The 55345-nt window shown below is 59.5% G+C and carries 61 protein-coding genes and 1 pseudogene (2 of these 62 cut by a window edge); 30 read left to right on the top strand and 32 right to left on the bottom strand.

All coding sequences use genetic code 11. The features are described from left to right. Nucleotides 1–139 carry the beginning of a sugar phosphate isomerase/epimerase gene (locus FHT84_RS01520; protein WP_183760947.1) on the bottom strand. Its footprint begins 746 nt before the window's first position, so 139 of the gene's 885 nt are visible here — the first part of the coding sequence; its start codon is at nucleotides 137–139; the stop codon falls past the left edge of the window. 294 nt (nucleotides 140–433) lie between these two features. Here FHT84_RS01520 and FHT84_RS01515 point away from each other — a divergent pair, with 294 nt between their 5' ends. The 6 genes from FHT84_RS01515 to FHT84_RS01490 all read left to right on the top strand — a co-directional run bounded on the left by FHT84_RS01515 (nucleotide 434) and on the right by FHT84_RS01490 (nucleotide 5751). Beyond that, nucleotides 434–1867: an extracellular solute-binding protein gene (locus FHT84_RS01515; RefSeq protein WP_183760961.1), complete on the top strand. Its 1434-nt coding sequence runs from the start codon at nucleotides 434–436 to the stop codon at nucleotides 1865–1867. A 97-nt stretch (nucleotides 1868–1964) separates the two neighbouring features. Continuing rightward, nucleotides 1965–2840, top strand: a complete 876-nt coding sequence (locus tag FHT84_RS01510) for a sugar ABC transporter permease (protein WP_112344734.1) — start codon at nucleotides 1965–1967, stop codon at nucleotides 2838–2840. 4 nt (nucleotides 2841–2844) lie between these two features. Beyond that, a complete protein-coding gene (locus tag FHT84_RS01505; protein WP_112344733.1) occupies nucleotides 2845–3681 on the top strand; it encodes a carbohydrate ABC transporter permease in 837 nt (278 codons plus the stop codon). 4 nt (nucleotides 3682–3685) lie between these two features. Next, complete coding sequence (locus FHT84_RS01500) at nucleotides 3686–3892, top strand: DUF2160 family membrane protein (RefSeq protein WP_112344732.1); 207 nt, start codon at nucleotides 3686–3688, stop codon at nucleotides 3890–3892. Between the two features lie 59 nt (nucleotides 3893–3951). Next, nucleotides 3952–5013, top strand: a complete 1062-nt coding sequence (ugpC, locus tag FHT84_RS01495) for a sn-glycerol-3-phosphate ABC transporter ATP-binding protein UgpC (protein WP_183760964.1) — start codon at nucleotides 3952–3954, stop codon at nucleotides 5011–5013. A 12-nt stretch (nucleotides 5014–5025) separates the two neighbouring features. Then, nucleotides 5026–5751, top strand: a complete 726-nt coding sequence (locus FHT84_RS01490; RefSeq protein ID WP_183760967.1) for an SDR family oxidoreductase — start codon at nucleotides 5026–5028, stop codon at nucleotides 5749–5751. A 23-nt stretch (nucleotides 5752–5774) separates the two neighbouring features. Here FHT84_RS01490 and FHT84_RS01485 read toward each other — a convergent pair whose 3' ends face one another. The 8 genes from FHT84_RS01485 to bhcA all read right to left on the bottom strand — a co-directional run bounded on the left by FHT84_RS01485 (nucleotide 5775) and on the right by bhcA (nucleotide 12599). Then, a complete protein-coding gene (locus tag FHT84_RS01485; protein WP_183760970.1) occupies nucleotides 5775–6014 on the bottom strand; it encodes a hypothetical protein in 240 nt (79 codons plus the stop codon). Then, nucleotides 6014–6169: a hypothetical protein gene (locus FHT84_RS01480; protein ID WP_183760972.1), complete on the bottom strand. Its 156-nt coding sequence runs from the start codon at nucleotides 6167–6169 to the stop codon at nucleotides 6014–6016. The genes FHT84_RS01485 and FHT84_RS01480 overlap by 1 nt, the downstream gene beginning before the upstream one ends. 27 nt (nucleotides 6170–6196) lie before the next feature. Next, complete coding sequence (locus FHT84_RS01475; protein WP_246698440.1) at nucleotides 6197–7015, bottom strand: hydratase; 819 nt, start codon at nucleotides 7013–7015, stop codon at nucleotides 6197–6199. A 172-nt stretch (nucleotides 7016–7187) separates the two neighbouring features. After that, nucleotides 7188–8186 carry a glyceraldehyde 3-phosphate dehydrogenase NAD-binding domain-containing protein gene (locus FHT84_RS01470; RefSeq protein ID WP_183760975.1) on the bottom strand — a complete coding sequence of 333 codons (999 nt, stop codon included), beginning with the start codon at nucleotides 8184–8186 and terminating at the stop codon, nucleotides 7188–7190. Nucleotides 8187–8262: 76 nt separating this feature from the next. After that, a complete protein-coding gene (gene bhcD, locus FHT84_RS01465) occupies nucleotides 8263–9228 on the bottom strand; it encodes an iminosuccinate reductase BhcD (RefSeq protein WP_183760978.1) in 966 nt (321 codons plus the stop codon). A gap of 44 nt (nucleotides 9229–9272) precedes the next feature. Further along, a complete protein-coding gene (gene bhcC, locus FHT84_RS01460) occupies nucleotides 9273–10436 on the bottom strand; it encodes a 3-hydroxy-D-aspartate aldolase BhcC (RefSeq protein WP_183760981.1) in 1164 nt (387 codons plus the stop codon). A 13-nt stretch (nucleotides 10437–10449) separates the two neighbouring features. Further along, nucleotides 10450–11397, bottom strand: a complete 948-nt coding sequence (gene bhcB, locus FHT84_RS01455; RefSeq protein ID WP_183761296.1) for a beta-hydroxyaspartate dehydratase BhcB — start codon at nucleotides 11395–11397, stop codon at nucleotides 10450–10452. Nucleotides 11398–11408: 11 nt separating this feature from the next. Next, entirely contained in the window at nucleotides 11409–12599 is a 1191-nt protein-coding gene (gene bhcA / locus FHT84_RS01450) for an L-aspartate--glyoxylate aminotransferase BhcA (protein ID WP_183760984.1), read from the bottom strand. Nucleotides 12600–12791: 192 nt separating this feature from the next. Here bhcA and bhcR point away from each other — a divergent pair, with 192 nt between their 5' ends. The 4 genes from bhcR (at nucleotide 12792) to FHT84_RS01430 (ending at nucleotide 16031) form a co-directional block, all read left to right on the top strand. Next, nucleotides 12792–13601 carry an HTH-type transcriptional regulator BhcR gene (gene bhcR / locus FHT84_RS01445; RefSeq protein WP_183760987.1) on the top strand — a complete coding sequence of 270 codons (810 nt, stop codon included), beginning with the start codon at nucleotides 12792–12794 and terminating at the stop codon, nucleotides 13599–13601. A 137-nt stretch (nucleotides 13602–13738) separates the two neighbouring features. Next, entirely contained in the window at nucleotides 13739–14044 is a 306-nt protein-coding gene (locus FHT84_RS01440; RefSeq protein ID WP_183760991.1) for a type II toxin-antitoxin system RelE/ParE family toxin, read from the top strand. Continuing rightward, on the top strand, nucleotides 14037–14330 hold the full coding sequence (locus FHT84_RS01435; RefSeq protein ID WP_112344722.1) for an addiction module antidote protein: 294 nt from the start codon (nucleotides 14037–14039) through the stop codon (nucleotides 14328–14330). The genes FHT84_RS01440 and FHT84_RS01435 overlap by 8 nt, the downstream gene beginning before the upstream one ends. 408 nt (nucleotides 14331–14738) lie before the next feature. Then, nucleotides 14739–16031 (top strand): NCS2 family permease, encoded by a 1293-nt coding sequence (locus FHT84_RS01430; protein ID WP_183760994.1) that lies wholly within the window; start codon nucleotides 14739–14741, stop codon nucleotides 16029–16031. A gap of 254 nt (nucleotides 16032–16285) precedes the next feature. Here the strand turns inward: FHT84_RS01430 and FHT84_RS01425 are convergent, their stop codons facing one another. Both FHT84_RS01425 and puuE read right to left on the bottom strand, forming a co-directional pair. Beyond that, nucleotides 16286–16771, bottom strand: a complete 486-nt coding sequence (locus FHT84_RS01425) for an ureidoglycolate lyase (RefSeq protein ID WP_183760997.1) — start codon at nucleotides 16769–16771, stop codon at nucleotides 16286–16288. A gap of 43 nt (nucleotides 16772–16814) precedes the next feature. Continuing rightward, nucleotides 16815–18260 (bottom strand): allantoinase PuuE, encoded by a 1446-nt coding sequence (gene puuE, locus FHT84_RS01420; protein WP_183761000.1) that lies wholly within the window; start codon nucleotides 18258–18260, stop codon nucleotides 16815–16817. Between the two features lie 159 nt (nucleotides 18261–18419). Here puuE and uraH point away from each other — a divergent pair, with 159 nt between their 5' ends. From uraH to xdhC, 4 genes are read left to right on the top strand one after another with little or no spacing between them, the layout of a single operon-like run. Continuing rightward, entirely contained in the window at nucleotides 18420–18785 is a 366-nt protein-coding gene (gene uraH, locus FHT84_RS01415) for a hydroxyisourate hydrolase (protein ID WP_183761018.1), read from the top strand. 3 nt (nucleotides 18786–18788) lie between these two features. Further along, complete coding sequence (gene xdhA, locus FHT84_RS01410; protein ID WP_183761021.1) at nucleotides 18789–20273, top strand: xanthine dehydrogenase small subunit; 1485 nt, start codon at nucleotides 18789–18791, stop codon at nucleotides 20271–20273. 3 nt (nucleotides 20274–20276) lie between these two features. Continuing rightward, nucleotides 20277–22631, top strand: coding sequence for a xanthine dehydrogenase molybdopterin binding subunit (gene xdhB, locus FHT84_RS01405; RefSeq protein WP_183761024.1), 2355 nt, complete (start codon nucleotides 20277–20279; stop codon nucleotides 22629–22631). 4 nt (nucleotides 22632–22635) lie between these two features. After that, nucleotides 22636–23487 carry a xanthine dehydrogenase accessory protein XdhC gene (xdhC, locus tag FHT84_RS01400; protein ID WP_183761027.1) on the top strand — a complete coding sequence of 284 codons (852 nt, stop codon included), beginning with the start codon at nucleotides 22636–22638 and terminating at the stop codon, nucleotides 23485–23487. On the opposite strand, the gene FHT84_RS01395 is transcribed toward xdhC, so the two are convergent. The 3 genes from FHT84_RS01395 to FHT84_RS01385 form a co-directional block, all read right to left on the bottom strand. After that, complete coding sequence (locus FHT84_RS01395) at nucleotides 23477–23917, bottom strand: type II toxin-antitoxin system VapC family toxin (RefSeq protein WP_183761030.1); 441 nt, start codon at nucleotides 23915–23917, stop codon at nucleotides 23477–23479. The genes xdhC and FHT84_RS01395 overlap by 11 nt on opposite strands. A gap of 2 nt (nucleotides 23918–23919) precedes the next feature. After that, complete coding sequence (locus FHT84_RS01390) at nucleotides 23920–24171, bottom strand: type II toxin-antitoxin system Phd/YefM family antitoxin (protein WP_095438739.1); 252 nt, start codon at nucleotides 24169–24171, stop codon at nucleotides 23920–23922. An 83-nt stretch (nucleotides 24172–24254) separates the two neighbouring features. Then, nucleotides 24255–25193 carry a LysR family transcriptional regulator gene (locus tag FHT84_RS01385; RefSeq protein ID WP_183761032.1) on the bottom strand — a complete coding sequence of 313 codons (939 nt, stop codon included), beginning with the start codon at nucleotides 25191–25193 and terminating at the stop codon, nucleotides 24255–24257. A gap of 141 nt (nucleotides 25194–25334) precedes the next feature. On the opposite strand from FHT84_RS01385, the gene FHT84_RS01380 reads away from it, so the two are divergent. The 6 genes from FHT84_RS01380 to ligD all read left to right on the top strand — a co-directional run bounded on the left by FHT84_RS01380 (nucleotide 25335) and on the right by ligD (nucleotide 34849). Next, the gene (locus tag FHT84_RS01380; protein ID WP_183761035.1) at nucleotides 25335–26573 is read left to right on the top strand and encodes a urate hydroxylase PuuD; all 1239 of its coding nucleotides are present in this window, start codon (nucleotides 25335–25337) and stop codon (nucleotides 26571–26573) included. Continuing rightward, the gene (gene guaD / locus FHT84_RS01375; RefSeq protein WP_183761038.1) at nucleotides 26570–27922 is read left to right on the top strand and encodes a guanine deaminase; all 1353 of its coding nucleotides are present in this window, start codon (nucleotides 26570–26572) and stop codon (nucleotides 27920–27922) included. The genes FHT84_RS01380 and guaD overlap by 4 nt, the downstream gene beginning before the upstream one ends. A gap of 261 nt (nucleotides 27923–28183) precedes the next feature. After that, nucleotides 28184–29812: an MFS transporter gene (locus FHT84_RS01370; RefSeq protein WP_113250477.1), complete on the top strand. Its 1629-nt coding sequence runs from the start codon at nucleotides 28184–28186 to the stop codon at nucleotides 29810–29812. Nucleotides 29813–30148: 336 nt separating this feature from the next. Beyond that, nucleotides 30149–31204, top strand: a complete 1056-nt coding sequence (locus FHT84_RS01365) for a hypothetical protein (RefSeq protein WP_246698439.1) — start codon at nucleotides 30149–30151, stop codon at nucleotides 31202–31204. Between the two features lie 187 nt (nucleotides 31205–31391). Further along, complete coding sequence (locus FHT84_RS01360) at nucleotides 31392–32279, top strand: Ku protein (RefSeq protein ID WP_183761044.1); 888 nt, start codon at nucleotides 31392–31394, stop codon at nucleotides 32277–32279. Nucleotides 32280–32281: 2 nt separating this feature from the next. Continuing rightward, entirely contained in the window at nucleotides 32282–34849 is a 2568-nt protein-coding gene (gene ligD / locus FHT84_RS01355; RefSeq protein ID WP_183761047.1) for a DNA ligase D, read from the top strand. 77 nt (nucleotides 34850–34926) lie between these two features. Here the strand turns inward: ligD and FHT84_RS01350 are convergent, their stop codons facing one another. The 4 genes and pseudogenes from FHT84_RS01350 to FHT84_RS01335 form a co-directional block, all read right to left on the bottom strand. After that, complete coding sequence (locus FHT84_RS01350) at nucleotides 34927–35733, bottom strand: Ku protein (RefSeq protein WP_113250485.1); 807 nt, start codon at nucleotides 35731–35733, stop codon at nucleotides 34927–34929. Nucleotides 35734–35919: 186 nt separating this feature from the next. Continuing rightward, nucleotides 35920–37528, bottom strand: a pseudogene (locus FHT84_RS01345) (DHA2 family efflux MFS transporter permease subunit). A gap of 1 nt (nucleotide 37529) precedes the next feature. Then, nucleotides 37530–38672 (bottom strand): HlyD family secretion protein, encoded by a 1143-nt coding sequence (locus tag FHT84_RS01340; protein ID WP_183761050.1) that lies wholly within the window; start codon nucleotides 38670–38672, stop codon nucleotides 37530–37532. Nucleotides 38673–38735: 63 nt separating this feature from the next. Beyond that, nucleotides 38736–39386, bottom strand: a complete 651-nt coding sequence (locus FHT84_RS01335; protein WP_112344705.1) for a UdgX family uracil-DNA binding protein — start codon at nucleotides 39384–39386, stop codon at nucleotides 38736–38738. Nucleotides 39387–39529: 143 nt separating this feature from the next. On the opposite strand from FHT84_RS01335, the gene FHT84_RS01330 reads away from it, so the two are divergent. Next, complete coding sequence (locus FHT84_RS01330) at nucleotides 39530–39883, top strand: hypothetical protein (RefSeq protein WP_183761053.1); 354 nt, start codon at nucleotides 39530–39532, stop codon at nucleotides 39881–39883. A gap of 86 nt (nucleotides 39884–39969) precedes the next feature. Continuing rightward, nucleotides 39970–40488, top strand: coding sequence for a ferritin-like domain-containing protein (locus tag FHT84_RS01325; protein WP_183761056.1), 519 nt, complete (start codon nucleotides 39970–39972; stop codon nucleotides 40486–40488). A gap of 43 nt (nucleotides 40489–40531) precedes the next feature. On the opposite strand, the gene FHT84_RS01320 is transcribed toward FHT84_RS01325, so the two are convergent. Both FHT84_RS01320 and FHT84_RS01315 read right to left on the bottom strand, forming a co-directional pair. Further along, complete coding sequence (locus FHT84_RS01320; RefSeq protein WP_113250385.1) at nucleotides 40532–40723, bottom strand: hypothetical protein; 192 nt, start codon at nucleotides 40721–40723, stop codon at nucleotides 40532–40534. Next, a complete protein-coding gene (locus FHT84_RS01315) occupies nucleotides 40720–40968 on the bottom strand; it encodes a DUF982 domain-containing protein (RefSeq protein WP_245430485.1) in 249 nt (82 codons plus the stop codon). Before FHT84_RS01315 ends, FHT84_RS01320 begins: the two co-directional genes overlap by 4 nt. A 284-nt stretch (nucleotides 40969–41252) precedes the next feature. Between FHT84_RS01315 and FHT84_RS01310 the strand changes: the two genes are divergently transcribed. Next, nucleotides 41253–41645, top strand: a complete 393-nt coding sequence (locus FHT84_RS01310; RefSeq protein ID WP_183761059.1) for a response regulator — start codon at nucleotides 41253–41255, stop codon at nucleotides 41643–41645. 36 nt (nucleotides 41646–41681) lie between these two features. Here FHT84_RS01310 and FHT84_RS01305 read toward each other — a convergent pair whose 3' ends face one another. Beyond that, on the bottom strand, nucleotides 41682–42185 hold the full coding sequence (locus FHT84_RS01305) for a sigma-70 family RNA polymerase sigma factor (RefSeq protein ID WP_112344700.1): 504 nt from the start codon (nucleotides 42183–42185) through the stop codon (nucleotides 41682–41684). A gap of 328 nt (nucleotides 42186–42513) precedes the next feature. After that, the gene (locus tag FHT84_RS01300; RefSeq protein ID WP_112344699.1) at nucleotides 42514–43071 is read right to left on the bottom strand and encodes an NADH-quinone oxidoreductase subunit B; all 558 of its coding nucleotides are present in this window, start codon (nucleotides 43069–43071) and stop codon (nucleotides 42514–42516) included. 170 nt (nucleotides 43072–43241) lie between these two features. Between FHT84_RS01300 and FHT84_RS01295 the strand changes: the two genes are divergently transcribed. From FHT84_RS01295 to FHT84_RS01285, 3 genes are all read left to right on the top strand, one after another. Next, nucleotides 43242–43559, top strand: a complete 318-nt coding sequence (locus FHT84_RS01295) for an oxidoreductase (protein WP_112344698.1) — start codon at nucleotides 43242–43244, stop codon at nucleotides 43557–43559. A gap of 172 nt (nucleotides 43560–43731) precedes the next feature. Further along, complete coding sequence (locus FHT84_RS01290; RefSeq protein WP_112345183.1) at nucleotides 43732–43941, top strand: hypothetical protein; 210 nt, start codon at nucleotides 43732–43734, stop codon at nucleotides 43939–43941. A gap of 63 nt (nucleotides 43942–44004) precedes the next feature. After that, on the top strand, nucleotides 44005–44973 hold the full coding sequence (locus FHT84_RS01285; protein ID WP_183761063.1) for a DUF72 domain-containing protein: 969 nt from the start codon (nucleotides 44005–44007) through the stop codon (nucleotides 44971–44973). A gap of 39 nt (nucleotides 44974–45012) precedes the next feature. On the opposite strand, the gene FHT84_RS01280 is transcribed toward FHT84_RS01285, so the two are convergent. Continuing rightward, on the bottom strand, nucleotides 45013–45282 hold the full coding sequence (locus FHT84_RS01280; protein WP_113250381.1) for a hypothetical protein: 270 nt from the start codon (nucleotides 45280–45282) through the stop codon (nucleotides 45013–45015). A 185-nt stretch (nucleotides 45283–45467) separates the two neighbouring features. Between FHT84_RS01280 and FHT84_RS01275 the strand changes: the two genes are divergently transcribed. Continuing rightward, nucleotides 45468–46640, top strand: a complete 1173-nt coding sequence (locus tag FHT84_RS01275; RefSeq protein ID WP_183761066.1) for an acetate/propionate family kinase — start codon at nucleotides 45468–45470, stop codon at nucleotides 46638–46640. A 19-nt stretch (nucleotides 46641–46659) separates the two neighbouring features. Next, on the top strand, nucleotides 46660–49035 hold the full coding sequence (locus FHT84_RS01270; protein ID WP_183761069.1) for a phosphoketolase family protein: 2376 nt from the start codon (nucleotides 46660–46662) through the stop codon (nucleotides 49033–49035). A gap of 39 nt (nucleotides 49036–49074) precedes the next feature. Here FHT84_RS01270 and FHT84_RS01265 read toward each other — a convergent pair whose 3' ends face one another. The 3 genes from FHT84_RS01265 to FHT84_RS01255 all read right to left on the bottom strand — a co-directional run bounded on the left by FHT84_RS01265 (nucleotide 49075) and on the right by FHT84_RS01255 (nucleotide 50026). Continuing rightward, entirely contained in the window at nucleotides 49075–49263 is a 189-nt protein-coding gene (locus FHT84_RS01265; protein ID WP_112344693.1) for a DUF3008 family protein, read from the bottom strand. Nucleotides 49264–49301: 38 nt separating this feature from the next. Then, the gene (locus tag FHT84_RS01260; protein ID WP_181592424.1) at nucleotides 49302–49472 is read right to left on the bottom strand and encodes a hypothetical protein; all 171 of its coding nucleotides are present in this window, start codon (nucleotides 49470–49472) and stop codon (nucleotides 49302–49304) included. A 92-nt stretch (nucleotides 49473–49564) separates the two neighbouring features. Next, entirely contained in the window at nucleotides 49565–50026 is a 462-nt protein-coding gene (locus tag FHT84_RS01255; protein WP_112344692.1) for a YbhB/YbcL family Raf kinase inhibitor-like protein, read from the bottom strand. A gap of 142 nt (nucleotides 50027–50168) precedes the next feature. Between FHT84_RS01255 and FHT84_RS01250 the strand changes: the two genes are divergently transcribed. Further along, a complete protein-coding gene (locus FHT84_RS01250; RefSeq protein ID WP_112344691.1) occupies nucleotides 50169–50405 on the top strand; it encodes a DUF2934 domain-containing protein in 237 nt (78 codons plus the stop codon). 119 nt (nucleotides 50406–50524) lie between these two features. On the opposite strand, the gene FHT84_RS01245 is transcribed toward FHT84_RS01250, so the two are convergent. Further along, a complete protein-coding gene (locus tag FHT84_RS01245; RefSeq protein ID WP_112344690.1) occupies nucleotides 50525–50863 on the bottom strand; it encodes a hypothetical protein in 339 nt (112 codons plus the stop codon). Nucleotides 50864–51237: 374 nt separating this feature from the next. On the opposite strand from FHT84_RS01245, the gene FHT84_RS01240 reads away from it, so the two are divergent. After that, nucleotides 51238–51678: a hypothetical protein gene (locus FHT84_RS01240; protein ID WP_246698438.1), complete on the top strand. Its 441-nt coding sequence runs from the start codon at nucleotides 51238–51240 to the stop codon at nucleotides 51676–51678. A gap of 22 nt (nucleotides 51679–51700) precedes the next feature. Here FHT84_RS01240 and FHT84_RS01235 read toward each other — a convergent pair whose 3' ends face one another. The 5 genes from FHT84_RS01235 to FHT84_RS01215 all read right to left on the bottom strand — a co-directional run. Next, nucleotides 51701–51844, bottom strand: coding sequence for a hypothetical protein (locus FHT84_RS01235; RefSeq protein WP_181592422.1), 144 nt, complete (start codon nucleotides 51842–51844; stop codon nucleotides 51701–51703). A gap of 14 nt (nucleotides 51845–51858) precedes the next feature. After that, a complete protein-coding gene (locus tag FHT84_RS01230) occupies nucleotides 51859–52407 on the bottom strand; it encodes a BON domain-containing protein (protein ID WP_183761072.1) in 549 nt (182 codons plus the stop codon). Between the two features lie 69 nt (nucleotides 52408–52476). Then, nucleotides 52477–53205: an MgtC/SapB family protein gene (locus FHT84_RS01225; protein WP_183761075.1), complete on the bottom strand. Its 729-nt coding sequence runs from the start codon at nucleotides 53203–53205 to the stop codon at nucleotides 52477–52479. Between the two features lie 296 nt (nucleotides 53206–53501). Then, nucleotides 53502–54209, bottom strand: a complete 708-nt coding sequence (locus FHT84_RS01220) for a response regulator transcription factor (RefSeq protein ID WP_183761299.1) — start codon at nucleotides 54207–54209, stop codon at nucleotides 53502–53504. A gap of 608 nt (nucleotides 54210–54817) precedes the next feature. Continuing rightward, on the bottom strand, nucleotides 54818–55345 hold the end of the coding sequence (locus tag FHT84_RS01215; RefSeq protein WP_183761078.1) for a hypothetical protein. Its footprint extends 558 nt past the window's final position; 528 of the gene's 1086 nt are visible here — the last part of the coding sequence; its start codon lies beyond the right edge, outside the window; the stop codon is at nucleotides 54818–54820.

Raw genomic sequence — 55345 nt, 5'->3', positions numbered from 1 at the left:
GGTTGAATTTTTCGGGACGAAGATAGGCGAACTCGATGGTTCCGTAGCCATGCTCGGCCGTCTTTTGCAGGGCCATTTCAAGCCCTTCCTGGGTTTGGCCGCCCGTCCATACAAATGAATGGATTCCTAAGCGTCGCATCGTCGTAACCTCACGATTTTTCGTCCGAGCCCCATCCAGGATTAAGTTATTTAGTATGGCAAAGCAACAAATAAATTCAGCGAAATGAGCTTTGCAATAGCGAGAATATCGTTGCATTGCAGCATTTTATATCAGCCTTGATATTCCCACATGTTTACATCGACCATTATCGACAGCCGAAACAACAAGATAGCTCCATGATTTGCATGTTAAAGCAACAAATATTGCAAACGACGGAATTTCGGGCTAAGAATCCCTCGGCGAATGATCTCGCTGTAATCTGGGAGGATTGAAATGAGATACGCTATGAAAGCCGGCGCCATCGCGCTGACGCTTAGCCTTGCCGCCGCCGCTTCACCGGCCTGGGCAGACTTCTGGTCCGACGCCGGAGCGAAATTCAAGGGCGTGACGCTGCATGGAGTGACCGAGTCCACGCCCCCTTCCAACTTTATCAAGGATGTGCTGGCACCCGAATTCGAGAAGAAAACGGGCATCAAGGTCGAAATCGAAACGACGTCCTGGGATCAGATGTACGACAAGGCGATCAAGGACATGGAAGCTGGCACCGGCATCTACGACGTCGTCTATATCGAGCAGGACATCGTCTATTCCTATATGGCGCGAAACTTCCTGACCGACATCACCAAGGCGCTGAAGGACCAGCCGGATCTGAAGGCACCGACCTACGATGCCGCCAATTTCACCAGCTTCTCCAACTACTTCAAGGATGCGAACGGCGATCTCTACGGCGTGCCGATGGAGGCCTTCCTCAAGACCTATCTCTATCGCAAGGACCTGTTTGACGATCCGGAAATCCAGGCGGCGTTCAAGCAGAAAACGGGCCATGATCTGAAGCCTGCAACAACCCACGAGCAATATACGGAAATCGCCGACTTCTTCACCCAATGGGGCAAGGATCACAATATGCAGCTATGGGGCTCGACGGCGCAGGCCCATACGGGGCATCCGGCCTCCTGGTACGAGTTCTTTGAGTCCGTTGCGCCGACCTTCGGCGTCTACAATTGGGGCATCGATGCGCAGAAGGACTATGCCGCGACCGTCGAGCATGGCGGCCAGATGAACAGCGACAAGGCGAAGGCCGCGCTGAAATGGTGGCTGCATCTGCGTGACATCGCACCGCCAGAATCCTCGCAATCCACATGGACGGAAGTCGCCACGACCTTCGCTGCCGGCCGGGTGGCGCAGGGTCTGGTCTATGGCGAGAACGCGGCCTGGATCGCGACCGATTCCTCGCAGTCGAAGGTCACGGGCAAGGTCGGCTTCGCCCTGCCGCCGCTCAAGCCGGGCGTGCTCGAGGCCGCCGAAGCCGGCAAAGGTTATGTCGGTTATTATGACGGCGGCGCCTTCGGCCTGCCTGTCACCTCCAAGAACCAGGAGGCAGCCCTGCTCTTCCTGCAATTCATCGGCCAGAACGAGGTACAGCCGGACTGGGCGATTGCCGCGCCGCGCGTCACCAATACCGCGACCTTCGACGACCCCAAGGTCAAGGCCATGGATGTCAAGCTCGGTGGCTTCTATACGATGCTGAAAGATCAGGGCAAGCTCTTCGCCGGCGCTCCGCCCTATCCGTTCCACGCCCAGGTGCGCGAAGCGACCGCCCCGATTTTCTTCGACATCCTGACCGGCAAGATCGGCCCGGACGAGGGCCTCGACAAGATGGCGGCAAAGACGGAAGAGGAACTGACCTCGCTCGGCTATCGCAAATAGCCTTCCCTTCCGAACGTGCAGGCCGCCGTCAATAGCGGCCTGCCATCCCATCGCTGCAAAACGGGCACCTTAGCAACCGCCACAGGGGGATAGGGCGATGCATTCACAGAAGCTCGGCTGGCTCTTGCTGTCACCAACCATAGTGATCCTCGGGCTCTTCGGCATTTTTCCGTTCGTCTATGTCGTCTGGGTTTCCTTCCATGCGTGGAATCCGTTTGCAGCCAACCCGCACATGGTCTTCAACTGGGCGGAAAATTACCGCAAGGTCGTTTTCGATCAGCAATTCCTGGCGTCCCTGGGCATCACGGCGGCGTTCGTCTTCTTCGCCGTAGTTTCGGAAATCGTGCTCGGCTACGTGCTCGCGCAGGCGCTTCTGAAGGATTTTCCCGGCAAGGCAATATTCCGCACTATCCATACCCTGCCGTTGATCATGGCGCCGATCATCGTCGGATCGGTCTGGAAGCTGATGACGACGCCCTCCATCGGCATCATTCCATACCTGCTGCACAGCTGGTTCGGCTTCGATCTCAACATCGGCCAAAGCGCGGGTGCGGCTTTCATCGTTACGGTGATCATGGACATCTGGCACTGGACGCCCCTGGTGACGCTTTCGCTGATCGCCGCTCTGGTTTCATTGCCACCGGATCCATTCGAGCAAGCGCAGATCGACGGAGCGGGCAAGAGCCAGATCTTCTGGCACATCACGCTCCCGATGATCCGACCGGCCTTGATCGCCACCGTCTTCATCCGGCTCATGGATGCGCTGCGGACCGTGGACGAGGTGCTGATGCTGACTGGCGGCGGCCCCGGTTCCGCGACGCGCTACATCGGCGTGCACATCTTCAGGGAAGTCTTTCCCAAGACGAACTACGGCTATGGTTCGGCCATCTCGGTCGTCGTGCTGTATCTGACCATCGTTGTCTGCTGGCTGCTCTATGTCAGCCTGATCGCGCCGCGCGCCAGGAAAGGTTGAAACGATGAAGACCCGTTATCCTTGGCTTCTGGCCGTCATGTGGATCGCCATCAGCTTTGCGACCCTCTTTCCGATCTATTGGCTCTTCGTCATCTCGGTAAAGCCGACGGTCGAGCTGTTCTCCACGCCCGAAGTCATTCTGAGAAGCCTGTTCTGGAAGAACTATACCGATGTGCTGAACAACCCGACGCTGCGTGGCTATATGGTGAATTCGCTGCTCATTTCCTCGGGCAATGCGCTGCTGGTGACGACGCTCGGCTTTCTGGCCTGCTACGCGCTTTCCCGCTTCGACCTCGCCGGCAAGGAGAGCATCTTCTTCTGGACCATCACCAACAGAATGGCGCCACCGGCCGTATTCCTGCTGCCGCTCTTCCTGCTGCTGACACAGGTCTACAAGATCGGCAGTTTTTCCTTTGCGGATACGCGGACCGGCATGATCCTCGTCTATTGCTCGTTCAATCTTCCCTTTGCGATCTGGACGCTTCGCCCGACGGTCGAAGGCATTCCGAAAGAGCTTGATGAGGCAGCCTATGTCGACGGCGCAAGCACATGGACGGTTCTGTCGGATATCATATTCCCGCTGGCGCGGCCGGGATTGGCAGTAACGCTGATCCTGACCTGGGTCTTCGCATGGAACGAGTATCTGCTCGCGGCGACCCTGACCAATTTCAGGGCGCGTACCTTGACCACCGGCCTTTCTGAATATGTCACGACGACGGGCACCCAATGGGGGATCATGGCGGCAATATCGGTCTTCACCCTCATTCCCGCACTCATCGTCTTCACCATCGTGCAGCGCCATATCGTTGCGGGCCTGACCTTCGGTGCCGTGAAAGGATAACGCAATGTCTTCGGAATCCGAAAACGACGAGCGCAAGGTGGGGTTCCTGCCGATTGAGACGAATTGGTTCGACCGGCTGTTCATCTCGGTCGTCATCTGGGTGGCGCTGTCGCTCCTATGGATGCGCTTTATCGAACCATTGGGGCTTTCGGTCTGGATAGCGACGGCGATTTCCGCCGCGCTCGGCGCCTACATCATCCGGCGCGGGTAAGGGACTGCCGGTAACGGCCAGGAAACACAGCATGCACTGCTGCATCTGGGAGGAAGACATTGGCAAACGTACAGATTAGCGACGTCACGAAGAAATATGGCGCCCTTCAGGTCATGCATGGTGTCAGCGTCGACATCGACGACGGCGAATTCGTCGTTCTGGTCGGCCCTTCCGGATGCGGAAAATCGACGCTGCTGCGCATGGTCGCGGGCCTTGAGACGGTAAGCGGCGGCGATATCAGAATTGGAGGCCGCGTCGTCACCAATGCCCCACCGAAGGAGCGCGACATCGCCATGGTCTTTCAATCCTACGCACTCTATCCGCACAAAACGGTCGCCGAGAACATGGGCTTTCCCCTGAAGATGGCGAAACGCCCCAAGGCGGAAATCGATGAAAAGGTGCGTCGTGCCGCCGAAATCCTCGATCTCTCCCGTTATCTCGATCGTTATCCGAAGCAACTGTCCGGCGGTCAGCGCCAGCGCGTCGCCATGGGCCGCGCCATTGTCCGCGATCCGCAGGTCTTCCTCTTCGACGAGCCGCTTTCGAACCTCGACGCCAAGCTTCGCGTCACGATGCGGGTCGAGATCAAGGAATTGCATCAGCGGCTGAAGACCACCACCATCTACGTCACGCATGACCAGATCGAGGCCATGACGATGGCCAGCAAGATCGTCGTGATGCGCGACGGACGGGTGGAGCAGATCGGCAAACCGCTGGAACTATACGATTTTCCCACAAATATTTTCGTCGCAGGCTTTATCGGCAGTCCCTCGATGAACTTCCTGAAAGGCCGGTTCGGCAATCGCGACGGCCGGCAGGTCGTCATCACGGACGAAGGCGTCGTTCTGCCGGTGGAAACGGTCAACGCCGAGGACGGCCGGCCGGTGACCTATGGAATTCGGCCGGAACACATCACGATCGGCGACAACGGCATCCCGGTCGAGGTGTCCGTGTTCGAGCCGACCGGCTCCGAGACGCTGATCTTCGGCCGCGTCGGTGGAGTGCCGATCGATGCACTCATTCGCGAGCGGATCGAAATCGCGTCGGGGCGAACAATGCATTTCCGTATTGACCCGCGCCATGTTCATATCTTCGATCAGGAAACCGGCAAGAGATTGTAAGAGGACGTTCCGATGAATTTCGATGGGAAGAGGGTGATCGTCACCGGCGCAGGCAAGGGCATTGGCCGCGTGACGGCGGAGATACTTGCGAAGCGGGGGGCTCGTGTGGTGGCCTTGACCAGAAGTGCGGCGGATGTCGCCTCGTTGCGTGACGAACTGGGCTGCGAGGCGATCCAGATCGATCTTGCCGACGCCGAAAAGACGCGGGAGGCGGCATTGGCCGCACTTCCGGCGGATTATCTGATCAACTGCGCTGGGACGACCGAGCTGCAGTCATTTCTCGACACCACGGTTGAAGCCTTCGACCACCTGTTCGCGGTCAATACTCGCGCGCCGATGATCGTGGCGCAGGAATTCGCCCGCTCACTGATCGAAAGAGGCCTTTCCGGCGCGATCGTCAACGTATCCTCCGTCGCCGCCTTCGTCGGCATACCGGACCATGCGGCCTATTGCGCCTCGAAAGGCGGGCTGGACGGCCTGACGCGCGTGATGGCAAAAGAGCTGGCGCCGAAGGGCATTCGCGTCAATGGCGTCCATCCGACCGTCACGCTGACACCCATGGCCATCAAGGCATGGAGCGACCCTGAAAAGGCAGCGCCGATGCGCGAACGGATCCCGCTCGGCCGATTTGCCGAACCTGCGGACGTCGCCGAAGTGATCCTGTTCCTGCTTTCCGACGAGGCGGCCATGGTCAACGGCATTTCGATGCCGGTCGACGGCGGCTATATGATCGCCTGAGATCGCGCAGCGCTACGCCACCGCTAAGCTGCCTCTTCGTAAATCAGGTCCGGTGCGACAATCCATTCTCCCCGCCGGAGCGACAGCACATCAAGCCGGCCTTGACGATCCCTGACGGCAACTCCGACGAAGCGATACCTGCTGCCGTTCCTGTCGACGACGGCATTGCGGATGGGCCGGCCGTGAAGATAGCCGACGACGGGACCTTCCTCGCTTGCCGCGGACAGCAGGAAGTATTCATGAGGGATGTTTCGGCTCACCATCAACGACGATCCTCACGCTGCAAGGCCAGCCCGACACGCGCCGCATCCTTCTGCACGATCAGGCGATCGCGGTCTTCCTGAAGCAGCGGGATTCTTGAGCGGGAGCGCCTGCTCTTCTTGAGTTCGACTACGAATGGCTTTCGTTGCGGCCGCATTATCAGTCCTTTCGGCTATTGATCATGTCAATTAAACAGGCATTCGACCTGGCCGAGCGGTCCGAAGTCTGCCGCCAGATGCTGTCCGGCGCGGACCTGGAGGATCGGCGTGCAGGAGCCTGTCGCCACGATATCGCTCGGTTCAAGCTGCCTGCCATTGGCGACAAGCTCTTCCGCCAGCCAGGCAACCGCATTCAGCGGATTGCCCATGACCGATGACGAATTGCCTGAAAGCATGGTTTGCTGGAACAGGAACGCCGTGACCTCGATCCCGGCAAAGTCGCCGGCCTCGCCCCTTTCGGCATGCTCGCCGCAGAGGGTTGCGACGTGCAGGCCGAAGTCCGCGATCACTGCATTGGCACCGGCAATCGCGTGCCGGATCCTTCTGCCGATAATGCCAATTGCCGGGCGGCAGCTCATAATGGCATCGGCCACGCTGTCGAGGGAAATTCGCTCGCCGTCATCCGGAAATGATCGCAGCATCGTAAAGACGAACTCGCACTGTACGCCGATTGTTCCAGGCGGCAGCCGGAAGTTTTGAGCCTTTCTTTGCAAGCCGAAGGCAGGGATTTCGGAATAGATCGGCCCCTTCAGGCCGAGCATGCGGCGCGCAGGATCGCTCGTGCCGACAAGTGCATAGCCTTTGCGTTCGAAACCGAGCGCGTCCTGCGCCGTTGTCTGGATATCGTATGCTTCACGTTCGGATTCTATCAGGTCGAGCGGAAGATCGCAGAGCTCTTCACGACGACGGCTCTTTGCGAGAATATCCGCCGTTGTGTCCTTCAGTTCGAAATACATCTTCGCTCCAATCGCACCATTGACGATAGGACGAAGATGGCCCGACATGCGTAGCCGTTCCATTCATCGCAGCGCACGAAAATATTAAAATCTCATAGTGATCGCGCTACCCATCGCGACAGGCGGGCACGTGCATATCATTGATTTCCTCATTGAAGCGAATTGACGGCCGTCTGCGTCCATTTTCGACAATGCGGGAATGGGGAGGCTACCGAGCCCGCTAATTTGCCCGCCCGATATATTGCGCCATGTCGATCATGCGGTTGGAAAAACCCCATTCGTTGTCGTACCAGCCGAACACCCTGAGAAGACCGCCGGCGGAAAGCGACATTTCCGGTCCGCTTAAGACGAGCGATTCCGGGCGGCCGCGCAGATCGACCGAAACCAATGGCTTCTCGATCCACCCCAGCACCGGGGATCCTAGAGCGACATGCTTCAATCTTGCGCGCATGGTATCCAGGTCTGACACGTTGCGAACCGCAACCGTCAGATCGATCGCCGAGACGCTGGCGGTCGGCACGCGAAGGGCACGGGCTTCGATGAGACCGGCAAGATAAGGAAGCACGTCGCCGACGATCGCATGTGCACTCGTCGTCGTAGGCACCATCGAAAGGGCGGCCGCGCGGCTGCGCGACAGCTCCGAGCGCGGCTGATCGATCGTCGGCTGGCTTGCCGTGTAGCAATGAACCGTGGTCATCTGACCACCGATGATGCCGAATTCCCGGTCGACGACGCGCAAAAGCGGCGCAAGCGCATTCGTCGTGCATGATGCGTTTGAAATCACCGCCTGGCCGCGGAAGGTTTCCTCGTTTGCCCCCAGCACCAGCGTCACATCGGCTGCGGCAGAAGGGCCGGAAATGAGAACCCTTCTTGCTCCGGCCGCAATTCCTCGCTGTGCCACCACCCGTGATTTGGCATGACCGGTACATTCCAGAACAACGTCGATGCCGCGAAGATCGAGTTTGCTGATGTCGGGAGCATTGTGAAACGGTATCGACGCCCCACCGACGATAAGGAGCTGGTCCTCGAAGGACACCGGCTCCGCCCACGGGCCGTATACGCTGTCAAATTCAAAGAGATAAGCGCATGTCTCCAAATCGGCGATGTCGTTGATCAGCGCGATTTCGATATCGCGGCGATCACGCAGGAGAAGGCGCAGAACGGAACGTCCGATCCTGCCAAATCCATTGATTGCAATTCTTAGTGGCCGGCCTGACATGCGAATCTCCACCTACTCGATCGAGCGGAAAGTGTAGACGACATCACCGCCTCATGCCTCCCCCAAATGCGCCGCTTCAGAAATCGACCTCGATCGCCACGCCTTTCGCCAAAGCGAGTTCGACGGCGGCGGAAGCAACGGCCAGGTCCTGAAGGCCGACACCCGTACCATCGAACAGCGTGACCTGATCCTGGGAGGTCCGGCCCGGATGCGTTCCGTTGATCACGGCACCGATTTCGACGATGGCCTCTTTTCGGATCAGCCCCCTTTCGATGGCGTGCTGCGTCTCGCCGATCGTTATGGCCTGCTCGACTTCATCGGTGAAGACGGTTGCGACAGCGAGGAGCTCAGCCTCGACCTCCTGCTTGCCTTTCGTATCCGTGCCCATGCAGGCGAGATGCGTGCCGGCGCGGACCTGCGAAGCCTTGAGAAGCGGAGCGAAGGACGAGGTGATCGAGATGATGACATCCGATTCAGCTCCCAGGCGATCGCGATCGACTGCCTCGAAGGGAAGGCCCTCCTCCTTGGCAACCTCCTCCAGACGACTCAGCATGTCGGGATGCGGGTTCCAGGCGAGGATCTTCTCGAGTGCGCGCTGCTCGAGGGCTGCGCGCAACTGAAACGTCGACTGATGACCCGCGCCGATCATGCCGAGGACCTTCGCATCTTTTCGGGCGAGATATTTAATCGAGATTGCCGATGCGGCGGCCGTCCGCAGCGCAGTCAGCAAGTTACCGCCCACCATGGCGCGGCATCTTCCGGTATCGGCGTCGAACAGGAAGATGGTGGACTGGTGATTGGTAAGGCCTCTGCTGGTATTGTTTGGCCAGAACCCACCGGACTTGAGGCCGAGCGCCAGGCTCTTTCGATCGAAGCCGGATTTGAAGCCATACAGCGCATCGGCATGCCCGATCGCCTCCCGGATCACGGGAAAATTATAGGCCGACCTGTTCGCCATCGAGGCGAAGACCTCTTCGACCGCCTTGAGGCAATCGGAGGGCGTGACCAGTTCGGCAATGGCACTTTCGGGAATGATGATCATTGCACTTCCGCCTGGTTTGCCGGGAGCCGAAGCCCCCTGTTTCATCAATAGGCCTTGCCGCGGGCCGACACCGGCCAAAGCGTTTCCACCTTGCCGTTGCGCACGCCGACATACCAGTCGTGAACATTGCAGGTCGGATCGCAATGGCCCGGAACCAGGCGGAGCTTCTCGTTGATCTTGAGAACGCCGTCCGGATCTTCGATAACGCCGTGTTCGTCGGAGCATTTGATGTATTTCACATCATTGCGGCCGTAGATAAAAGGCAGGCCTGAGTCGACGGATTGCGCCTTGAGGCCGGCGTCGCAGATCGCCTTGTCGGGCTTTGCATGGCTCATGATGCTCGTCAGGATGAAGAGAGCATTTTCCCATTCGCCATGGTCGATCCTCTTGCCGTCCTTGTCCTGGATACGGCCGTAATCGGCATCCATGAACGCATAGCTGCCGCACTGCAGCTCATTGTAGACGCCCGAATTGCTCTCGAAATAGTAACTTCCCGTGCCGCCGCCACTGACCAGTTCGGGTTCCAGGCCTTCGGCCTTCAGCGCTCCGACGGCATCCTTGACCTGAGCGATGGCCGCATCGAGCTTCGCCTTGCGGTCTTCATATTTATCGATGTGCTGCATCGCGCCCTGATAGGCCTGAATGCCGGTGAACTTGAGACCCGGTGCCGCATGGATGGCATTGGCGAGTTCGACGACGGCCGACGTCGTCGTGACGCCGCAGCGTCCGGCGCCGCAATCGATCTCCACGAAGCACTCCAGCGTCGTGCCGTACTTCTGTGCCGCCTTGGAGAGTTCCTCGACATTGGCGAGATCATCGACGCAGACGATGATGCGTGCGCCGTGCTGCGGCAGAAGCGCCAGGCGGTCGATCTTTGCCGGATCGCGAACCTGGTTCGAGACCAGGACATCCTTGATGCCGCCACGCACGAAGACCTCCGCCTCGGAAACCTTTTGGCAGCAGACGCCGATTGCACCGCCAAGCTCCTGCTGGAGCCTGAGGACATCGACGGATTTATGCATCTTGCCATGCGCCCTGTGGCGCATGTTGTGGGCTTTTGCATAGTCACCCATCTTGCGGATGTTGTGTTCGAGCGCATCGAGATCGAGGATCAGGCATGGTGTCTGGATGTCGTCGACGCTCATGCCCGGAAGAGCCGGCACATCGTAGCCGACTTCCATGCCGGCGAATTTCGGTTCCATGTTCATTGCTCTTTCTCCCTTACTGCCAAGGCAATGTGTCGAGGTCGACGTTTCCGCCGGTGATGATGATGCCAATGCGCTGACCGGCGAAAACCTCCCTATTCTTGATGATCGTCGCCAGCGGGACGGCGCTTGAAGGTTCCATGACGATCTTCATCCGCTTCCAGATGAGCTTCATCGCATCGACGATATCCTCTTCGGAGGCCGTCAGGATATCGGTCACATGGTTTCTGACGAAATGCCAGGTCAGCTCCTTGAGCGGCACTTTCAGACCATCGGCCACCGTATTCGGCGCGTCGTCGGCAATGATGTAGTCCGCCCTGAAGCTGCGGCAGGCATCATCGGCCTGCTTGGGTTCGGCGGCATAGATCCGGACATTCGGCGCGAGGTTCGACAAGGTGAGGCAGGTTCCCGACACCATGCCGCCACCGCCGATCGGTGCGACCACGGCATCGAGCCCGTCGACCTGCTCGATCAGTTCCATCGAGCAGGTTGCCTGGCCTGCGATGACGCGCGGATCATTGTAGGGATGAACGAATTCGGCGCCGCTCTCGGCGACGACTTCGGCAAAGACGGCCTCGCGCGAGGAGGTCGAAGGTTCGCATTCGACCACTCTGCCGCCATATCCCCGGACGGCATCCTTCTTTGCCTGCGGCGCGGTCCGCGGCATGACGACGGTGCAGGGAATGCCCCGCCGCCCGGCGGCGTAGGAAAGGCACGTTCCGTGGTTTCCGGATGAATGCGTGGCAACGCCGCGGGCAGCCTGCTCGTCACTCAGGCCGAAGACGGCGTTGGATGCGCCGCGGGCCTTGAACGCACCGGCTTTCTGAAAGTTCTCGCATTTGAAGAACAATTCGGTGCCGACGAGCGAGTTGATGAAGCTGGAGGTGAGGACCGGGGTGCGATGGATGTGGGGCCTGATGCGCGTATGCGCAGCCACCACATCGGCCAATGTCGGAATGTACATCATATAGCTCCTCAGGCCGCGGCCTGAATCTTGGATTGCTGGTCGTTGCGATAGTGTTCCTGCGCGGCCGCAACACCCGAGCCGAGTTTGACATTGAGACCGAGATCGACCATGGCCATCTCAGCCGCCGCTATGCCCGACAGGGCCATGACGTCAGTCAAACTGCCGAGATGCCCGATGCGGAACACCTTGCCGGCGACCTCGCCCAACCCGGTTCCGAAAGCGACATCGTACTTCCTCGCGGCATGCGCGACGATCGATGTCGCGTCGAAACCTTGCGGCGTGCGGATCGCACTCACCGTGTCGGAATAGAGTTCCTCGCCTCTAGCGCACAGATTAAGATCCCATGCCCGAACGGCGGCTCGGATGCCGCCGGCAATACGCCGGTGTCTTGCAAATACATTCTCCAGTCCTTCGGCGAGCAACAGCTCCGTCGAGAGTTTCAGCCCGTTCAGAAGGCCGACCGCCGGGGTATAGGGATAGGCGTTGTTCGCATAGCTCTTCGCCATATCGCGAATATCGAAGAAGGTACGCGGAAGCTTTGCCTGATCGACCGCTGCCAGGGCCTTCGGGGAAAAGGCCGTGATCGCCAGACCGGCGGGCAGCATGAAGCCCTTTTGCGACCCCGTCACGGCGATGTCGACGGACCATTCGTCCATGCGGAAATCCATCGAGGCGATCGAGCTGACACCATCGACGAACAACAAGGCGGGATGGCCGGCGGCGTCGATCGCCCGGCGGATGGCAGCGATATCGGATTTGACGCCGGTTGCAGTCTCGTTGTGCGTGACGAGGACGGCCTTGATTTCGTGCGCGGTATCGCCTGCAAGAACTTCCTCATAGCGATCGGCAGGAGCACCGCCGCCCCATTCGGCCTCTATGATATCGACCTTGAGGCCATGGCGCTGACACATGTCGATCCAGCGATGGCTGAACATGCCGTAGCGGGCCGCCAATACGCGATCACCGGGGCTGAGCGTGTTGGTGATGGCCGTTTCCCATCCACCGGTTCCCGTGGACGGAAACACGAATATGGAGGCCTTTTCGGTTTTGATGACCTTCTTTACGCCGGCAAGCGCCGGGCGCAGAATTTCGCCGAAGAGCGGGGACCGGTGATCGAGCGTCGGCATGTCCGCAGCCTTGCGAAGGACTTCGGGCATATTCGTCGGACCGGGGATGAAAACCGGATTTTGCATATACATCTGGGTGTCCTCCTAATGTTGAAAGATGGATAGCATGTCCAACACGGGAGATAAATTTTTTTGAAATCATTTTTCAAAATAGAAGCTAATACAATTTTATTTATATAAAACATGATGTTGACTTTTTTCATTATATGAATAATTTTTTCATCATGAAATTTTTCTGGAAATGACTTCAAGGAGACGATACCGATGCCTGCCGAAACGCGCCGACGCGGGCGCCCAAAAGCCTTCAACGGCCCTCAGACACAAAATACGATCCAGGCGCTCGATCGCGCATTGGACGTGCTCGATGCGCTTTCGACGCCCGAGGGCATGACACTTTCGGAACTCGCCGGGAAGCTCGACCAATCCGCAGCGACCATGCACCGCGTGCTTGCAACGCTGGAGCGCCGCGAATTCGTCGAGATCAGCCCCGATCGCCAGGTATGGTATATCGGCCCGGAGGCATATCGGCTCGGCTCCGCCTTTCTCCGGCGCACCAACGTCGTCGAGCGAAGCCGCCCGATCATGCGGGAGCTCATGCTGGAAACGGGTGAGACCTCCAATCTGGGCATCGAGAAGGACGGAAATGTCCTTTTCATCAGTCAGGTGGAGACCCACGAGTCGATCCGGGCGTTTTTTCCGCCGGGAACGCTGTCGCCGCTGCATGCCTCCGGCATCGGCAAGGCGCTGCTGAGCACCTATGACGACGATCGCCTCGCCACGCTTTTCAAGAAAAGAGAGCTGGAGCGCTTTACCGAGAACACCATGCGCTCCTTCGACCAGTTGCGCGAGGAGCTGCAAAAGACACGGGACCGCGGCTATTCCTTCGACGACGAGGAGCGGACAAAAGGAATGCGCTGCGTGGCGGCGCCCATCCTGAACGTGCATGGAGAAGCCATAGCAGGCATTTCCGTCTCCGGGCCGAAGCATCGCCTCCAGGACGCCGACATCCACCGGATCGGCGAACGGGTGAGGAGCGCTGCCGGAATGGTGTCCCGTCGTCTCGGGGCTCCGTGAGATCGAACAACCTTACCATGGAATCCACCAGCGGCTCGTGTGCGGGATGAACCGTTCCGACTGGAGACGTCTATTCCATCGCTGGACCCGAAAGGAAGGACGTTGCACGTATGTAGTTTTTAGACTACATTTCTCTCATGATTGAGTTAAAGCAAACTGCGATCTTCGCAAAATGGGAATCCCGCCTCCGAGACAAGCGAGCCAAAACCATTATTGCAGCGCGACTGATGCGGTTGGCCGAAGGCTTGCCGGGCGACGTCGAACCCGTAGGCGAAGGCGTTAGCGAACTGCGGATTCACTACGGTTCCGGATATCGCATCTACTTCCAGCAGCGCGGAAATCTCCTGATCGTGTTGCTATGTGGCGGAAACAAAGGATCGCAAGCCCGCGACATTGCCGCCGCCAAGAAACTGGCTAAAGAATGGAATGCACAAGATGACTGAAAAACTAACTACCTACGACCCTGCCGCCGCACTGGTGGACGATGAAGAAATCGCCGCTTTCATGGCGGATGCTTTTGAAACTGGCGATGCGGCCTATATTGCCAAGGCGCTTGGCGTTGTCGCCCGCGCTAAAGGCATGACGGAAATATCACGCAAAACCGGGCTATCCCGGGAACAGCTCTACCGCTCATTTAGTGAACGCGGAAATCCAACACTCAAGACAACACTTGCAGTGATGCGTGCACTTGGCGTTGACATCACTGCCAAGGCCCATACCGCGCATTGACCTTACCCAATGGCTCGGGGCGTAATTGTGCCATTTGCGCTAAATGGGCTTGTGGGACAACGATGAGCCTCTTGTAGATCAAAGCCCGGCGCAGAATAAGTTGGCTTTGCCGCCGGGAACGCTATAGATTGGATGCGGTACTATGGTGTCCGATCGATGGCGTATTGGCACTCTCTTCCGCAAGTCCATCCCCAGAGCGCAACTCGACTCTCTCGGAAATAGTCTGAAAATCTAGAATGTCTTTCGCAAATTGTAGGGAAATCCGGCTCTAGCGCCCGGAGCCTTTAAAAGCGCACAATCTCTCCCGCCACGAAACGCCGGTCACAGGCGCTTCTCGCGCCCGCATCGGAGGAGATGCGGGCAAGCCCCATGACATTCATGAGCGCATGAAACGCTTAGGGAGGAACGATGCTTGAACGATTTTTCAAATTGAGTGAACACGGCACGTCCGTGCGCACCGAACTCATCGCGGGCGTGACGACGTTCTTGACGATGTCCTACATCATCTTCGTCAATCCGGATATCCTGTCGACCACCGGCATGGACCGCAATGCCATATTCGTCGCCACCTGTCTTGCCGCGGCGCTGGGTTCCATCGTCATGGGGCTTGTTGCCAATTGGCCGATCGGCATGGCGCCGGGCATGGGGCTCAACGCCTTCTTTGCCTTCACCGTCGTCGCCACACTCGGATTCAGCTGGCAGCAAGCGCTCGGTGCAGTCTTCATCTCGGGCGCCATCTTCGTCTTGCTGACGGTCACCGGCGTGCGCAGCTGGCTGATCGCCGGCATACCGCGATCGCTCAGAAGCGCGATCGCCGCTGGTATCGGCCTCTTCCTGGCGATCATCGCGCTCAAGAGCGCCGGCATCGTCGTTGCCAACAAGGCGACGCTCATCGGCCTTGGAGATCTGAAGCAGACGGGCCCGCTTCTTGCGATCTTCGGCTTCTTCGTCATCGCCGTACTCGACGCGATGAGAGTCAGAGGCTCGATCCTGATCGGCATTCTTGCGGTCACAGTCCTTTCCTGGATCCTCGGCGTCAGCCAGTTCCACGGCATCGTTTCGGCACCGCCATCGATGATGCCGACCTTTCTGCAGCTCGACATTATGGGCGCCCTGCACGGCGGCCTGATCCACATCATCCTCGTCTTCGTGCTCGTCGAGGTCTTCGACGCCACCGGAACGCTGATCGGTGTCGCCAAGCGGGCGAAGCTTCTCGAGGAAGGCAAGCCGAACCGCTTGAGCCGGGCTCTGCTTGCCGACAGCGCGGCCATCGTCGCCGGCTCGCTGATGGGCACCAGCAGCACGACGGCTTATGTCGAAAGCGCCTCAGGCGTTCAAGCAGGCGGCCGCACCGGCCTGACGGCACTCACCATCGCCGTGCTTTTCCTGGCGTCGCTGTTCTTTTCACCGCTCGCGGGCTCCGTTCCCGCCTATGCAACCGCACCGGCCCTGCTCTATGTCGCCGGCCTGATGATGCGCGAGTTGACGGAGATCGAATGGGACGACCTGACCGAGGCGGCACCGGCAGCGCTGACGGCACTTGCAATGCCGTTCACCTACTCGATCGCCAACGGCCTTGCCTTCGGGTTCATCAGCTACGTCGTCCTGAAGGTCTGCACCGGGCGCTGGAAGATACTTCATCTGGCAACGCAGATCGTAGCCGCCTTGTTCATCGTTCGCTTCGCCTTCTTCGCGGGCTAGCCAAAACGCTGCACATCAAGGGAGCCGGATCATCCATTGCGGTGGTCCGGCTCCCAATCTGTTTGCAGTCCTTGTCTTGACCAAAATGGACACTCAAGAGCCAGAAATGCCGCGCATCTCATCATCGATAGGCGATGCTCAGAAACGATCGGCGGAACGCTGTATGTGAAAGGCAGGGCCAGAAGCGAGGCATCCAAATGAGAAAGGGGCGTCGGAATTGCGGCGCCCCTGTTTCATTTAAACCGCTCCGCTGATTAGCGGATCAGGAATGGCTCGGCAAAGAAGTGCTCTTCCAGATTGACACCCTCGCCGCCACGATCGACGACGGCAAAATCCGAGACGCCGTCGAGTGGTGTGAGGATGCCATGCCAGACATTGCGGCCGATATTGACACCCTGTCCGGGCTTTGTGCGAAAAGCCAAAGGCTCTCCCGGCCCATTTGCGGTTTCCTGTGCGACGACAACCAGAAACGGATTGTCGGTCAGCGGTATGAAGGCCTGGCTGCCAAGCGGATGCCGCTCAACCATCTTCAGCTCCAGCGGCAGCCTGTAAGGCTCGCCGCGCAGCAGGCTGATCATCGCGCGCGCTTTCTCGCCGATCGTCTCGACTTTTGCGAGATCATGATATCGCACACATTTGCCGGCATTGATGGCGTAATTATAGGCCCCTTCCATCTCTATCACTTCGCCGTAGGGGAAGAAGGCAACACGCGTCAGCGGCTGAATCTCGATCACTTTCATTCACGCTCTCCTCATTTGTGCTCTTGACGTGCGATGGCCGACCTCATGCGGCACTCCGATCCAGCCCTTCTTCATCGGGAAGCATGGCGACAAGCCGCAGGAACGCGATGCGCTCCACCTGCCGGCAGGCAGTGGCGAATTCAGCGTCGCGATCATTTTCGATCCGGATCTCGAATGCAGCGAGGATCCCGGATTTCGTGTGATCGCGCACGGCGATGATGAATGGAAAGCCGAACTTGGCGACATAGCGGTCGTTGAGATCGGTGAAACGCGCCCGCTCGTGGTCCGTTAGCGCGTCGAGCCCGGCGGATGCCTGCTCTTCCGTGGAGTTCGTCGTCAGACGCTTCGCCTGCGCCAGTTTGCCGGCAAGATCCGGGTGGGCGACGAGTACGCCGAGCCGTTCTTCCTCGCTTGCCGCCCGGAACTGGAAGGCGAGCGCGGCATGGAGGCCAATCGCCGTATCGTTTGCCGGCGAAAGTTCGTCTGCGAAGGCGCGATGGGCGATCCAGGGCGAATGTTCGAAGACGCCACCGAACCGCTCCACAAAGGCACCCTCCGGCATTTGCGAGGCCCGCTCCGAGACCGGCCTTGGCGGATACGTCTTCGCCCAATGCTCGGCGATATCGACGCGGCGGGCGATCCAGACCTTTTCATGGCTCTGGATGTAGTCGATGAAGCGGGCGAGCGCCATGATGCGCCCCGGACGTCCGATCAGCCGGCAATGCAGGCCGACGCTCATCATCTTCGGGCGGCCGGCTGCACCTTCGGCATAGAGCGCATCGAAGGAATCCTTCAGGTAGGTGAAGAACTGATCGCCACTGTTGAAGCCCTGCGGCGTCGCAAAGCGCATGTCGTTGGCATCGAGCGTATAGGGAATGACGAGTTGGTGGCGGCCGCCATGCTCATGCCAATAGGGAAGGTCGTCGGCATAAGTGTCGGAGATGTAATCGAAACCGCCCGCTTCCGTCACCAGATCGACCGTGTTGACCGAGCAGCGGCCGGTATACCAGCCGCGCGGCCGCTCGCCGGTAATAAGCGTGTGCAGGCGGATCGCCTCGGCGATCGCCGCACGCTCCTCTTCAGGCCCCGTATCCTTGTGTTCGACCCACTTGAAGCCATGCGATGCGATTTCCCAGCCGGCCTCCTGCATGGCGGCGACCTGCGCCGGCGAGCGCCTTAGCGCGGTTGCAACGCCGTAGACGGTGACGGGCAGTTGTTTCTCGATGAAAAGCCGATGCAGGCGCCAGAAGCCGGCGCGGGCGCCATATTCATAGATCGATTCCATGTTCCAATGGCGCTGGTCCGGCCACGGAGCAGCGCCGACGATTTCCGACAAAAAGGCTTCGGATGCCGCATCGCCATGCAGCACGCAATTCTCGCCGCCCTCTTCGTAATTCAGGACGAACTGCACGGCGATGCGCGCCTCGCCCGGCCATTGAGCCGCCGGCGGCGTCCGGCCATATCCGTGCATGTCACGGCAATATCGCATGAAACACTCCTCCAAATGTCGTCGATGGCAAATGTCTAACCGCAAATCGCGCGCGCTATTCCCCTTGGAAATTTTGAAAGTCTCGAACGTTACAGCTGCTTTTCAGGGGAATGAGCCTGGCGGATAGTGAAGGCAGAAGCGCTACGTTCGGGAGAAAACATGCAGCCTCATTCGCCAGGAGCCGGCCGGCTCACGACCCACGTGCTGGATACCGCGCTCGGCAGGCCTGCAAAGGGCCTGCGCGTCGATCTCTACCGGATCGAGGGCGAGGCGCATCACCATCTCAAATCCGCCAAGACCAACGCTGACGGCCGCTGCGATGCGCCGTTGCTATCAGGCGAAAGCATGAAGGCCGGTACCTACGAGCTGCGCTTTCATGCCGGCGATTATCTTGACCGCTCTGGCGATGGCCCGATGTTTCTGGATGTCATTCCGATCCGTTTCGGTCTTGCAGACGAAGGCGCGCATTACCATGTGCCGCTCCTCCTCTCGCCCTACGGCTACTCCACCTACCGCGGGAGCTGAGCAATGACATCGACGACAATCCGCTCCGAACTTCATTTCATTCTCAACGGCCAGGACATTGCCCTTAACGACGTCGCGCCGGACCAGACGCTGCTCGACTGGCTGCGCCTCTCCCGCTCGCTGAAGGGCACCAAGGAAGGCTGCGCCGAGGGCGACTGCGGCGCTTGCACCGTGCTTGTGGGACGGCTGACGCCCGCAGGCGGTCTCGTCTATGAGGGCGTCAACGCCTGCATTCGCTTCCTTGGATCACTCGACGGCTGTCATGTGGTCACCGTCGAGCATCTTGCCCCGAGCGGCGAGCACCTGCATCCGGTACAGCAGGCGATGGTCGACTTTCACGGTTCGCAATGCGGTTTCTGCACACCGGGCTTCGTCATGTCGCTCTACGGGCTTTGGATGCAGACGCCGAACCCGACCAATCAGCAGATCGAAACGGCGCTCCAGGGCAATCTCTGTCGCTGCACCGGCTATGAGCCGATCCTGCGCGCTGCCCGCTCCATCTCCAATTATGGCGGGACAAAAGACGACCCGCTGCTGATCGAACGCGAAACCATGATCACGCGCCTGCAAGCCCTTCGCGATGGCGCCCGCGTCGAAATCGGCGAGGGTCGTAATCGGCTTATCGTGCCTGCGAACCTTGATGACTTCGCCTCGGTTCTGGAAGCATCGCCGACGGCAACGGTGGTGGCCGGCTCGACCGATGTCGGCCTCTGGGTCACCAAGCACATGCGCGACATCACGCCGGTCATCTTCATTGCCGGGCTGCAGGAGTTGAAATCGATCATCGTGCACGACGGCATCATCTCGATCGGTGCGGGCGTCACCTATTCCGAAGCGATTGCGACGCTCTCCCAGCATATTCCGGCACTCGGTCCGCTGATCGCCCGTATCGGCGGCCAGCAGGTACGCAATATGGGCACGATCGGTGGCAACATCGCCAACGGTTCGCCAATCGGCGATACCCCGCCTCCCCTGATCGTGCTCGGCACCTCACTGACGTTGCGCAAAGGCTCCGTCCGTCGCACCATTGCGCTGGAAGACTTCTTCATTGCCTATGGCAAGCAGGACCGCCAGCCGGGCGAATTCGTCGAGGCCGTGCATATTCCAGTTCCGGCAGCGAACGAGAAATTCGCGGTCTATAAGGTGACGAAGCGACGGGACGAGGACATTACCGCCACGCTCGGCGCCTTCCGGCTGGCACTTGGCGAAGATGGCACGGTTGCCGAAATCCGGATTGCCTATGGCGGCATGGCCGCGATGCCGAAACGGGCCTTCGCCGTTGAAAAGGCATTGCTCGGCCAGTCCTGGAACGAGACGACGGTGGAGATGGCGATGGAGAAATATGCCGAGGATTATGCGCCGCTGACCGATATGCGCGCTACGGCGGAATATCGTGCGCTGGCGGCAAAGAATCTTCTCCTGCGTTTCTACCTGGAAACGACCTCGAGCGCCGCACCGGCCCAGGTGTCCAGATATGAGGCCGCATAAGCCATGAACAAACACGCTTCCGATCTCAAGGCCGACACCATCGTCGGCGGCGTCCATTCCAGCCCCCGTCATGACTCCGCGCATAAGCATGTCTCAGGTACGGCCGTTTATATCGACGACATAACGGAACCAACCGGTACGCTTCACGCCGGTCTTGGCCTCTCCACCGTTGCCCACGGCACCCTGAAATCCGTCGATCTTTCCGCCGTCCGCGCCGCCCCCGGCGTCGTTGCCGTGCTCACCCATCAGGATGTGCCCGGCGTCAACGATATCTCGCCCTCCTATATGCATGACGATCCCGTGCTTGCCGCCGGCAAGGTCGAGTTTCATGGTCAGCCGATCTTCTGCGTGATCGCCGAAACGCACGATGAGGCGCGGCGTGCTGCGCGGCTGGCAAAAATCGAGTACGAGGAATTGCCTGCCGATATCGACATATGGGATCTCGATGTCTCGACCCATAGGCAGGTCGCGACGCCATTGACGCTGAAGCGCGGCGATGCGGCGGCCGCCCTTGAGAATGCCCCGCGGCGCGTGACGGGCCGCATGCGGCTCGGCGGCCAGGATCATTTCTATCTCGAAGGCCAGGTCTCGCTTGCCGTGCCCGGCGAGGATGACGAGGTCGTCGTCTACTGCTCCACCCAGGGCCCGAGCGAGACGCAGCACATGGTTGCCCACGCGCTTGGCGTGCCGAGCAATGCTGTTACGATCGAGGTTCGCCGTATGGGTGGCGGCTTCGGAGGCAAGGAAACCCAGGCAAACCAATGCGCCGCGATCGCGGCCATCGCCGCCAAGAAGCTGAAGCGCGCCGTCAAAATCCGGCTCGACCGCGACGAAGACATGATCGCGACCGGCAAGCGGCACGATTTTGCCATCGACTACGATGTCGGCTTCGACGACGAGGGGCGTATCCTTGCCGTGGACTACACCTTCGCGCTTCGCGCCGGCTTCTCTGCCGACCTCTCAGGTCCGGTCGGCGACCGCGCGCTGTTCCATTGCGACAATGCCTATTTCTTCCCGCATGTTCAGGCGAAGTCGGCACCGCTCTACACCAACACCGTCTCCAACACGGCCTTCCGCGGCTTCGGCGGTCCGCAGGGCATGGTCGGCGCCGAACGTGTTATCGACGAAGTAGCCTTCGCGGTCGGCAAGGATCCGCTTGACATCCGCAAGCTGAATTTTTACGACGCGATGGGTGTCGATGGCGAACGTAACCTCACCCCCTATCACCAGAAGGTCGAAGACTGCATCATCCAGCGCATCGTCGCCGAGCTGGAGGAAAACGCGGATTATGCCGGGCGCCGCAAGGCGATCGCCGAGTTCAACGCGAAGAGCCGCATCGTCAAGCGCGGCATCGCGCTGACGCCGGTCAAATTCGGCATTTCTTTTACCAAGACGGAATCGAACCAGGCCGGTGCGCTGGTGCACGTCTATAGCGACGGCTCCGTGCACATGAACCACGGCGGCACCGAAATGGGGCAAGGCCTGCATCTGAAGGTGGCGCAGGTCGTGGCGGAAGAGTTCCAGATCGATCTCGACCGGGTGAAGATCACCGCAACGACGACGGCCAAGGTGCCAAACACCTCCCCGACGGCTGCCTCCTCGGGCGCGGATCTGAACGGCATGGCGGCGCAGAATGCCGCACGCCAGATCAAGGACCGGCTGATCGCCTTTGCCGCCGAAAGTCAACAGGTTCCGCGCAATCAGGTGGTGTTCCTGCCCAACCGCGTGCGGATCGGCGATATCGAGATGTCCTTCCCCGATCTTATCAAGAAGGCCTATATGGCTCGCGTCCAGCTTTCGGCCGCCGGCTTCTACAAGACGCCGAAGATCCATTGGGACCGCAAGGCGGGCCGCGGCCATGCCTTTTACTACTATGCTTATGGCGCTGCCTGCTCGGAGGTGTCGATCGATACGCTGACCGGAGAATATGTCGTCGAGCGCACCGATATCCTGCACGATACCGGCCGCTCGCTGAACAAGGCGATCGATATCGGGCAGGTCGAGGGCGGCTTTATTCAGGGCATGGGATGGCTGACGACGGAGGAGCTCTGGTGGGACGGCAAGGGGCGGCTTCGAACGCACGCGCCCTCGACTTACAAGATCCCGCTTGCATCCGACCGGCCAAAGATTTTCAATGTGGCTCTGACGGATTGGTCGGAGGCCTATGAGCCGACGATCCATCGGTCCAAGGCGGTCGGCGAGCCGCCGCTGCCGCTCGGCCTTTCCGTCTTGCATGCCCTTTCGGATGCCGTGGCGAGCGTCGCCGACCGCAAGATCTGCCCGCGTCTCGACGCGCCGGCGACACCCGAACGGGTGCTGATGGCGATCGAGCGTCTCAAGGCGGCGAAGAAGGAGTAAGATCATGTCTGCCGCCCGTGAAGATATCCGGGATTTCCTGCGCCGCGAACCGGCATCGATCCTCGTCGAGGTCACCGGTGTCGCAGGTTCGGCACCACGCGATGCGGATGCCTGGATGCTGGTGTCGGAACGGGCAATCTTTGCGACGATCGGCGGCGGGACACTGGAATATATGGCGATCGACCAGGCACGACGGGCACTGCGCTCCGGCCTTGCGGCGGAGCCGATGAACGTACCGCTCGGTCCAGAGATCGGCCAATGCTGCGGCGGCCGGGTGGGCCTCGCCTTCACCGTCGTCAGCCCCAGGCTTGCGAATGATCTCATAGCTCGGAGTGATCGCGAGATGGCCGCACGCCCACATGTCTATGTTTTCGGCGCCGGTCATGTCGGCGATGCCCTCGCCATGGCGCTTTCGCTGGCGCCGTTACGCGTGGTGCTTGTCGATACGCGAGAAGAAGAGCTCGTGGCCAGCACTGTGCCGGGCGTTGAAACCTGTCTCACGGCCATGCCTGAGGCCGTCGTACGCGATGCGCCGGCCGGCAGCAGCTTCGTCATCCTTACTCATGACCACGCGCTCGATTTCCTGATTGCCGCCGAGGCGCTCAAACGTAACGATGCAGCCTATGTCGGCATGATCGGCTCCAAGACGAAGCGCGCCACCTTCCGCAACTGGCTGTCGCGCGAGAGCGGCCACGCCGAGCTTTTCGATCGCCTCGTCTGCCCGATCGGCGGCACAGCGGTGAAAGACAAGCGTCCCACGGTCATCGCCACACTTGCCGCCGCCGAGATCATGACGGCGGCGCTGAGCTGGACGGCTGCAGCACAGCTGGCCGCGACAAAACCTGTTATCGGATAACAGGCAACTGCTTGAAGGGATTGGCGAACGGCACGCCGAGCGGCGCGAAATGCCGCTCATTGGCCGTCAAAACCGTGAAGCCGTGTGCAACTGCGGTGGCGGCGATGGCAATGTCCTCGAAGCCGGGGTCGTGAGCACGCGCTCGGTCAAGCATCAGGCCAGCATGCCGCGCCTCCTCAACTCCGAAGGGCAGGATACGGCCGGCATAGAAATGTTCCACCGCAGCGAGCCAGCGGCGCAAGTGCTCCGCCTTAGTCGTCGCCCCAATCCTAACCATGCGGGCGATGCCTGCCTCGATCTCGGCGATGGTGATCGCCGAAAGATAAAGCCGGTCACTATTCGCTCGCAGCCAGGCCGCGAATGCCTCAACGCCGACTTGGCGCTTGGTCGGCGCATCGGCCGATACGATATTGGTATCCAGAAGATACAAGATCAGAAGCCGTTTCCACGCAATGAACGCGCGGGTTTTCGCGATCGCTCTGGAATATCGGCGGGCTCGCCGGGAAAGGCGAGAAGCAGATCGGCGAAATCAGGTACTCTGGAGACGCGTTGCCATTCCTCGAAGGAAACCAGCACCGCTTCCTTCCGGCCATGGCGGGTAATAACGGTCGGCTCACCGGCCACGGCTTGATCGACCACGGCGGAAAGCGTCGCCTTCGCATCCTTGAGCTGGATTTCCTTCATATCCGTTTCTCCATATGACCACTGATAGTCATATATGCTTTCGCTGGCTTGATTCAAGCGGAGATCAATCTGTCGCCTTCGGATCACGAGACCGCAGCGGCTGGCTCGTCCTCGAGCAGCTTGCCGATCAGCCGCTGACAGCGCTCCGCCATGAAATCGATCATCAGGCGGACCTTCGGGTCCTGGAAGCGCTTGTGCGGATAGATGGCGGCGAGCTGCACCGAAGCAGGCGGGCTCTCCTTCAGGATTTCGACCAGTCGGCCTTCCCTGAGATAGGCCTTCACCTCGAACAGCGGCTTGTTGATGATGCCGCGGTCTTCCAGTGCCCATTGGGTCAGCACGTCACCGTCGTCGCTGTCGTAGGGGCCTGCGACCTCGAACTTGCGGGTACCTTCCGCCGTTACCAGCGTCCAGTAATATTCCTTCGATCCCGGATAGCGCAGCAAAAGACAGTCATGCTTGTCGGCAATCAATGCATCCGCGGTCGGCGGCACGCCGCGCTGCGCCAGATAGGCGGGCGACGCGCACAGCACCCGCTCGCAATTGAGGATGCCGCGCATGCGCAGGTTGGAATCCTCCAAGACGCCAAGCTTGAAGGCGACGTCGACGCCCTCGGCAAGGATATCGACATTGTGGTCCGACAGGCGCACGCGCACCTCGATATCCGGGTATTTGTCGTGAAACTCCGGAATACCCGAGGCGATCAACCTTCGGCCGATGCCGAGCGGCGCGGTGATCCTTAGCGAACCCTTCGGATTTCGCGAGAGATCGGCGATCGCCGCTTCCGCCTCATTGACAGCCTCGATGATCTTCACTGCCTTTTCATAGAAGACACGGCCATGTTCGGTCGGCGAGAGCTTACGCGTCGTGCGGTTGAACAGGCGCACGCCGAGGTGACGCTCGAGTTCCTTGATGCGGTTGCTCGCCACCGCGGGCGTGACGCGCTGGTCGCGGCCTGCTGCCGAAAGAGTACCGAGTTCGACCACGCGAACGAAGACGCGGACATTATCAAGATAGGACATGGCACCTTTCTACCACATCGACGTACGGAGCGAAGCAGGGGTCATCTTATAGATTTTTTTGAAAGTGTTGGCGGACTAACCGGGATTTTCGAGAAAATGGAGCGATGGCAAACACTCCCATAGAGATCGGGAGGAGTTCCCATGTATGAATATGCCATCGCCTGGGACTGGCTGACCTTCGCCGTCCGCTGGCTGCACGTCATTACCGCCATCGCCTGGATCGGTTCGTCGTTCTATTTCGTAGCACTTGACCTCGGCCTGAAAAAGCACCCCGCCCTGCCGCCGGGAGCCTATGGCGAGGAGTGGCAGGTGCATGGCGGCGGCTTCTACCACATCCAGAAGTATCTGGTGGCGCCCGCCAACATGCCGGACCATCTCGTCTGGTTCAAATGGGAAAGCTATGTCACCTGGCTGTCGGGCTTCGGCATGCTCTGTCTCGTCTATTACGCCGGCGCCGATCTCTACATGATCGACCCGGCCGTGCTCGACGTCTCCAAGCCGGTGGCGATCGCCATTTCGCTCTGCTCGATCGCCGGCGGCTGGCTCCTATACGATCTGATCTGCAAATCGCCCTTCGGCAACGACAATACGCGGCTGATGGTGGCGCTCTATTTCATCCTGGTGGCGGTGGCCTGGGGCTATACCCATCTCTTTACCGGCCGTGCCGCCTTCCTGCATCTCGGTGCCTTCACGGCGACGATCATGTCGGCCAATGTCTTCTTCATCATCATTCCGAACCAGAAGATCGTCGTCGCCGACCTGCTTGCCGGGCGCAAGCCCGATCCGAAATACGGCAGGATCGCCAAGCAACGCTCCACGCATAACAACTACCTGACGCTGCCCGTGCTGTTCCTGATGCTGTCGAACCACTATCCGCTGGCTTTCGGCACGCAGTTCAACTGGATCATCGCCTCGCTCGTCTTCCTGATGGGCGTCACCATCCGCCACTGGTTCAATACCCGCCACGCCAATGCCGGCAACCCGACCTGGACCTGGCTGATCACCGTCGTGCTCTTCATCATCATCATGTGGCTTTCCACGGTGCCGAAGATCCTGACCGGCGAACCCACGACGAAGATCTCTGCCATCCAGCAGCCCTTCATCACGGCGCAGGATTTCCCAAAGGTCCGCGATACCGTGATGGGTCGCTGCTCCATGTGCCATGCGAAGGAGCCAAGCTGGGAGGGCATCGTCGCTCCGCCGAAGGGGGTGATGTTCGAGACCGATCGCGATATCGCCGCCCATGCGCGCGAGATCTATCTGCAGGCCGGCCGTAGCCACGCCATGCCGCCCGCCAACGCCTCTCACATAACCGACGAGGAGCGCCGCCTGCTCGTCTCCTGGTATGAAAGTGCCGTCAATGGGGAGAAGACCCAATGAGTGAAGTCCTGATCCGTGGCCGCGTGCTGACCTTCCTCGCCGAGCCGCAAGGCATCGACGATACCGCCTCCTATCGCTATATCGACGACGGCGCGGTCTTCGTGCGCGACGGCAAGATCGTGGAAATCGGGGCCTATGGCGACGTTCGCAAGCTGGCAGATGCCGGCATCAGGATCGCGGATCACCGTCCGAATCTCATCCTGCCGGGCTTCATCGACACACACCTGCATTTCCCGCAGACGCAGGCGATCGCGTCTTACGGCGCGCAGCTGCTCGAATGGCTGAACACCTATATTTTCGTCGAGGAGCAGAAGTTCGCCCGTGCCGCCCATGCGGCCGAAGTCGCCGATCGCTTCATGGACGAGCTCTTGTCGAACGGCAACACGACGGCCGTCGCCTATTGTTCGGTGCATCCGGAAAGCGTCGATGCCTATTTCGCGGCAGCCGAAGCGCGCGGCATGTGCATGATCGGCGGCAAGGTGATGATGGACCGCAACGCGCCGGATGCACTGCGCGATACGCCGCAGCGCGGCTACGACGAGACCAAGCGGCTCATCGACAAATGGCACCGCCGCGGCCGCGTGCATTATGCCATCAGCCCGCGCTTTGCCATTACCTCGACTCCCGAGCAGATGGAGATGAGCAAGGCGCTCGTTGCCGAACACCCGGATTGCTATGTCCAGACGCATCTCTCGGAAAATCGCGATGAGATCGCCTTTGCCACATCTCTCTATCCGGAGGCCAAGGACTATACCGATATCTACGCCCGCTACGGCCTTCTCAACGACCGTATGCTGCTCGGCCATTGCATCCATATGAGCGAACGGGAAGTCGCTGTGCTCGCCGAAACGGGCGCGGTCGGTGTCTTCTGCCCGACCTCGAACCTCTTCCTCGGCTCCGGGCTCTTCAACGCCGGCCAGTTCGATCGGCTTCGCGCACGCTGGTCGGTCGCAACCGATGTCGGCGCCGGGACCAGTTTCTCCATGCTCGAAACGATGGATGAGGCCTACAAAGTGCTGCATCTGCAAGGGCAGCGGCTGACGCCGTTCAATTCCTTCTATCGCATGACGCGCGGCAACGCTCTGGCGCTCGGCCTGGAGAAGCAGATCGGCTCGCTCCAGGCAGGCGCGGATGCCGATATCGTCGTGCTTGATTCCAGCGCCAAGTCGGCAATGGAATTCCGCATGCGCACGGCAACCTCGCTTGCCGAAGAGCTGTTCATTCTCCAGACCATGGGCGATGACCGCTGCGTCAGCGAGGTCTATGTCGCCGGCAGGGCCATGAAGACGAAGAATGCAAAGCATCAGGCAACGGTAAGTCGAAAACCGGAAGCCGCCCTCTTCGCATAAGGATTTCCATACGGCTTCGATCTCTCTGGGAAAATGGGCGTAGGGCCTAATGGGAAAATGAAGCGCGCTTTCGCTGGGTGACAGGTCTGGAGACCGGTCCCGGCGTCGCGCGCATTTTCGCTTCACCAGTGAGAATATTATTCCAAAATCATTTCGGAAATTAGCAAATCACTATAGGCTGAGGTCGACTCGGCTGCGCATGCGCTTTGGGAGAGTTTGCCACGCCCGCCGAGCAAGACAATCCGATGAAGAAAAGCCGACATGCCCAACAGAACCTCGCCGCTCGTCGCGTTCCAGTCCAGGACATTCCGTTCGCTCTGGTCGGCAACGCTCATCTCCAATCTCGGTGGGCTGGTCGAAGGCGTCGGTGCTGCCTGGCTCATGACCAGCCTTGCCACCTCTCACGGCATGGTGGCGTTGGTCCAGTCCTCCACCACGCTGCCGGTTATGATCTTTTCGCTTGCGGCTGGCGCGCTGGCCGACAACTACGACCGAAGACGGATCATGCTGATCGCGCAGATGCTCATGCTGTGCGTATCCGCGACGCTTGCGGTACTGTCCTACACCAATGCCTTGACGCCCTGGCTGCTGCTGAGCCTCACCTTCCTGATCGGCTGCGGCGGCGCCCTGCACAATCCGTCCTGGCAGGCCTCCATGGGCGATGTCGTGCCGCGCGACCACCTGCCGGGCGCCGTCGCGCTCAACAGCATGAGCTACAATCTGATGCGCAGCATCGGGCCGGCGATCGGCGGCGTCATCGTGGCGGCGGCAGGTGCTGCTTTCGCATTTCTTTTCAACGTCTTCTGTTACTTCGCCCTCATCTTCGCATTGTGGCGCTGGAAAAAGGCGCCTGACCGCAACACCCTGCCGCGCGAACCCTTCGGCAGTGCCATGTCGGCCGGGTTCCGCTATGTCCTGATGTCGCCGAACCTGCTCAAGGTGATGTGCCGCGGCTTCGTCTTCGGCCTGACGGCGATCGTCATTCTCGCGCTTCTGCCGCTGGTTGCCCGCGACCATGTGCATGGCACGGCAATCACCTATGGCATCATGCTCGGCTTCTTCGGCTTCGGCGCGATCTGCGGGGCGCTGCTGATCGGCCACATTCGCGATCTCCTCAGCAATGAATGGGTGATCCGTGGCGCCTTCTTCACGCTGGCGGTCAGCTGCCTCTTTCTTGCGTTGAGCGACCAGGTATGGCTGAGCTGCCTTCTCCTCATGCCGGCAGGCGTCGCCTGGGTGCAGGCCTTCTCGCTGTTCAACGTCACCGTTCAGCTTTCCACGCCGCGCTGGGTCGTCGGCCGTGCACTTTCGCTCTACCAGACCGCCACCTTCGGCGGCATGGCCGTGGGAAGCTGGCTCTGGGGTGCACTGGCCGACGCCCATGGCGTCACCGGCGCGCTTCTCATCGCCAGCGCCGCCTTGGCCATAGGCGGCCTGCTCGGTATCCTGCTACGCCAGCCGGACTTCGAATCCTTGAACCTCGATCCGACCAACACCTTCAGCGAACCGCAGCTGCTGCTCGACCTGCGCTCGCGAAGCGGCCCGATCCTGGTCATGGTGGATTACAGCATCGACCAGGAAGACGTGCCGGAATTTCTGGCCGTCATGGCGCAACGGCGCCGGATGAGAATCCGGGACGGGGCCAAGCAATGGTCGCTGTTGCGCGACCTGGAAAAGCCGACCACCTGGACCGAAAGCTACCATCTGCCAACCTGGATAGACTATGTCCGCCATAGCCAGCGCCAGACGCATGCCGACGTCGAGGTCGCCGAACGCCTTGATGCTCTGCACCGTGGCGATCAGCCGCCGGTCATCCACCATATGATCGAACGGCAGACGGTGCCGAGACATGATGACATGCCCTTGAAGCCCTATCTCGACGCAACCTGACGCCGCTTACGGCCGGGCGCCAGCCCGATCGTTGCCATCGCAGTCGGTGGGAATATCCAGCGGCCCAGTCAACCTTGCGGGACAAAAAAGTCACACCGTGCGAGCGTTTAGCGACCACGCCGCCTTTAAGTTGCGGATGTTCCACAACCACATATTGAGCTGCCATGCAAATTGTCTATTTTCCCGCGCTGCAATCGTAGGCGCAAAGTCGGACCCCAGGATTTTGCGATGCCGCCGCGTCGCCCCTGCTTTGCGGATGCCTACGTGACCATTCACATTCGGAGTTTCAGGCAGACAATGACATTTCCGACGATCAAGCTTCCTCAGAGAGCTCTCATGCTTGCTCAGGGCGTGATTTCGATGCCGAGGGCCGTCTACTTCTCGCTACCGATATTGATCGGCCTGACCGTTTTCATGGCAGTTTCCGAAACGCCCGACATATTGAGAGATTGGACGATCAACCAAAATCCCGTCGTGCTCGATAGCGGCGATATCCGCGATGGAAAATGCTCGACCCGGAAGGGCTTCTTCACCAGTTGTTCCGCTCATCTCAATTATGCCTATAAAGGCCAGAACTACGACAAGGATGTCGAGATCATGTTCGTCGACATGCATGCCGGCGACTATGAAACGGACCTGGTGATCTCCGCGGATCATCCGGAATTGGCGACCCTCAGCCTTGGGCTTGAAAAGCTCTGGAACCGGATCATCACGCTTGCCGTATTCGTTGCCCTGCTCGGCGGCGCCTGTATCGCCATGATCTTCCAGCTCTTGCGCATCTGGCGAGTTCGCGGGCAGTTGCGCAAGCCCGCTCAATTGGTGCCGGTTCCGGTGGAAATCACCACGTTTCAGCGCAAAGGCAAGCGGTTGACGGTGACCTACGCGGATAAGGTTGCCGATAGATGGACCGGAAGAGTGGCCCATACGCGTTTTGAACCGGGAGAGCAGCCTCTGCTCGTCGGCGAAAAGGGCAGCAAAGCCGTGGGCCTGGCCGTCTGGCATGGGAAAGCGGCTCTCCCTGTGCTTCTCGATCAGCGACTGGAGCGAATTGACATGACGGCAGACGAGCGCGCCAGAACGCTCGCGCCACTGACAGCCGAGCTGGGCAGCCATCCGCTGGAACTCGTCGCACGAGCGAAAAAGGGCCCGTCCGTCCTGGCGCGGCTCGCAAGGTTCTTCCTCGTCATACTCCTGATTATCGGCGGCCTTCTTGGCTACTGGCTCTGGTATGTGACCAGCGCCGGCTCGCAATTCACGTCGCCGGCCATGGATCTCAACAACATGATGCCTGCTCCCCTCAACCGCTGGGGTTGCGATCAGCTGAAGAAGCGTTTCGGCGATCAACGGGCACCCTTCGGCTGCGTCGCATCGGACTATACCAGCTGGAAGTGACGTTGGACTGATATCGATGGGGCCTGGTCCGATGACCCGGTCTCCATCGACGGCGCCTTGGGCATTTCTCGATCGTTCCCGGCATGGTTGGCGGTGCACCGCTTCCGCGCGGGAAGGGAACAATGATCGGCGAATGTCGTTTGACTTCCATTGTCGATCTGGAGCCTGGACGACTGGGAGCCCGCCTATGAGCCCGCGCGCGCAATGGAAAGGATATCTGAAATTCGGAGAGGTCAGCTGTGCCGTCGCCCTTTACACGGCGGTCTCGACCTCGGAGCGCATTTCCTTCCATACGCTGAACCGGGAAACCGGCAATCGTGTCAGGCGCGAGTTCATCGACAGCCAGACCGAAAAACCGGTGCCGCGCGACGACCAGGTCAAGGGTTATGAGCTCAACAAGGACGATTACATCGTGCTGGAGCCGGAGGAAGTCGCCGCCGCCGTGCCGGAAAGCGACAAGGTCCTGCACGTAAAGGCTTTCCTGGCGTGCTCGGATATCGACGATGTTTATTTTGACCGGCCCTACTATCTCGCCCCTTCCTCTTCGGCCAGCGAGGAAGCCTTTGCACTGATCCGCGAGGGCATGCACAGGAAGAAAGTGGCCGCCATTGCGCAGGCCGTCCTGTTTCGCCGTTTGCGAACCCTCATGATCCGCCCGCACGGCAAGGGGCTGATCGCCACCACCTTGAACTTTGACTATGAGGTTCGGTCGGCAAAAGAGGCTTTCGAGGATGTGCCCGACATGAAGATCAAGGGCGAGATGCTCGAGCTTGCCAAGCATATCATTGCCACGAAGGAAGGCAGCTTCGACGCTGCGGAATTCGAGGATCGCTACGAAGCGGCACTGACGGAACTCGTCAAAGCCAAGGTCGAAGGCAGGGCGATCCCGAAACGCGAGCCGGCAAAAATCGACAAGGTGACGGACCTCATGGAAGCTTTGCGCCAGAGCGCCGGCGCTGATGGTCGCGGCAAGGCAAGTGCGAAACGCGCCTCGCAAAAGGCCGGTTCTGCATCTCGCAAGGCAGAGAAATCGCAAGCCGCATCCTCGTCCCGCTCGCAACGCAAGGCAGGCTGACGATGGTATTGGAAACCTATAACCGCAAACGTGATTTCACGAAGACGACCGAGCCGAAAGGGCGCGCAAACCAGGAAAAGCGGAGAGCCTCGGGAGACAGCTTCGTCATCCAGAAGCATGATGCCCGCCGGCTCCATTATGATTTCCGCCTCGAACTCGATGGCGTCCTGAAGAGCTGGGCCGTGACCAAGGGGCCAAGTCTCGTGCCGGGTGAGAAGCGCCTCGCCGTGCAGACCGAGGACCATCCGCTGGAATACGGCGATTTCGAGGGCACGATCCCGAAGGGCGAATATGGCGGAGGCACCGTCCTCGTCTGGGACAAGGGCTCCTGGACGCCGCTTGGCGACCCCCACAAGGGCCTGAACAAAGGACATCTCGAATTCGAGCTCCATGGAAAAAAACTTGGCGGCCGCTGGCACCTGATCCGTATGGCGGGAAAGCCGCGCGAAAAGCGGGAAAACTGGCTGCTGATCAAGGGGGAGGACGATGCGGCCCGCCCGGAAGGGGCACCCGACATTCTTGAAGAACGCCCGGAATCGGCCAAAACAGGGCGCGTCATCCATGACGTCGAAGGCGAGAAACCGGGCTGGTCCTCGAAGACCGGCAAGATCGATCGCAGCCGGGCGAATGGTGCCACCAGGGAAAAACCGCATAAAGCCGAACCGGAAGCGGATGCGAAGGCTATCGATCCATCATCCCTGAAGGGGGCCAGGAAGGCGCACCTGCCGACCTTCATTGAGCCGGCCCTGGCAACGCTCGTGGCAAAGCCACCCTCGGGCGCGCGCTGGCTGCACGAAATCAAGTTCGACGGCTATCGGCTAGAAGTCCGCATAGAGGCCGGGCGCATCAAGCTGCTCACCCGCAGCGGGCTCGACTGGACCGGAAAGTTCGGCAAGGAAATCATCGCCGCCTTCAAGGATCTGCCCGTCGGTACGGCGATCATCGATGGCGAACTGGTCGTCGAGCCGACGGCCGGCGCCTCGGACTTTTCAGCACTTCAGGCCGACCTCAGCGAAGGCCGCAGCGATCGTTTCGTCTTCTACGCCTTCGATCTCCTCCATCTCGATGGCTATGATCTTGTCTCCTGTCCTTTGGTCAGCCGAAAGGAACTGCTGCGGACGATCATTTCATCCGAGACAGGCATGCTTCGCTTCAGCAGCCATTTTGATGAGAACGGCGACCTGCTGCTAAGCCACGCCTGCCGGCTGAGCCTGGAAGGGATCGTCTCGAAAATCGCCAACGATCCCTATCGTCCCGGTCGCGGAAAGACCTGGGTCAAATCGAAATGTTCGTCGCGGCAGGAATTCGTCATCGGCGGCTGGGTTCCCTCCACGACATCGCGAAAGGCAATCGGCTCGCTGGTCCTTGGCGTCTATGAGGACGGCAAGCTCGAACATGTCGGTCGCGTCGGCACAGGTTACACGCACATTGTTGCCGAGCAGCTTTTCAAAACGCTTGGTCGCCTGAAAGCGGAGCAAAATCCCTTTGCAACGAAGCTGACGGCCGAAGAAAATCGCGGCGTCCGCTTCGTGCGGCCCGAACTGGTGGCGGAGGTCGAGTTCCGTGCGTGGACGGCCGATGGCCACCTGCGTCACGCCTCCTTCCGTGGCTTGAGAGAGGATAAGAACCCGCTCGAGATCGTTCGGGAAACACCGAAAACCGCCACCGGAGCTTCAGCCGAGAAGCCCGCCCGCAGCAGCGTATCCTTGACGCATGGCGACCGCCTCTACTGGCCGGACGAGGGCGTGACCAAGGCAGGACTTGCGGATTATTACACGCAGGTTTGGCGCTACATGGGCCCCTACGTCGTCGGCCGGCCGCTCGCGCTCGTACGCTGCCCGAACGGCATCAGCGGTCAGCACTTCTTCCAGAAGCATGCCTGGAAGGGCATGAACCGGAATATCGCCCTGGCGAAGGATCCGCAGGACGAAGAGCCCTATGTGAGCATCAACGATCTGAACGGCCTGATCGGCCTCGTGCAGGCGGCCGTTCTCGAAGTGCATCCCTGGGGATCGATGGTCGGCCAGTGGGAAAAGCCTGACATGATCATCATGGATCTCGATCCGGGGCCGGGCGTCGACTGGACCGAGGTCATCGCCGCCGCGGAAGAAACCGGCGAGCGCCTGAAACAGGCAGGTCTCGTTCCGTTTATCAAAACCTCGGGCGGCAAAGGGCTGCATATCGTCTGCCCGTTGGTCGCCAAGGCTGAATGGCCTGCGGTCAAGGCTTTCACAAAGGGTATCGCCGATGCGATGGCGGCCGACAGTCCCGGACGCTATGTGTCGACGATCACCAAATCGAAACGACGCGGCAAGATCCTGATCGATTATCTCAGGAACCAGCGCGGTTCGACCGCCGTCGCGCCCTATTCCACCCGCGCTCGTCCCGGAGCCGCCGTCTCCATGCCGCTCTCCTGGGACGAGTTGAGCCCGGCCATCGGCCCGGACTATTTTACCGTGCTCAACGTGCCGACGCGGCTTGCCGCGCTCCGCTCGGATCCCTGGGCTGACTTCAGGGCAGCCGCGGAACCGTTGCGCCAATCGCAGGCAAAAAGCAAACCTGGCTCATAACCGGAGCGGCTCTCTGTTGTCTCGCAGCTTCGGACGAAAAACCGCTGCGCACTTTTTCTGGAATTGCTCCAAGCGGGCTATCGCTTCTTTGTGCCCTTCTCCTGCGAGAGGCTCTTTCGAAGCGCATCCATGATGCTGATGACATTGCTCGGTGGCTCTTCCTCCTCCACCTTCGCCTTGGCCGGGCGCTTTCGGCCCTTCTTCTTCGAGGCGATGATGTCGAGCAGCTTTTCCTGGACGGGGTCTGAAACCATGGCGGGATCCCACGGCTTCGTTCGCTCTTCTATGAGCTCCTCAACCAGCCGCATCAGCTTGGTATCCACCGATTTCGATGGGATATCGCCGAAATAATCCCGTTCGTCGCGCACCTCGTCGCCAAAGCGCAAAGTCCAAAGCACGATCCCCTTGTCTCGGGGCTCCAGCATGACGGCACGTTCGCGGCGATACATGACCAGCCGGGATATGCCGACCATCCGGCTTGCCGCCATCGCATCGCGGATGACGCAGTAAGCCTCCTCGCCGACGGGATCGTCAGGCGTCAGATAATGCGGAGTATCGAACCAAATCCATTCGATGCCGTCGCGCGGCACGAACATCTCGATATCGATCGTCCGCGTGCTTTCCAGAGCTACGGCGTCGAGCTCCTCATCCTCGAGCAAGACATAGTCATCCTCGCCGCGCTCATATCCCTTGACTTCATCGTCCTCGTCCACTGCCGTTCCGGTGACGGAATCCACATATCGGCTGACGATGCGATTGCCTGTCTTCCTGTTGAGCGTATGGAAGCGAACCTTCTCATTGTCGCTGGTTGCCGGCGCCATAGCGACCGGGCAGGTCACGAGTGACAGCTTGAGGTAGCCTTTCCAGAATGATCGTGGAGCCATGAATTTTTCCTCCGATACCGGAGAGGAACGGCCTTCGCCCTGCATGGTTCCGCTCAGTCATCGCTCTCATCGCGCCTGGAAGGCAACTCGACCGGATGACGAGTTTGCCTGTAATCCAAGACCGCGGATCGCTTCAAATCGCGAGCGATGGATTTGGCGGGAATTGCAACTCATGGATCATCGCTCTCAATGCATGCTACCGCCGCCCTCCTTCAGATCCACATTGCTGAGGATCAATGCCAGTGGAATGGCACAAAGCACGATCAGCATCAGCACGTGGAACACGTCGATATAGGCGAGAAAGCTCGCCTGCGTCTGTACCTGCTGCCCGATCCAGGCGGTCGCCTGTATCCGCGCATCCGCCATCGTCGCGCCCTTTCTCGGCAAAATAGCGCGACATGGTCTGCAGCGTCTCCTGATAGGCCGGTGAGGATGGCGTGACATGCTCCACAAGGCGGCTCTGATGCCATTGCTCGCGATGAGCAAGCACATTCGACGCGATGCACACGCCGATCGAACCGCCGATATTGCGGGCCGCATTGATCATCGCGGATGCCTGGTTGGTCTGCTCCGGCCTGAGGCCGTAATAGGAGGCTGAGGTGATCGGGATGAAGATCAGCGGCAGGCCAAGTCCGATATAGAGACGCGACCAGACGAAGAAACCGAAGTTCAGGCCGGGATAGAGCCGGGTCAATTGCCACATGGACACGGCAATGATCCCAGCGCCGATGGCAATCAGGTATTTCGGCTGAACCAGTGAATTCACCCGGCCGGCGACGAACATCATGACCATGGTCACAAGCCCGCCCGGCGATAGGGCGAGCCCAGCCCAGGTGGCCGTGTAGCCGTAATTCTGCTGCACGACTTCGGGAATGAACTGCGTCGTTGCGATCAGTATGGCGCCGGTTGCCATCATGACAATGAAGCAGGATCCGAATTGCCGGGTGCCAAGCAGCCAGCCATCGATGATCGGGTTGGCCTTGGTCAGAACCCATGGGATTGCGAGGAGAAATGCGAGAACGCATATGGCAACCATCACAATGATGAAGCCGGAGCCGAACCAGTCATCTGTCTGGCCCCGATCCAGCACAAGTTCCAGTGAGCCGAGGAAGGTCGCCACCAGCAGAAAGCCGACAAGATCGAAGCGGACGCCTTTACGGCGAAACTCTTCGCGCATGCGCTTTGTCTGAGGCGTCTCTTTCAACAGGACATAGACGAGGGCAAAGGCGAAGACGCCGACAGGGCCGTTGATGAGAAAACACCAGTGCCAGGAAAGATTGTCGGAGAGATAGCCGCCCAATGTCGGCCCGATGACCGGCGCCACGACCACGGCGACGCCGAAAAGAGCGAAGGCCTGTCCGCGCTTTGCCGGCGGAAAGGCGTCCGCAAGGATCGCCTGCGAGGTCGGCACCATGCCGCCGCCGGCAAAGCCCTGGATCACGCGGAACATCAGCAATGTTTCCAGATTCCAGGAGAGGCCGCACAGGACGGAAGCGATCGTGAAGGTCGCCAGGCACAGGAGATAGAACCTGCGACGGCCGACCCGCTCGGCAAAATAGCTGCTGGCAACAAGCACGATCGCATTCGAGACGAGATAGGTCGTGACGACCCAGGATGCCTCGTCGGAACTGACGGCCAGACCGCCGGAAATATAGCGTAGCGCCACATTGGCGATCGTCGTGTCGAGCACCTCCATGAAGGTCGCGAGCGACACCACGATGGCAATCAGCCACGGATTCGTCGTATGCGCGGACGACGCCCCTGCCCCGCCCGCCGTTGCGCTTGCGCCGCTCATCTCAGCTCCTCGGGCGCACCGTCACCGACGGCACCACGGACATGCCGGGGCCGATGGCGACATCTGCGGGCCATTTGTCGACCATGATCTTGACCGGCACGCGCTGCGTGACCTTGACGTAGTTGCCGGTCGCATTTTCGGCCGGCAGCAGCGAGAAGGCCGTTCCGGAACCTGGCTGGACGGATGCGACCTTGCCGTGAAGCTTATGATCCGGATAAGCGTCGATCGTGAGCTCCACGGGCTGGCCCGGCCGCATGTCCGTCAGCTGCGTCTCCTTGAAGTTTGCCGTAATCCAGATTTCGTCGGGAACGAAGGTCGAGATCGCCTGCCCTGCGTCGATATATTGGCCCTTGGCGCCGGTGAGGCGCACAACGCGGCCCGGCTGGGCTGCGGTGATCGTCGTATAGCTCAGGTTCTGCTGCGCCTCTTCCGCCTGCGCTTCGGCCTGTTTCAGGCTGGCGAGCGCGCTGGATTTCTGTGCTTCCGCGACAGTCTTGTTCTTCAATGCGGAGGTCACGTTCGCCTGCATCTGCGCGAGGCTTGCCTGATCCTGCTGCAAGGTCGAGGCCGCCTGCTGGACGGCCTGTACGCTGCCGGAGCCGCTCTTGACCAACTGTTGCTGACGAGCGGATTCCTGCTGCGCATATTGGAGGGCGGCGGCGGCGGAATTCTGCTGCGCTCTGGCGACGTCGACCGAAGCATTGGCCGCTTCGATCTGCGCGCCGGCGCTATCAACGGCCGCCTTGGCGACCTCCACCTGGCCATTCGCCTGATCGAGCGCAATCTGATAGTCGCGCGGCTCGATCCGCAAGATGACATCGCCGGCGGCGACGTGCTGGTTGTCTGTCACCGGAACTTCCGCGACATAACCGGAAACTTTGGCAGCCACGGAAAAACTGCGCGCGGCGACGAAAGCGTCATCCGTCGACTCGTAAGGATAGAAATAGATCTTCCAGCCGAACCATGCGCCAACGATCAGAGCCGCCAGCACTACAATGCCGGAGAGAATCCAGAAGGGATGGCGACGGACGAGTGAAGGCCGCTTTTCCACCGAGGAATCGGCCCGCCGGTCTGCATTTTCAACCGGCCGCTGTTTCCGCCGATCCGGCTTTGTTTCCATGATATCGGGTTGATTGTCAGCCATGACTTGACCTTTGCTTGTTGTCGTGCGGGGTTTCAGCTCCCGGTCAATCGGTTGAAATGATGGTCAATGCGGCAGAAAGCGTCGGATCTTTTTCAGATCCCGAACGAAGGCGAGCCGGCTCTTTTCCTTTTCATCCTGCTCCCTGATCCGCAAAAGTGCCGAAGGATGAATGGTCACGAGAACATCGGGCTTTCCCGCGGAATGCAGGATATGGCCACGGTCGCGCATGACCTTGACCTTCGAACCGAGCAGCGAGGATACCGCTGTCGCGCCGAGTGCGACGACCAGTTTGGGCTTCAGGAGTTCGAGCTCAGCCCCGAGCCACCAGGCGCAACGCTGCACCTCTCCGGCATTGGGCCTTGCATGCAGGCGCTTCTTCCCGCGCATCTGATATTTGAAATGTTTGACGGCATTGGTGACGTAGCAGCGGTCCCGCTCCACGCCGGCCTCTTCGAGGCACTGATCGAGAAGCCGGCCCGCAGGTCCGACGAAAGGCCGCGCGGCCAAATCCTCCTTGTCGCCGGGCTGTTCGCCCACAAGCACGATATCGGCCGTATCTGGCCCTTCACCGAAGACGAGGTGGGTGGCATTGCGGTAGAGATCGCATCGCGTGCACGAGCGAGCATCGTCGCGCAGTTCATCGAGGGTTTCTGCGTCCGCATGTTCATATGCCAGCGAAGGACCTGTACCGGTCAGAGGAAATCTATCGAGCATTGGGGGCTCGCTATGGTTCCAGACTCTACGACGATCAACTAATCGCCGTTCTCTTTGTTCCATGCTCGGATGCTGCCGAGAGGGGAACCCACCTCATTGCTGTTCGTTAGAATGATGAACGGTTGGAACGGAGGGAAGGCGTCATGAACGGCAACGGCAAAATAGGTTCCTTTGCGCTGAGCGCGTTCTTCAAGGACGAATATGATGCGGAGGCGGCAGCGCAGGCTCTCATGGACGCCGGCATACCCAAGGATGCAATCACCATGACGCCGGGCAATCGGCCGGATACGTCGCCGATCGATCATATGGGCTTTCTCGATGCGCTGACGGGAATCTTCTTTCACGAGGAACAGCGTGCGGCCTACGCGGCCGCTCTCGAACAGGGAGGAACGCTGGTCACCGTTCAGGAAATGAACGAGGCACAGCACAATATCGCCCTGCCGATCCTGGCCGAAAAGGGTCAGATCGATCTCAACGAACGAGACGGCGATAGCTGATCCATTCGCCTTGTCATGCCGGAACAACCGGTATCCGCTGCGGTTCGGAACCAGCGATGGAGCGTGGCCTACCAAAGGAGGAAACCATGGCGGAAACGGAAATCCACGACATGTTTGTCATCGGTCTTCGAAATGCCCATGCGATGGAAAACGAAGCCCTGAGCATGATGAGGCCACAACTGCCGCGCATGGACCGCTATCCCGAAGTGGCAGCAAAGCTCGAACAGCATATCAGCGAGACCCAGGATCAGATCATCCGCCTTGAGCATATTCTTGAGGAACTGGATGAAAATTACCTGAGCGTCAACGACATGGTCCTTTCATTCACCGGCGCGACAGCCGTCATGAGCCATGCAGGCATGGGCGACGCGGTGTTGAAAGACGCCTTCGCCGACTTCGCATTCGAAAACTATGAAATTGCGGCATATAAATCGCTGCTGACGATCGCGGATGCCGGAAATTTCCGCGAAGCGAAGGATGCATTGCAGGCAAGCCTTGCCGAAGAACAATCGATGGCCAGATGGCTGGACGACAATCTGCCCTTGGTCACGCAGAAATTCCTGCTGATGTGGGAAGGCGATGGGCCTCTTGGGACGCAGAGGTAATCTCAGCTGATTTTACCTGGAGGAATCTACAATGCCTTGCCTATCAGCTCGACGGGCGGCCTGGCAGGTGCTCATCGCTTAGGATCTTCTGCGCATCCATAAACCCGTGCGCCCACTTGTCTCGGCGGTGGTCACCTTCCGGAAATGGGTTGTTGTCGCCGCTTGCACCCTTTTGGAAGGCCTTCCTGCCGAGTTCATAAGCTTCCGTTTCGGAAATCGTGTCGTCGTTGCTCATGGCCGATATCCGCCTGTTGCCATCAACCGCGCATCAAGGCAGGCCATCACGAAGGCTGGTCTCGATGCCTCGACTGGAATCCGATGCGAAACGGCTGCGACGCAGCGCTCCCTTGCATGGGCGTAGGAGGAGCCTCTTTCATACGGCCATCGTCGTGCGAGGAAATGGATGGCGTCTTCCGGCCCCTGAACGGTCTGGCAACCCTGATCCCCGGCAGCAAGGCGAACCGGAGCGTTCCAAAGCATTTTAAATTCGACATCAATGACTTCGTGCATTCGATCCTCCCATGTCGCGGAGGTCCCTCTCCTCAATGAAAAACCGCAGACGCGGCCGTTTGTTCCTGAACCCGCTGCGCTCCGCCATGCTTTCACAAGATTCTTTCGCTGTGGATTTGGAAACTTTTATCGGCCTAGAATGTTCTGGACGCCAGGTTCCCATGAGGTGAACGCCAGCCTTTGTCCCGCCTTGCGGTTCACTTTCAGTTCACGCGAAACCATCTATAAGCGATTAACTCACTCTGGATTGATGGATGGACAACTCGACGGCCCCCTATAGCCAGATGTTCCGGGGCAAACGGCTTCTGATCGTGGAGGACGGTTATTTCCTCGCCGACGAGGCACGGCAAAAATTGCAAGAGCTCGGCGCGATCATAGTCGGACCGGTCGATGACATCGAGCATGCCGCCGAACTGATTGAGGAGAGCGATGCGGATGCGGTAATCCTGGATTTGCATCTGGCTCCGGAGCGCGCCATTTATCTGGTTGAACGGCTTGAAAGGCAGAGGCTTCCCTATGTCTTCGCCCTGGCTCGGGAACCGCCCGGCGCAACGGCGGATTTTGCCGGCTTTGTGCTGTGCGAGAAATCGGCTGCCATGGAGCACATTGCCAAGGCTCTGTTCAACAACCGAAAATCGGATATCTAGCACTGTTTCCTGCTCGTGTGACGGAGATCCAATCCGTCAGCGCCTATCCTCGTCGAGGCGAGCGGCCAATTGCTGCCTTGCCCGATTGATCCTGCTTTTCACCGTGCCGATCGCGCAGCCGAATTTTTCTGCCGCGGCATCATAGGAACGGCCTTCTATGACGACATATTCAAGCACCGCCCGATAAGGCTCGGGCAGGTGATTGCAAGCTTCCTCCAGCTCCCTTGCCCGGATTGTCCATTCCTGCGACGGCAAGGCGATGCCATCACCGGAAACACATTTCTTGCTGCCCGGAGCCTCCCGCTTGGCAATGCGGAACTTCGTGCAAAACGTATTGCGCATGATCGTGAACAGCCACGATTTCAGTCGGGTGCCGCGATCGAATTGATTGAGATTGGCCAATGCCTTCGCCAGGGTCTCCTGAACAAGATCGTCGGCATCGTTGGTATTTCTGTGAAAGGTCCGCGCAAAGGCGCGAAGGGCTGGAATAAGTTCGACAATTTCGGTTTGCAGACCGGTTGTTCGGGACAGGTCGGTCACAACTTCCTCCTTGGCAGGTTCTAATAAGAGCGCTCCTCGCCCGCCTCGCATGCAGCACCCGATCTCGTTCAACGCCGGCCATGCGCGATGAGATCGGCATCCACGCGGGTGCCGGCCCAATCGCCATTGGTCTTGATTTGAGTAGTCTCCGCTTTCGCTATACCGCGATGCCTGTTCGGGATGCTTTGGATTGACTTTCGGACTTCAGACGCCGTTTACGTCTTGCGGGGAAACGGTTGTATTCCGAGCTTGTTCCATCCAATTCCAAAAAATCGCCTGCTGTCGCTGCAAAAGAAATCGGAAAAGCAGCGGGCCGATGCAGAAGGGATTACCGCTCGATTGTCCCGTTTCGGCGAATCTTGCGTTGAAGAAGCATGATGCCATAGAGCAAGGCTTCCGCGGTCGGTGGACAGCCCGGCACGTAGATATCGATGGGAACGACCCGGTCGCATCCGCGCACGACCGAGTAGGAATAGTGATAATAGCCGCCGCCATTGGCGCAAGAACCCATCGAGATGACATAGCGCGGCTCTGGCATCTGGTCGTAGACCTTGCGAAGCGCCGGCGCCATCTTGTTGCAAAGCGTACCCGCGACAATCATTAGATCCGACTGCCTCGGGCTAGCCCTTGGCGCCGCGCCAAAGCGTTCGACATCATAGCGCGGCATCGACATCTGCATCATTTCGATCGCGCAGCAGGCGAGCCCGAACGTCATCCACATCAGCGATCCCGTGCGCGCCCAGGTGACGAACTCGTCCGTGCTGGTGACCAGAAAGCCCTTGTCGGCAAGCTCGCTGTTGATCGTCCCCAGAAATGGATCGCCGCCTGGAGCCTCGCCGGGGTACTGAAAGTCGCTGATCACAGGCCGATTCTTGAAGGAAGACATGGGTCCGTTCTCTCTGGAAAAGACGCCTACAACTTTCGCAAGCTCGATTTGTTCCGCGAAGGAAGCGTCTTCAAAAGCATGATCCTGCCAAGAGCAAAAATGCAGAAAACTGGAAACAACCACTCTGCTGTTGAGTTTGAAGGCGGCAAACAGAAGAGAGGAATGATCCTATGTTGATGAAAATGATCGCAGTCGGCGCCTTGTCGATCGGCATGGCCACAGCTGTCATGGCGCAGCAGTCCGGCTCTGGCGGCACTGGCGCCGGTGGATCCGGCAGCGGCAACGGCGCCGCGACAGGCACGCAAAATAATGGCACTTCCGACGGAAACGGAGGCACCACCGGCACCGGTGCGACCGGTACTCCCAATTCCAACGGTCAGTCGCAGGACTGCAATGCCATGAAAACCGGCAAGAACACGACACAAGGCAACGACACGCAAAATAGTCAATCGAACGACAGCGCGACGAGCAGGAATTGTCCTCAATGACGAAAACTCGGGAAAATGCGGGACCGTTTCGTGTTTCGCGGGCCACCCGGCGTCGCCATAGGCTTTCCATATATCGACTGCATCGGATGCGATGTGGATGGCTGGCGATACATGCCGCAATCGAGGAGCAGATGCCATGAGAAACCCAGCATCTATGAAAAACCCAGACTCCATGAGAAACGGTGCTCAGGAACTTGCGAAGGAATATCTGCGGCTCGGCGGACGCAGGCTTCTGGTCATGGATGATAATATTCTATCGACCAACAGCTGGGAAGCGGACCCTCCCGAAGCCGAGACATTCTGGAAACGGGAGATCGAGACACTCGAACCGCGGCAACGCAGCGAGGTCATGTCGTTTCTCCCTTCCATCAATGCCACCTAGTGGGGGCACCGGCTTTGCCGAAGTCATCCCGAAGCAAGCGGCTCCAGACATGGCCATGAATTGATGACAAAGACAGGTACGATCCGTATCGGTATTTCAGGCTGGACCTACGCCCCCTGGCGCGGCGTTTTCTATCCGGAAGGCACGACACAGAAGCGCGAGCTGGCCTATGCCTCCCGGCAGTTTCCTTCCATCGAGATCAATGGCACATTCTACGGATTGCAACGTCCCGAGGCTTTTGCGAAATGGCGGGACGATACGCCCGATGGCTTCGTCTTTGCCATCAAGGGCTCCCGCTACATAACCCATATGCGCAGGCTGCGCGATGTCGAGACGCCGCTCGCCAATTTCATGGCCTCAGGTTTGCTGCGCCTTGGACCGAAGCTTGGCCCTATCCTCTGGCAGTTTCCGCCGCGGCTACAATTCGACGCCGAACTCTTTTCCACCTTCATGTCAATGCTGCCAAAGGACACCCATGCCGCGGTCAAACTTGCGAGGCGACGCGATGCATGGATGGAAGGGCGCGACTGGCTGGAGACCGACGAAAACAGGCCACTGCGCCATGCATTCGAGATCCGCAACGATAGCTTCGCGCAAGCCGATTTCATCCGGCTGCTGAGGGAACACAAGATGGGACTGGTTTGCGCCGACACGGTCGAATGGCCGTTGCTGATGGATATCACGGCCGATTTTGTCTATTGCCGTCTCCATGGCTCGGAAGAGCTCTATGTCAGCGGCTACGACGACAAGGCTCTCGATAAGTGGGCAAGACGAATCAGCGCCTGGGCGCACGGTCGCGAGCCCGCCGACGCCAATCGCGTGTTGAAGCCGCTGACATCGTCCGCGAGGGGTCGCGACGTCTATGTCTATTTCGATAATGACGTGAAAGTCAGGGCACCGGTCGATGCCCGACGACTGGCCGAGCGGCTCGGGCTTGCCTCACCAGTCGAAGCCATGCCGCCCCTTGAGAGGAAGCGGCCGCGCAAGACGGCGGTTACAGAAGAGGCCCGCCAGCATTGGCCGGGCCGATGACGCTCTCTTCACAGGAAAAAGGCGCCGGCTCGGTTCAGATCACTCCAGCCGGCCCCATGCCGGGTCCCACTGCACACCCTCGGACAGCTCCACATAGATCGGCCTGAGCGTCTCGCCGATCATCTTGTTGCGTGCCGCTATGAAAGCGTCATTAGGCTCCATTTCCTCACCAGGGAAAACGACATCATCTTCACCAGGCGGTGTTTCCTTGCGCAGGAAACCCCTGATCTGATCGCCGGAATGATAGAATTTGACGATAATGGAGCCCGGCGGAACCTCGTTCTTGCGATATCGGCGGTAGGTTTCCATCTTGCACCTCCTCATATCGGCGGGCATTCGCCGAATGATTATCGAATTGACCATGATCCGAACCGCCCTGCCTCGGCTTGGTTCCTCAAGCATTTGCCCGATCGGCTCTGCGACCACATGCCCGGTTGTTTCCGGGCCCGAATGCCCTAACTAGCGGTAGTCGACATCCTTCATCCGAGGCTGACATGACCGACGATGTCTTGCTGACATTCAATGCCGGGTCCTCGACCTTGAAAATCGGGGTCTTCGAGCTTGCGGGCACGCAGGCGCGCAATGTCGGCCGCGGAAAGATCGACTTCGATCAAGCTCCGCTGATGCTTCGCTACTCCATCGGAGACGATAAATACGAGAGGTCGGTCAAGGGCGACAACGATGCAAATTTCGTCTCCGTCGTCGCCGAAACCCTGGACCATATGCTCGCACATCTTCCGGGCAGGCTGCGCGCGGTCGCCCATCGCGTTGTCCATGGCGGCCTGATGTTTCGAGAGGCGACGCTGCTCGACGATGCCGCGATCGACCGGATCGAGAAGCTCGTTCCCCTTGCCCCCCTCCATCAACCGCAGGCGCTCCGCGTCATCCGGTCTATCGAAAAGCTTCGACCCGAGGTTCGGCAAGCCGCTTCGTTCGATACGGCCTTCCATTCGTCGCAATCAGGCCTTGTCAGCAGGTTGGCAATCCCGCGCGGCATGCATGATGACGGCGTGCGCCGCTACGGCTTTCACGGCCTTTCCTACAAATGCATCGCCTCGCAGCTTAGCAAGATCGAGCCGGCAAGCGCCGGGGGCAAGGTCATCGCATGCCATCTCGGCAGCGGCGCCAGCCTGTGCGCAATGGAAAATGGCATCAGCCGCGACACCAGCATGGGGTTTTCGGCCCTGGACGGGATCCCGATGGCGACACGTCCCGGTTGGCTCGACCCGGGCGCCCTACTCTATCTGATGAGGAGCGGGATGCGGGAGCCGGAACGGATCGAAGACTTTCTCTACCATGAATGCGGCCTGCTCGGCGTTTCCGGCATCAGCGGCGACACCCGCGTCCTGCTCGAAGACAAGCGGCCGGAGGCGGCTGAAGCCATAGATCTCTTCTGCCTGCGCATATCGGGCGAAGTCGGCCGGATGTGCGCGACGATCGGAGGCCTCGACGCTCTGGTCTTCACCGCCGGCATCGGCGAAAACCAGCCGCAGATCAGAGCCCGCGTCGTACGGAGGTTGCAATGGTTGGGTATCGAGATCGATGACGATGCAAACCGGCGCAATTTGACCTCGATCAGTGCAGGTTCCAGCCAAGTGAAGCTATTCGTGATCCCGACCGATGAGGAACAGGTGATCGCCGACGAGGCCGTGGCCCTTATCACATGACGAAAACGAGGAGACGGAAATGAATGCAGTCACCACGCCGCTCTCAACCGAAGAACTCTCTCTGATCGACCGCTACTGGCGGGCTGCCAACTATCTTTCCGTCGGCCAAATCTACCTGATGGACAATCCGCTGCTGCGCGAGCCGTTGAGACCCGAGCACATCAAGCCGCGACTGCTCGGTCACTGGGGCACGACGCCTGGTCTGAATTTCATCTATGCCCATCTGAACCGTGTCATCAAGGCACGCGATCTCGACATCATCTACATATGCGGACCGGGTCACGGTGGTCCCGGCATGGTCGCCAATACCTACCTTGAGGGCACCTACAGCGAGATATATCCGGATATCGCCGAGACTGCGGACGGGATGCAGAAGCTGTTCAAGCAATTTTCCTTCCCCGGCGGCATTCCAAGCCATGCGGCACCCGAGACGCCGGGCTCCATCCATGAAGGCGGCGAGCTCGGCTATGCGCTCGTCCATGCCTTCGGCGCGGCTTTCGACAACCCCGACCTCGTCGTCGCCTGTGTCGTCGGCGATGGCGAAGCCGAAACCGGGCCGCTGGCGGCAAGCTGGCATTCCAACAAATTCCTCAATCCGGCGCGCGATGGCGCGGTGCTGCCCATCCTCCATCTCAACGGCTACAAGATCGCCAATCCGACGATCCTCGGCCGGGCAGGCGACGACGATCTTAAAAACCTGTTCTCCGGTTACGGCTACGAGCCGTTTTTCGTCGAGGGGCACGAGCCCGCCGCGATGCATCAGGCGATGGCCGCAACATTCGATCAGACGTTCGACCGCATTCGCAGCATACAGAGAAACGCACGCGAAAAGACTTCGCCCGAAGGAATGCCCCGCTGGCCGATGATCGTGCTGCGCAGCCCGAAAGGCTGGACGGGACCCAGGCAAGTGGACGGCAAGAAGGTCGAAGGTTTCTGGCGGGCGCACCAGGTGCCCGTCGCCAATTGCCGCGGCGACGAGAGCCACCGAAAGATCCTCGAAGACTGGATGCGCGGCTATGATCCCGACGATCTTTTCGATCGCGATGGGCGGCTGAAGGCCGAGCTGCGGGCGCAGGCACCCAAAGGCGAAAGACGGATGGGTGCCAACCCCCATGCCAATGGCGGCCTGCTTCGCAAAGAGCTCCTGGTTCCCTCCCTCGAGGACTACGCTGTCGAGATCGGCGAGCGCGGCAGCAAGCAGGTGCAATCGACGGAGATACTCGGCCACTATCTGCGCGACACGCTGAAGCTCAATGACATCAGGCAGAATTTTCGCATCTTCGGCCCTGACGAGACGGAATCGAACCGCCTCGGCAGCGTCTTCGAAGCGACCGATCGTGTCTGGATGGAGGCAATCGAAGACTATGACGTCCATCTAGCGCCGGAGGGCCGGGTGATGGAAGTCCTGAGCGAACATCTTTGCCAAGGTTGGCTGGAAGGATATCTGCTCACGGGCCGGCACGGGCTTTTTTCTTGCTACGAGGCCTTCATCCATATCGTCGATTCCATGTTCAACCAGCATGCCAAGTGGCTGAAGGTCTCGCGCGAGCTGCCGTGGCGCAAGCCGATCTCATCGCTGAACTACCTGCTGACGTCGCATGTCTGGCGGCAGGATCACAACGGCTTTTCGCATCAGGATCCCGGCTTCGTCGATCTCGTCGCCAACAAGAAGGCCGATGTGGTGCGCATCTACCTGCCACCGGATGCCAATACACTGCTGTGGGTCGCTGATCATTGCCTGAGGACTTATGACCGGATCAACGTCATCGTCGCCGGCAAGCAGCCTGAATCGCAGTGGCTCGGTATGGACGAGGCGATCGCCCATTGTAAGGCCGGCGTCGGCATCTGGGATTGGGCGAGCTACGAGGAGAATACGATCGCTCCCGACCTCATCATGGCCTGTGCCGGCGATGTGCCGACCATGGAGACGCTTGCCGCCGTCATGCTATTGCATGAGGCGATCCCGGACTTGAAGATCCGAACGGTCAACGTGGTCGATCTCCTGGCCCTTCAGGATCCGGAGCAGCATCCGCACGGTCTCGAGCATCAGGCATTCGACCGGATCTTCACCACGGACAAACCGGTGATCTTCGCCTATCACGGCTATCCCTATCTGATCCACCGGCTGACCTACAGACGAACCAATCACGACAACATCCATGTGCGCGGGTTCATCGAGGAAGGCACGACGACCACGCCCTTCGACATGACGGTGCTGAATGAGCTGGATCGCTATCATCTCGCGCTGGAGGCGATCAACCGCGTGCCGGGTTTGGCCGAAAAAGTTCCGGATGTCGTGGATGGCCTGAGAGCAAAGCTCGTCAAGCACCATGACTATGTCCGGCGCCATGGCGAGGATATGCCGGAAGTTCGCGACTGGCGGTGGAAGCGGTGAGGCTGGAACGGCCCAACGCTTCAGTGAATGACCGAACCGTTAGGATTTGGCCGCGTGCGCCGGTTTTCCCTTTCGCTTGGTCGATGCCATGTCGTGAAGCTCCTTTTCGCTCATGGAGTCGACCATGCTCTTCGATGCGCCCTTCAGCTCACTCTTCTTCCTCTCGCCGCGCTTGGCGGCGAGCGCCGCGCCGGCGGCCATTTGCTGCGATTTCGACTTTGCGGGCATGATGAGCCCTCCTTTGACTTGTTTGCGATCTCGTTTGCCTATCCGGCAAAGCGTACCAGCAGAATGAGCAATACCGCCGCGGCAAGCCCACCGATGAATATCACGCGCTGCCAACGCCGTTTCAGGATGATCTCGCCTTGGCGAACATCCTCGGCCGCGAAGCTGCGCGGCTCGTCCCTGTCTGAATCGCCCTGATCTTTTCCGTTCATTGCAACCATCCGGAGGTCGGATTTCGGCGACCATTCGTGCCGGGAGCAGCCGCGCCGCGGCGCCGGTCGCAGAAGGCTGACAGAGCATAAGCCTAGGATTGATAGGTGCCGATGATGCTTGCCTCTGCCAGCGTGTGTTTCTTCACTTTCTGCCACATCGCCTCCGCCCCGACGGCATCCGGAAGGGTAACCCTCGGCACGTCAAGCGCAGCGAGCCGAAAGATATAACGATGAGGGGGATCGCCGCGTGGCGGCCGCGGACCGTCGTAACGGGCATTGCCGAAATCGTTTTTGTAAAAGCGGAGCGCCTGCTCCTGCGTCGTGTCGACGCTTTCAGCCAGCCCCGTCCATTCCGCCGGAATGTTGGCAATGCCGCAATGGCAAAACGTACCGCTCGGTGCATCGGGATCCTCGACGATCAGGGCAAAGCTCTGGGTTTTATCGGGAGCACCGCCCCAAGAGAGCGGGGGGAATAAATTCTCGCCTTCCATCGCGTATTTGCTCGGTATCGGCTCGTCTTCAGCGAAGGCCTTGCTGATCAACGTCAAAGCCATCAGGCTCCTCCTTTCTGTCGCGGATTCATGCTTTTGTGAAGTTCTCAACATAAGGTGCAACCCGTCAGCACCATTATTGTTCCCGGCGCGGAACATTCATGCACAAGCGCAGTTCTATGCATCCAAAAATGGAGGAGAACAAATGACGGATGAGCGGTTCGAATGGATCAGCAAACGGGCCTATGCCATTTGGGAGGCCGCGGGGCGCCCCTGGGGATGCAGCCATCTCCACTGGGAGCAAGCGGCTGCGGAGCGCGAGATCATGGAGCGAACACGAGCATCCGTTGACGGCGAAGACGTGCTGATAAGGCTTCGGCGGAAAGTTGCGCCGCCCGAAGCCGAAAATGATGACTCTCCAAAGGACCGTAACGTCGGATAGTGTCAATACGCGGGAAATTCTCGCAGAGACAATTCCCGGGCGTACATAGCCCGGCCGAATTTTGGTGGGCGAACGGCCTGCTGCGGAGCGCAATCATGGCTTCGCCGTACGTTTCTTTCCTAATTCTGAGTTCCGTCCCGGTTTGGCTGGGCCGGCGTGCTCTTGGTGCCCTGCTGATTGTTTTCCGACCGGTCGGTCGGTGCGGGCTGGGCAGCTTGTCCGGCGGGCGGAGTATTGTCGATCGTGCCGCCCTGCGGCTGTCCGCCGGAGGAGCTTATGGGCGGCGCCGGGTTTTCCGATTTATTCGGCTCGATGTAACGGCCCCATAGTTCGACGCCGGCCCACACGATTGCGGCCAAAACCAGCCCCGTGACCAACACGGCGAAAAGATGCACGCCGCGCACGCCCTGACGAGCCTCGGTCGCAGAAAGCGGTTTTTTGGGTTCCTGGGGTGCCATTGCAGGCCTCCGTAAGTTGCAAATCCCATACCGGCCTAACCTCAGCGCTGCGAGATGGTTCCATCGCGCGACGCCGCATCCCGTCGGCGTCGGCCGGAACAATGCGCATAGCCGGACGTTAGCCCTGTGAGGCTGCAGATCGTGCCAAGCGGACACGATGGTGCTGAAGAATATGGAGATTTTTCCGCTTTCTCTCCATAGCCAACGAAATGGCAGGCGAGCTTCCCACCCATCCGATCCGCAGCCTTCCCGGCATCTGGGATGCCGAAGACTGATAGGTCTCTCAAGCCGACTGGTTCCGATCGAAGCGGACGACCACCCCAATCGGAAACGTTTTTCGCCACGAGAACTTCATACCGTCATCGAGGTGAACAATGACAAAGAATATCACCAACGCAATGTCGTCGACGGCTGCATCATCGACTTCGGCACGATCGTTGCAACGCAGCTTCGATTGGCCGCGCCATTTGAATGGCTGGACCTTACCGAGATGCCGCGGCATTCTGCTGGCGGCGATGGCGGTCGCTGTTTCCTCGACCTTCGCATTCGCACAACAAACGCCGAACGACGACCGGTGCAAGGCTATGGACACCAATCGACAGACGGAAAACCAGCAGCCAGGCGACGGCCAGGCAACTCCGGCACCGGACAGCGATCCAAGTCGGACGTTGGCGGACTGCGGCGGCGTTCTCAAGCCGCCATCCGTCGGCGATAGTCAAATGGAAAAGCCTGCGCCAAAGGTCGGCAATACTCCCATCATCAAGCCGGGTGATCCGAAAAATGGGCAGCAAAACAGTCAACAGCCCAGCAAATGAGAACCCATCAAATGAGGATGTCTTACGGCTTCGGTTCCGGCTGCTCGATTGGCCCATTGGTCACCGTCGTGTCCCGGCTGTCGCCGGCGGTAAATGGCTTGATGACGAGAATGGCCAGTACCGATGCGATCATCAGACCAAAGACCACGAGCAACAACATGCGCATCTCGGCGTGTCCATCTATCGCGTCTTGCGGATAGCAAGATTGCTGTCGTGCCCGACGATGCCGCCCGCCTGTCGGGAGATCGCTTCCGCGCGCTGCTTGGCTTCGTGATTTTCGACGGATCCTTCGATGATGACTCGTCCGCGGCTTACGGTGACGAAAATGCCCGCGGTATCGAGCAGCCCATCCGCTTTCAGCCTGCTTTCGATTTCCGCGCGAATTTCGGCATCGGCTCTTTCTTGTTTCCACGCTGAAGATGCACCCTCCTCAGCCGCCGGCGCCAAATCATCAAGCTGTTGCGATTGAAGGCCGGACTGCACCTTGGAAATCCTGAAGAAAACCTCATCGACCTCCCGTCTGCGACGCCGATCGCATTCGGCCGAATCCTCGCAGCGAGCATCGTCCGTACCCGGTTGCGGCGGAATATCCTGCGCCGATGCTCCTGCTGCGGCAGCCTGCGTGACATCTCCTGAGCCGCCGGCCGCCTGATCGAGCGCTTGCAGGGTGCGAATATCGGCGCGATCCGGAGGATCCCTTGCCGTTTTCGTATTCTTGATCTCGGTCATTGTTTTCTCCCGTGTTTGATAGGGGAAAACATTTGTCGCCTGCGAATGTTCCGTCTTGATCGCCGATGGTCATGTGCCCGTCGTCAGCATCTCGAAGGATACGATCTTGTGATACTCCCGGAGAGACGCAAGCAACTGCGCGCCGCCGGCATCCAAGCCCGCCTGCCTCCATCGCACCTCGTAGGAAATATGCGCGGTCGCCTCCGTCGGTCCCATCGTCTCGGCGAGAAAGGCGAAGGCATATCCGCGCGGCTCCAGCGCCGTTTGCATGTCGGCGACCGTAACGCCGGCATCCCGCGGAAGCTCGATCACGAACCGCGCCTTCTGCCGGCGCGGTATCAGCTTGTCGAACCGTTTAAAGGGAGACAGCACGATAAAGGCGATGACCGCACCGGCCGAACCGACGATCAATTGTCCGCCGCCGATACACAGGCCGATCGCGGTCATGATCCAAAGGGTCGCCGCCGTCGTCACGCCGGTCACCAGATCCCCGCGCTTGAGGATGGCGCCGCCGCCGATAAAACCGACCCCGGTCAGTACGCCGAGGGGAAAGCGCAGCACGTCCATCGAGGCGAATGATTGCGGTGTCTTGCCCAGTGTCGACAGCAGAAGATTGGCCTGGATCATTGTGAGGCAAGCTGCCAAGCCCACCAGAATCGTCGTACGGAATCCCGCCGCATGGCCACCAGCCTCCCGGTTTATGCCGACCAAGGCACCCGCTGCCGTCACCAATGCGAGCCGAACGACGATATCGAGCCAGTTCGGATCGAGGGGCATATCATCCATCAGATTCGGCACGTTATTCTCCGACAGAAGGCCTCTTGGGACAATTCTTCATTGAGAACAGCGCCGCGGGCTTTTCGTTCCGCTGCATCCCTCTTCCAAGGACGGCAACCTTCGATCGTGAACCTCCAACAATGCGGGATCGGGAGAACGACCGTCGTGCCTCCGCCCTTGCGGCTGTCGACCGTGGCGTGGCCGCCATGCGCCTCGGCCATGGCCTTGACGACGGCAAAGGCCGGATCCCCGCGTCGCCTCGTCTTCCATGTGGATGAGGCCACAAAAGCGATCCCAAAAAGTTCTGCCACCTTCGCCTAACTCGGCGAGGCGTCTGGCCCGCTGGCGGCTCTTTGAACCAAGCGGGCAACCACTTCGGTGCGGTTCTGCGCCTGCAACTTACGCATGATATGTTGCAGATGCATCTTCACGGTATGGCCCGACAAATTGAGTTTTCCTGCAATGACCTTATTTGAGCAGCCGCATTGCAGCTCCGCGAGGACATCCGCCTCCCGGGGAGTGAAATCGGCGATCGCCAAATATTGCGTCCTATCATCCAAGCTTTTTTCGGCCTCGTTTCTGACCGGAATATGCTCGTTTGAGCCGTTTGCAACAGCTCCCAATAGCTGTGGGCAGAATGTTCCTCCCGCCAGAACGAGACGGAGGCCGGCAAGGGCGATGTCAATGGGAAGTGACGTCGAGAAAAAGCCGCGAATGCCCATCTCGAGTGCCTGACGGACTATGTTGACGTCATCTGTGCCCAAAAGCAAGGTAACAGGAGCCTCAGGAAAACGTGCAGCAATTGCCGCGAGATCGTCACGCAGGCTTGTGCTCTCAACACCTCTGCCGGCCAGATCGAGTGCAATCAGACGCACCTCCGCTCCAAGGGCTCTATCGAGACTCTCGGTGGAGATCATATCGATAAAATTCCAACCGGGGAATTCATGCTCAAGAAGCTTGACCACAGTCGTTCGCGCCAGTGTGGAATGCTGAATTACGACAATAGTTGGTGCACTGCGCCGCATCTGGCGCTTAGTTTTAGTACTGTTGGACACCTGCGTGCTCCCCGGAATATTTGCAGACCAACAGGAACACACATTATTGCTGCACTCACTTCATGTCATGACAGAAAAAAGAGGTATTCTCGATATCAATAGTCTTATCTCTCATGAGAATTCTCATAGTCTCAGAAACCTTGGTGAGTGACAACCAGAGCCTGTAAAACAGGTTGGAACACCTATTTATGAAGGACATGCAGAATCGACCTGTCGCTGTAGAAAATACATGCTTTCGCGGAATTCGCGTGCCACAAGAAGGTCAATAGAGCTTTCAAACACACTGAAAAGGCAATCGATCTATTACATGTGCATACAGGAAATGTCGTTGGATAGAAGAAGCTATCGATCGACTTGCACTTGATCCCACATCTCAACTCAAGGCAGCAGTAATCGACGACAATGCGGATAAGGCATGGTCGATTGTTCGGTACCTCAGCGAAATGTGTTCCGCGGCATGTCGGCCCATGAGGCGAAAGCCCGAGCGCCGGAGACGATCCGGCATGCGGCTGGAAAAATGGCGGGAAGAACGGATTTTGCGCAGTTGAGTTCGCGCAATGCAAATGGGATTCTATCCGCTAGGTATGGATGAAGCTCAGAATGTCGTCCACGAGAGCCGAGTGGGCGTCCGTGAGGTTGCCGCCCCCGCCGTGGCCACCGATGCCGGCCAGCTGAAGCGCGTGCTGATCATAGAGAACATGATCGATCTGTTGGGCGTCCGCCGTCCCGCCGGCGGGAACGGCGATGTTGATAGGATGGAAATAGGCGAGATTGACGTCTACCATGCTGCCGGTTGACGATCCGATCCCGCCGCCGCCCCCCTCATGACTGCCGGTAAAGATCGTCCCCGACGACATGTTGAAGCCACCGCCGTCGCCACCGATGCCTGCAATCTGCACGGTGCCCTGATCAAAAATTGCATTGTTTGCCTGATGAGCCTCCGCCGAGCCGCCTGCCGCGCCCACGGCGATGTTGATCGGTGAAAAAATGGCCACGCTGACGTCGACCATGCTGCCAACGAAAAATCCATTGCCGCCGTGGCCGGCATAATTGTCGCCGGTAAATGTAAGTGCAGTTCCCGGGCTCATCGATGCATCATGGCTTGC

It is taken from the genome of Rhizobium sp. BK289 (genome assembly GCF_014193575.1).
GTDB lineage: Bacteria > Pseudomonadota > Alphaproteobacteria > Rhizobiales > Rhizobiaceae > Rhizobium > Rhizobium tropici_C.
Note: the sequence above shows the minus strand (reverse complement) of the source record. Positions and strands in the feature narration are given on the sequence as shown.

Bases quoted from the DNA above. Each gene is read 5' to 3' on its own strand.
- FHT84_RS01515 (WP_183760961.1), top strand. From the start codon at position 434: ATGAGATACGCTATGAAAGCCGGCGCCATCGCGCTGACGCTTAGCCTT.
- FHT84_RS01510 (WP_112344734.1), top strand. From the start codon at position 1,965: ATGCATTCACAGAAGCTCGGCTGGCTCTTGCTGTCACCAACCATAGTG.
- FHT84_RS01505 (WP_112344733.1), top strand. From the start codon at position 2,845: ATGAAGACCCGTTATCCTTGGCTTCTGGCCGTCATGTGGATCGCCATC.
- FHT84_RS01500 (WP_112344732.1), top strand. From the start codon at position 3,686: ATGTCTTCGGAATCCGAAAACGACGAGCGCAAGGTGGGGTTCCTGCCG.
- FHT84_RS01490 (WP_183760967.1), top strand. From the start codon at position 5,026: ATGAATTTCGATGGGAAGAGGGTGATCGTCACCGGCGCAGGCAAGGGC.
- FHT84_RS01485 (WP_183760970.1), bottom strand. From the start codon at position 6,014: ATGGTGAGCCGAAACATCCCTCATGAATACTTCCTGCTGTCCGCGGCA.
- FHT84_RS01480 (WP_183760972.1), bottom strand. From the start codon at position 6,169: ATGCGGCCGCAACGAAAGCCATTCGTAGTCGAACTCAAGAAGAGCAGG.
- FHT84_RS01475 (WP_246698440.1), bottom strand. From the start codon at position 7,015: ATGTCGGGCCATCTTCGTCCTATCGTCAATGGTGCGATTGGAGCGAAG.
- FHT84_RS01470 (WP_183760975.1), bottom strand. From the start codon at position 8,186: ATGTCAGGCCGGCCACTAAGAATTGCAATCAATGGATTTGGCAGGATC.
- bhcD (WP_183760978.1), bottom strand. From the start codon at position 9,228: ATGATCATCATTCCCGAAAGTGCCATTGCCGAACTGGTCACGCCCTCC.
- bhcC (WP_183760981.1), bottom strand. From the start codon at position 10,436: ATGAACATGGAACCGAAATTCGCCGGCATGGAAGTCGGCTACGATGTG.
- bhcB (WP_183761296.1), bottom strand. From the start codon at position 11,397: ATGTACATTCCGACATTGGCCGATGTGGTGGCTGCGCATACGCGCATC.
- bhcA (WP_183760984.1), bottom strand. From the start codon at position 12,599: ATGTATATGCAAAATCCGGTTTTCATCCCCGGTCCGACGAATATGCCC.
- bhcR (WP_183760987.1), top strand. From the start codon at position 12,792: ATGCCTGCCGAAACGCGCCGACGCGGGCGCCCAAAAGCCTTCAACGGC.
- FHT84_RS01440 (WP_183760991.1), top strand. From the start codon at position 13,739: ATGATTGAGTTAAAGCAAACTGCGATCTTCGCAAAATGGGAATCCCGC.
- FHT84_RS01435 (WP_112344722.1), top strand. From the start codon at position 14,037: ATGACTGAAAAACTAACTACCTACGACCCTGCCGCCGCACTGGTGGAC.
- FHT84_RS01430 (WP_183760994.1), top strand. From the start codon at position 14,739: ATGCTTGAACGATTTTTCAAATTGAGTGAACACGGCACGTCCGTGCGC.
- FHT84_RS01425 (WP_183760997.1), bottom strand. From the start codon at position 16,771: ATGAAAGTGATCGAGATTCAGCCGCTGACGCGTGTTGCCTTCTTCCCC.
- puuE (WP_183761000.1), bottom strand. From the start codon at position 18,260: ATGCGATATTGCCGTGACATGCACGGATATGGCCGGACGCCGCCGGCG.
- uraH (WP_183761018.1), top strand. From the start codon at position 18,420: ATGCAGCCTCATTCGCCAGGAGCCGGCCGGCTCACGACCCACGTGCTG.
- xdhA (WP_183761021.1), top strand. From the start codon at position 18,789: ATGACATCGACGACAATCCGCTCCGAACTTCATTTCATTCTCAACGGC.
- xdhB (WP_183761024.1), top strand. From the start codon at position 20,277: ATGAACAAACACGCTTCCGATCTCAAGGCCGACACCATCGTCGGCGGC.
- xdhC (WP_183761027.1), top strand. From the start codon at position 22,636: ATGTCTGCCGCCCGTGAAGATATCCGGGATTTCCTGCGCCGCGAACCG.
- FHT84_RS01390 (WP_095438739.1), bottom strand. From the start codon at position 24,171: ATGAAGGAAATCCAGCTCAAGGATGCGAAGGCGACGCTTTCCGCCGTG.
- FHT84_RS01385 (WP_183761032.1), bottom strand. From the start codon at position 25,193: ATGTCCTATCTTGATAATGTCCGCGTCTTCGTTCGCGTGGTCGAACTC.
- FHT84_RS01380 (WP_183761035.1), top strand. From the start codon at position 25,335: ATGTATGAATATGCCATCGCCTGGGACTGGCTGACCTTCGCCGTCCGC.
- guaD (WP_183761038.1), top strand. From the start codon at position 26,570: ATGAGTGAAGTCCTGATCCGTGGCCGCGTGCTGACCTTCCTCGCCGAG.
- FHT84_RS01370 (WP_113250477.1), top strand. From the start codon at position 28,184: ATGCCCAACAGAACCTCGCCGCTCGTCGCGTTCCAGTCCAGGACATTC.
- FHT84_RS01365 (WP_246698439.1), top strand. From the start codon at position 30,149: ATGCTTGCTCAGGGCGTGATTTCGATGCCGAGGGCCGTCTACTTCTCG.
- FHT84_RS01360 (WP_183761044.1), top strand. From the start codon at position 31,392: ATGAGCCCGCGCGCGCAATGGAAAGGATATCTGAAATTCGGAGAGGTC.
- ligD (WP_183761047.1), top strand. From the start codon at position 32,282: ATGGTATTGGAAACCTATAACCGCAAACGTGATTTCACGAAGACGACC.
- FHT84_RS01350 (WP_113250485.1), bottom strand. From the start codon at position 35,733: ATGGCTCCACGATCATTCTGGAAAGGCTACCTCAAGCTGTCACTCGTG.
- FHT84_RS01340 (WP_183761050.1), bottom strand. From the start codon at position 38,672: ATGGCTGACAATCAACCCGATATCATGGAAACAAAGCCGGATCGGCGG.
- FHT84_RS01335 (WP_112344705.1), bottom strand. From the start codon at position 39,386: ATGCTCGATAGATTTCCTCTGACCGGTACAGGTCCTTCGCTGGCATAT.
- FHT84_RS01330 (WP_183761053.1), top strand. From the start codon at position 39,530: ATGAACGGCAACGGCAAAATAGGTTCCTTTGCGCTGAGCGCGTTCTTC.
- FHT84_RS01325 (WP_183761056.1), top strand. From the start codon at position 39,970: ATGGCGGAAACGGAAATCCACGACATGTTTGTCATCGGTCTTCGAAAT.
- FHT84_RS01320 (WP_113250385.1), bottom strand. From the start codon at position 40,723: ATGAGCAACGACGACACGATTTCCGAAACGGAAGCTTATGAACTCGGC.
- FHT84_RS01315 (WP_245430485.1), bottom strand. From the start codon at position 40,968: ATGCTTTGGAACGCTCCGGTTCGCCTTGCTGCCGGGGATCAGGGTTGC.
- FHT84_RS01310 (WP_183761059.1), top strand. From the start codon at position 41,253: ATGGACAACTCGACGGCCCCCTATAGCCAGATGTTCCGGGGCAAACGG.
- FHT84_RS01300 (WP_112344699.1), bottom strand. From the start codon at position 43,071: ATGTCTTCCTTCAAGAATCGGCCTGTGATCAGCGACTTTCAGTACCCC.
- FHT84_RS01295 (WP_112344698.1), top strand. From the start codon at position 43,242: ATGTTGATGAAAATGATCGCAGTCGGCGCCTTGTCGATCGGCATGGCC.
- FHT84_RS01290 (WP_112345183.1), top strand. From the start codon at position 43,732: ATGAGAAACGGTGCTCAGGAACTTGCGAAGGAATATCTGCGGCTCGGC.
- FHT84_RS01285 (WP_183761063.1), top strand. From the start codon at position 44,005: ATGACAAAGACAGGTACGATCCGTATCGGTATTTCAGGCTGGACCTAC.
- FHT84_RS01280 (WP_113250381.1), bottom strand. From the start codon at position 45,282: ATGGAAACCTACCGCCGATATCGCAAGAACGAGGTTCCGCCGGGCTCC.
- FHT84_RS01275 (WP_183761066.1), top strand. From the start codon at position 45,468: ATGACCGACGATGTCTTGCTGACATTCAATGCCGGGTCCTCGACCTTG.
- FHT84_RS01270 (WP_183761069.1), top strand. From the start codon at position 46,660: ATGAATGCAGTCACCACGCCGCTCTCAACCGAAGAACTCTCTCTGATC.
- FHT84_RS01265 (WP_112344693.1), bottom strand. From the start codon at position 49,263: ATGCCCGCAAAGTCGAAATCGCAGCAAATGGCCGCCGGCGCGGCGCTC.
- FHT84_RS01260 (WP_181592424.1), bottom strand. From the start codon at position 49,472: ATGAACGGAAAAGATCAGGGCGATTCAGACAGGGACGAGCCGCGCAGC.
- FHT84_RS01255 (WP_112344692.1), bottom strand. From the start codon at position 50,026: ATGGCTTTGACGTTGATCAGCAAGGCCTTCGCTGAAGACGAGCCGATA.
- FHT84_RS01250 (WP_112344691.1), top strand. From the start codon at position 50,169: ATGACGGATGAGCGGTTCGAATGGATCAGCAAACGGGCCTATGCCATT.
- FHT84_RS01245 (WP_112344690.1), bottom strand. From the start codon at position 50,863: ATGGCACCCCAGGAACCCAAAAAACCGCTTTCTGCGACCGAGGCTCGT.
- FHT84_RS01240 (WP_246698438.1), top strand. From the start codon at position 51,238: ATGACAAAGAATATCACCAACGCAATGTCGTCGACGGCTGCATCATCG.
- FHT84_RS01235 (WP_181592422.1), bottom strand. From the start codon at position 51,844: ATGCGCATGTTGTTGCTCGTGGTCTTTGGTCTGATGATCGCATCGGTA.
- FHT84_RS01230 (WP_183761072.1), bottom strand. From the start codon at position 52,407: ATGACCGAGATCAAGAATACGAAAACGGCAAGGGATCCTCCGGATCGC.
- FHT84_RS01220 (WP_183761299.1), bottom strand. From the start codon at position 54,209: ATGCGGCGCAGTGCACCAACTATTGTCGTAATTCAGCATTCCACACTG.